A 57,671-nucleotide genomic window follows, 5' to 3' on the forward strand; every position below is an offset into this window, starting at 1 on the left:
TTTCTTCATATACTCCGGTGATTTCTCCCAGTCCGTCGCTTTTTTCTTACAGATTGCCTGTAAATGCGCCTCTATCTCTTGCGAGGGCAAGGAAAGTAATCCATCAAGCTTTTTGCACAACGCCTTCATTAAGGATTTTCTGTTCCGCGCATCGAGCTGCCGTTCAGCTTCTTTCCTTGCTGTTGCTTCTTTCTCTGCTTGTGTCTCAGCTTCTTTCCTTGCTGTTGCTTCTTTCTCTGCCGTTTCCTTGGCTTTCTCCGCTTGTGTCTCAGCTTCTTTCCTTGCTGCTGCTTCTTGCTCTGCCTTCTCCATAGCTTGTCTGGCGGCTATTGTGACTTCTTCAACCTTTTTTTCAGCCTGCACTCGTCCTTCGTGTTCTTTCCTGGCCGTATTTTCTGATTGGTTTATCTTTATTTTTGCCTGCATTAAACTCAAAGCATTTATTTCACGCTGTCGATTTTCACTTAATTTCGTCAATATATTCTCAAGCTCGCCCATGACTGTTTTAATGGCATCAAATTCTTTTTTACCGAGTTCTCTATACCAGCCAACAATTTTTCCTGCCTCTAATATTAAGTTATCGCATTGCTTTTCAATTTCATAATATTTTTTTCGTGCCTTATCCAGGAGAGAACGTTTGTCTTTATTGAGTTGCAGTTGCTTGTCAACTTCCTTGGGATCAAGTAGTTTATCTTTCGCTATAGGGTCGACTTGCAAGTCGTCATTAAACAGTAGCTGAATAATTTGCATCAGGGCAGCCAGAAGCCTGGCACGTTCCTCTCTGCCGTCTTGCGGGTTACGATTGTTAGAGAAAAGGCGCCGCAGGAAGCCAGGATCGTATACAGCCTCGTGCAATTGATTGCCGAAATTACTGGCCGCACCAGCCAGTGATTCTAAAGTCTTTTCCATTTCAATAATGCAGTTTTCCAAATATTTTGCCCGTTGTTGCAGGTGCGTTAACATAAAACCTGAAGAGATCCCCAAGGCGTAGACAATTGCAATCGACAAATCTTGATGGTTAGTTTTATCATCCTGGTGGAGTAGCTTCTGAAAGATTTTTTCTGGATTAGCTCCTAATACTACAAGGCCTTGTAAAATAGGTCCCCAGTAGGTTTTCATGGTTTCATTTTGACTTTGGGTTGCACAATGAAACAGTAGGCGATCAAATTGATCATCTTCGCACAGCGAATCACTCGCTATTAAAAGGATACGGGATGAAAGGATATGAAAAACTACATCTACTGCCAACGAATTTGGATTAGCGATGGCTGCTTTTTTGACCCAGTAAGTCCATTGCGCTTGCAAGCGAGCTTTTTTATCTTCTTTCCATATTTCGCGCTTTTCTTTTTGACGATTAAATTCAGCTTGTCGATATTGTCTTTCTTTAATCATATGGTCATTGTAAGTTTTATTTAATGTGACCAAGTGAGAATTTATCTGTTTCTGAGCAACAACCAGATCACGGCTCTCTGAGTTCTCCGTGGACTTTGCGGGCGCTAGTTTACCCACTTCCTTTAAAGCCCACTTCTGGACTTCGTCCTGGTTTGAACTTAAACCGTCCTTCACTTTATTAGAGTAGCTAATCCTGGCGCGTAATTCGGTGCTTTTATTCGTGTATTTTTGATGGTAAGTTTGTAATTTTTTGAACTCCGAATCACCAAACAACGGACTGTCTTGCTGGATGCTGCATAACTCTTTCCAGAAATCAATAAACGATGGCTGCGCTTCTTTAGACAGGTGGCTTTTTTTATCCGCCTGGGTTTCTTTAAAAACTTTAAACCCATATTCAAAAAGTTTTTCTAATTCAGATATGAATTGTTTAAGAATCGCGGGATTCATGATTTCTTTTTCTCTTTCCAAGCGCCTGTCTTCAAGTGCTTGCAACAACTTATCAGGATTAGTATGCGCTGCCAGAGTTTCCTGCTGAGAAAGCTGTAATGGCGGCTCCTTATAGTCATAGGCACTCTCATTAATACGCTTTAGCGCCAGCTGCAAATAATGGTCAGTTTTTCGATAGTTAATAGCTAAACCGATAGGAGTAATTGGTTTTTCCTCTTTATTTTTTATCAGTGGATTAGCTTTGGCGGTTTCCAACAAATAACGAACCAGAATAGGCTGGTTTTCGCTGAGAGCATAGTGGAGAAGGGTATTTCCCATTTTATCGACTGGCTCATCAACATGATGGGTAAGCAGATAGGCTTGCAAGCCCAGGAGGTCGCCATTTCTAATAATGGCTAAAACGCTTAGAAAGCCTTTATGAGGATCGTTTATTAAATGATGTTTCATTACATCCAACTCAATACCTTCCATTTTCTCTATTTCTTGCGGTACTTTTTCTTTTAATTCTTCGTCTTCCATGTCCCTTCTTTTTTTAGGTTGATAAGGGAGGTTTGGCCTGATGACATTTTTTTTGGGGAGACTGTTTTTTAGTTGGGTTAAACCTTCCAAAGACTCATTGAGATCCTGAGAAGACAAATAAATGACAAACATGTCTTCTATAAAAGTTCCTTTAGGAAGTAGCCTGGTTAACGTTGCTGCTTCTTCCGCGGTATAAATGCCCTTATCTTTTTTCTCCAAGGTGAGAACATAAGATTTATCCGCTTCGTCCTCCAGCGCAAAAGTCAGGCTATAAGCATCCACTTCCTTTTTCCAGTGACAAGTAAAATCAATTATTGCTTGTTCCTGCACTAATTCCTGGTAATGCGTATAGTCATCCTGATGAAAGCGCTGCTTAATGATGTCTTCAGCAATTTCGGCTGCGAACTTCTGAAATTCATCTTTCATAACGGAAAAAGTAATGGTTCCATTTTCCATTTGAAAGGTTCGCTGCTGAGTAAGAAACAATCTTAAAAAGTCGGCTACTTTCTCAGCTCTCTTACTGTTCGAAACCTTAGCAGAAAATCGATAGCGATCGTCATTCTCGACAACCGACCAAGGAATAAGCTGTTCTTCATCGACTACCCTTAAATGCTGCAATGCCACAGTACCATCGGGTGAACGCAAAGAGGTTCCCTCTTTGCCTAAGGAAATTTTTTCTAAATGATCCAGGCAATCCAGAAGTTGGGGAGGAAGGTAGATGTTATCTCCCAACTTATCCAATAATTTCTTAATCGCATCCAGAACTCTTTTTTTAGTTCCCTTAACAGCCTCAACAATGGCTAAATAATGCGCCTTGTGGTGTGGCTCTTTTTCAGCAAGGTTTTGAAAACGGTTAATGTAGTCATCAATTAATTTTTCAATAGCGTTGCTTTCAATGTCCTCAAGCCGCTCCCTAAAAGCGACGTCATGATGCAGCGCTGAATCATTCGTATCTCTGCCCGCCAGTTTGGCATAAATAAGCATGCCTTGCGCCAATTCACTGCGTCTGCTGTCATGGAAAATAGAAAAATTCTTATAACGTGATAGAAGCTTTACCGGTAAATGCCAATTCGGCAATAAGTGCTGAATAATTTGATTTTCCCCACGATAGGCATGACCAAAATCAATACCAAAAAGCTGTTGATTAATTTCTAACTTATTGCCGCCTTCTTCGCCTATGCCATCATAATCTCCTTGTACTAATAGAGTGGCAAAATGGGAGGCTAAATCAGCAATGGAATGATTTGCTATATAGCAAATACCAGCAGGCTGCCTTAGATCAGTCTTTTTTGCACGATAGTTATGGTAGGGAAATTGGTTGCTGCCTCCTTTCAAAGGACCCAAGGTAGTAGCATTATTCAACCATTTGCCTTTTAGCAACAATTTAAGATCACCATTTTCGTAAATTCCTGGAAGAAGCGTTTGCTCTTGTACATTCATACCGCTTGCACGGGCCAAATCATTGGCCAGGGCTTCCAACACGGCATCCCGATTTTTCTCAAGCGGCGAGCCTATCTTATAGAAACGAAATGCTTCAACACAGAGACTTCCCCAGAGTGGATGCACTTGATAAGCCCTCTGGATAACATGAGTGCGTTTTAAATTCTCTCGCTCAGGAGCAACACGTCCTTCGCTGATTAGCGTGTAATCCATCTTAACTAAATACTTGGGTAACTCCTGTGCGTTATCATGGTAAAGTTTTGCTAAATCACCACTGCATTGATTATAAAAATAGTCCAATCGTGCCTGGCGCTCAGGAAAACACCGCTCAAGATAAGCCACTTGATCTTCAACAAGACTTGCAAAAAAACCAGGTTCAACTCCTACCGGTTTTTTGCCGAGCTCCATCACAGAACCTCGGCGATTACGATTGCTTTTTTGATAATTGCCTCTTAATTTTAAATCCTTTAGCCCGACTGATTGCTGCTGATTTTCTTGGGGTTGCTGATTTTCAACATTTTGGGTCTTGGTTATCATAAGATGCGCTTCCATGATATCCAGCGCTCTTAACATCGAGGCTTCATCCATTGCGTAAGTTCTGCATATAGAAGAGTAGATAAGCTCTCTTACCAAGCGTTTGTAGTGAATTTTATTCCATCGAGCATCATTGTCCGTGATGCGTTCTAATTCGGCTTCATCAATATCTAAAAAATGAAGCGCCCTCCTGGTTTCCTGATCGCCATTTTTTAAGTGGGAAGGAGACAAAGAGGCGGTCTTTTCTTTCACTGAAGAGGGGGCCGTTTTTAAATGATTTAAATCGCTTTTTGAATATTTCCAACGATTGTCGTATTGAAGGGTTCTTAAATCAGTGCAGCCTTTTTTGTACTGCACTCCATCAAGGGAATGACCCTCAAGGCGTTTCATTAATTCTTCAACGGCAATAACGCCACAAGAAACCTTATCCAATTGCCGGCATGAAAAATAAGTGCTTTGAATTGCTGCAAATGTAAAAGTTGGCTTTTCCGCAGGATGAATTTTAGCAATGCACTCAGCCATGCGCTTTGCAATGCTGGCTTGCAAATCGTTTGCAATATCAGGCTTTATTTGTCCTCCACCAAACGGGTCATGAGCAGTCATTTCGATTTGATAGTGATTGCTTTTTCTCCTGATTTGTATTTCCCCTGTAAGCCAATGGCCATCAATGTTATTCAGCCGTTCTCCGCTGAGATAAGGAAATAAAATTTTGACGGCCAGGCCAGGCTTGTTTAAAAGGGACGGCATCACCTCGTCGAATACATCATGTAAATCGTCCCACGCTTTATCATAAGCTTCTTTTAGACGCTCTCTATTGAATTCATGTGCTTGTAAATGAGCTAATAGTGTAGGATAAATATTGTCACTTTTGGCACCAATAGATGATTGCAAGGTTTCTTTTAATAAATGAATTTGTTCTTCATTATTAGGAAGCGCTTGCAGTGTTGCCAAGGTATCATGGTTTAATTTATTGGTAAGAACGTGAGCGTCTGAAATACACTGTTTTGTTTTATTAAGAAAGTAATCGATAGCGGTTGAATGCAAAGACTCCTGGTCGACGGGAGGAGTGAGGGCAACAAGAAAGGTATTTTTGTGTTCCTCATAAGTTTTTTCTAACAAATAATTGCATTTTTCTGCAAAATGGTAGTTTTTCCATTTCAGCATCGCCTGCATACTTTGGTCGACATCATCCGAAGTATATTTGTAAGATAGATTTAAAAATGGTTTTTCTGGGATAGTGGTTATTTCCCTTCGTGGTTCTTGATTTCTCTGAGATACTACTGTATTCGTTGGCATAGCGAACAACTCCATATTTTACAGCGACCCCCATTGTATAATAAAAGATCATGTTAGTCTATAAACAAGCGTTAAATATTACTTTTTCTCAGCAAGCCAAATGGTTGCTAGCCGCATCTCTTTGATTTTTCTATTAATTGCTTTAGATTGTTCCACCTAATAGAGTAAAAATACGCTCAGCTTCGCTTTCATATTTGGTAAAGCTGGTAATTTTGAGCACGGTAGGACCACATCTCGTTATCGATGACCATCCGTAACATGCCCTCTCCCCAACCCTCTCCCGCGAAAAGCACCATCATACTATCAACGCTCCCTCCGCGGGAGAGGGGGAGTATCATAGTGAAATTGAAAAATATGTGCTCAATTCAAGATTAAATCTTGTTTAAAAAAACTTCAGGGGCGTTGCTTATTCTAATTATTGAGGATGGCATGGTTTGTCAGCGCCTATATTATTGTTTTCTTCCAGAGCCAAACTATTACCTTACTATGGCTTCTAGTGGAAACGAGGGCTTGCAATGCTTAATGGAACAACCCTATGATTACCCGATCTATCGGAAAAAGAAGTGCTTAAAGCCATTCGTCTTTATCGGACAATACCTATTATCATGGTAACCGCACATGGCGACGAACGCCTTCGAGAAGAATGCCTCTTATCAGGCGCTAATCAATTCCTTACTAAACCTGTATCGTCTAAAAATTTGAATAAAACAATTAATTTTCAAATTTAGGTAAAATTTATGAAATATTCAAACTGCGAAGTCGTTTTAATGTTTGATCGCGCCATAGAGGATTTACGAGATCCTCAAAAATTAAATGCAATTTATAAAATTTTAACGATTTATCGTTTTCCTATGTCGGTTAATCCCGAAAATAAATTGGAAATAAATCGCTTATCGAATGAAGATATCGAATTGCTTAACACGAATGAACACGAATTTATTAAACGCAAAATTGAGGCTATAGATCCTCGTTATCAGGTGATGTATGTACCCAAATCCCTCTACCAATTAGCTTATATTCGCTCTTTCTTTGAACGTCTCGGTGATTTTTCTACGGAGATTCTAAAGATAGATCAACGCTATCATCAGCTGGACCTGGATTTTGCAGCAAAAAAAATAACACCCAATAACTATGATCAATTAGCAGAGCAGCTTAATCAAGATAGTGAAGAGGCCTCTCGCCCATTTAAACAATGGATCAGAGAGAGAAGAAGAATCATTTTTGATTGGTGTCCTGATAAAAATATCGGATATTATAAATATTGTAAAGATTATCTAAATCGTGAAGAAGTAATTAATGAATGGATTCAGTTTAATAATATTATTTCAATTTATTTGACCCATTATAAGTTAGCTGAAAACTCATTTTACGCATTAATTGAAGAAATGGTCAACAGCATATTAAATATCGTAAAATCCAATAAAATAAATACTGATATTTTTGAATCATTTGGACCGCAAGTAAAAATTTTTGAAATAATTCATCAGTATGATCCACAGCTTTTTCTTATTAAAAACATCATTAATCTGGAGTGGGCTTTTAAGGATAAACCTTACTGTATTATATATCGTGGGGTAGAGTTTGAATCCAAAGGATTTCCTGATTTTAAAAAAATGAATATTGGCTATGTGATTAATCAAGAAAAGCAGCGTCCTTTAACACTATCCTATTCAGATGGAATATTCGGAGGGTTTTATAAAGATTCTGTAAGTGGGATGTGTTTTTCTTATCTGGTTACAAAAGATGTAACAGGTATGGCGGTATTAATCTCGAATAATATTTTAAAACAAGACACTGATTTTATTTTTCTTCCCCCTATTCCTGCATTGGCTGCAATAAATGGAGATTTTGAATTTCATCATCCAAGAAGTAAGGTGCCAAATTTATCTCAAAGTTTTGTTGGTAATATCCCCTGTGGAGTGGCTTGTACAGGGACAGTTTCTGACTCGAAAAATGAAATAAATTTTCGCGAAATCCTGGTTTCCAATGCATTTAACGATTTATCCACGTTTGATTATTTTTTAAGAGAATTTTTAAAAGAAAGAACTATTTTTATAAAAGAATCTAAATCATTGCGATTAGAAAAAAGCAGCCTTTCTGGTCATTCCTATGGCTTTTTTGATATCATCAGGAAGCAAAATGAAGCACGTAAATTACTTAATGAAGAAATAGTTAGCTTTGATAAAAAAATGTTTAGACATTTAAATACCTGACTCAGGATTTAGTTAGCGATGAAATGATATTATTGGGAAAACGACACTCACAGAAGGGAGCGTAGGCTGAGCTTTTCAGCCCAGCCTACGTTTGAGTCAATTAAATAGCCAATTTTATGTCCACCTTATTAACTGATTCAAACCACGTTGCAAATTGATAACTTTCTTAAACCTGAATCTTGTTCAATTGAAAACAAGCGATTGATCTACAATAATTTCTCCGGGCGTAGGAGGCGTATTTTTAAAAAATGGGTATTGATGTCCAGAGGACGTTGATCCAACGGAATGTCCCAGTAAATGCTCTTCCTCTGCTAAAGCTATTTGTTCTGATGACGATTTTGGGCTAAAATTTAGCCCTTTGAGCATTTTTGAGGTTGTTTCCTCAGTATGTTCAGTTTCACGGTCGTTCTCGATATTCGAGGCAAGAGATACTGTTTCTTGATGCTTTAAGCGGTATAAATTAGCTAAAACAATCGCTGACTCTACAACCATTAAAGCAACACCAAGAGCGGGATTCAACGCAAAGCCTAAAGCAACAAATAATCCTGCCGCCACCAATGTAATCACCGAATTATAGGTGAGACTCACGAACAAATTTTGAAAAATGTTTTGTTTGGTTTTTGATGCAACGTCAAATGCCGTTGCAATAGGGAATAGTAAGCCTTGTTGAACAACCATGCCCGCACGTTGCTCCGTTAACGTATCACCAATGTTTGACTTTACTGCAATCCCTAAATCTGCAGATGCAATAGCCGTAAGATCATTAGCAGCATCACCTGCCATGGCAACCTTACACCCTTGGCTTTGCAACAGCCGAATGTAATCTTCTTTGGATCTCTCATTATCTGTAGCAGCTACCCCTACCGTATTTGCACAAATATTATCAGTAGAAATACCCAATAACCGAGCGTATTGTTCTGCGGTTTCTTGATCAGCACCAGTACAAATATGAACCCGCTTCCCCATTAATTGTAATTGTTTTACTGTTGCTCTGGCATCTTGACGCAAGTGATCCGTTAAAGCGATTTGTCCAACCACCTCTTTACCTAGTACCATATAAAGGGTGCCGTTTCTAACGTCCTGATAAGGTGAGTTGATAACCCCAACGCCATTGGCACGAAGCATATCACTGTTGCCAATCATAAATACCTTCTCAGAAATTAATACCTCATCAAAAATTGTGCCTTTAATACCCGAATGATGACTTGTATCAATTGACGTTATTTTTAATGATTCATCAACAACGACACCTTGTTCTTCTATGTATTTCTTAATTTTTATTGCTACAGGATGAGAAGACTTTCCTTCTAACAATGCAAAATACTTCAAAAGTCCTTTGTTTTTATCATCCATCTTTATCGCATTAACGGAAACCTCTCCTTGAGTAAGCGTGCCATTTAAGTCAAAAACGACAGTGTCAATAGTTGAAGCCGCCTGCAATATGTTACCGTCTTTATAATGGATTCCCTGTTCGGAGGCTTTTTTCATGCCAATTCTAACTGCCATTGGTGTAATCATGCTCAGTACACAAGGGCATGCACTGACAAGAACGGAGATGACACATTGAATAGCAAGTGCAGGAGGAAATAATAAGCCCACGACAACTCCGGATACCAGAGCAACGGCCAGCAAACCGGGAACAAAATACTTCAATATTTTATTTGCAACTAGCTCAACAGGTGCTTTTTTATCATTTGCTTTGCTTATATTTTTTTCAATTAACGACAGGTAGGAGTTTTGGTGCGTTTTTGTAACCTGCATTTCTATTTGTGTTAGATGATTAGCTAAACACATCCCTGCCTTTACAGCAGTTCCTGGGGCAAATTGTTTTAGATAAGGTGAACCGTCCACTCTTGTGGTATATAATAGTGCTGGTTGCGTTAAAACACCGTCAACAGGAATAACTTCCCCCTTTTTTATGATAATAATATCATTAGGGATTAGTTGTTTGACCAAAATTTCATGTTCTACACCGTCTTTTAATAAGGCGGTTTCAGAGGCACAATCCCGTATATCCAGTTTTTTATTAATTTTATCCAATAAAGTATGTTCAATCGCCTCGCCCAAGTGCCAAAATCCTAAAATAAGGGGGGCTGACTCAAGCATCATGGGTAAGCTTGGAACAAATAAACTGACAATAGAAATCCCAAGAATTGCTAAAGTACTTATGGTATATAAAGTGCTCATATCCCATTTCTTTTGCATCAAAGAACGCCAGGCAGATTGGTATACTTTGTGCCCTAGATATAAAGTGACCAAAGCAGAGAAACCGGTAATTAAATAATAGGCAATCATCGGGATGTTGACGCTTGCAACGGAGAGTATGAGCAATCCTATGCCACATACTAAACCGATACCAGCTTTTAACCAATGACGGTCGTGATGGTCGTGATGTTTGTGATGTTCATGATGGTCGTGATGGTCATGATGGTCGTGATGGTCATGATGGTCATGATGGTCATGATGGTCATGAGAACAATGTTGATCATGTGCACAATGGATTTTGAATCGTTCTTCCTCCTGAAGCACTTCATACTCTATATTTTCTTTGAGATTAATATTGTTTTTTTGTAAAAAATCCCGCCATTTCTCTTTTTCTATTTCAATATCGTCTTCTGATTCACATAAAATGCTAATGCTTGTATCTGCGCTCATTAAAGCAAATGAGGCACGAATAAACCCAAGATCTTTGCGAACACCCAATATCAATCGATATTGTTCCAAAACTTCTGCCAATTCTTTTTCATCATAGGTTTCTGATTCAGAAAGGTAAAAACGAAAATACTTAAAAGACATACAACACCTTATTAATGGGGGTTAAAGAGGATGAAATAAAAAATGATTGCAAACCAAGTTTCTACAAAAGCTCAATGTGGGAATGGATCTACAAAGTGCTTCCAACACTCTTTCCTAATGCATCTTCCTCTTCAGAAAGCAAACATGTTTCGAGCGTTTTTGTGATTGTATCGATATCAATTCCAAGAATGAAAACAAGCTCCTGGCGTCTGTGCAGCAATGTTGATTTCGGCACATATCATTTGTTTTCCTGCATCGAGATCACCTGATAATACAGTTACAGATAGTTTTTTAAACATGAATTTCACTCCAACATAACATATAAGTGGTATAATATAACACTTTATTTTGTGTTACAATATAACATTTTTAAATTTTAATTGTGCTGGTTTACCCCACAGGAACAGCTCGGTGTTATATTTATGGTAGAATTAAGACCTTGGAATCAGGAGGTAGTACAAACAATGATTGAGGGCTTGCTAAATGAGGCATATAAACACTGCGTCAAAAATGGTTATCGATTTACTGCACCCAGAGAACGTGTACTAAAAATACTTCTCGATGAATCGAAGCCTATGGGGGCTTATGATATTTTACAAAGACTATCTAATGAAATGGGCAAACATAATCCACCCACTATCTATCGCGCTATCCAGTTTTGGCATCAGGAGGGATTTATTCATTGCATTGATAGCCTCAAGTCTTATGTTGCGTGTTCACATGGAAAACACATTGGACAGAGCAAGTTTCTTATTTGCAGTCAATGTGAGTTTGTCAAAGAGTTAGATGATATTGTTGATTTTACTCCTGTAACCCAATCAGCGGCAATGATTGAATTTGAAATTATGAGCTATACGGTGGAAATGAAAGGGCTATGTGTAAACTGTAGATCTTGTTGATTTACCTCCATTCCCACAACAGCCAAAGACTAGTCAATAAGCGCTCTTCCAATCTCCTTGTTTTGTTTCACCCAATTGTCTAATTATGCGATTAGATTTCAGTAAAGGGGGCTGTAAAGCCCAGCCTACGTTTGCTTGATGCGCGTTGAATTGAATCCAATCCAATTATAACAAAGATATTGGCCAGTAAAAAAATAGGTCAGATTTGATCAGTGTGAACAACAAATAATAGAACCAATCAATCTGGCTCCATTCTGGTTAAATGAATAAAACAAACGAATTCGGTCGTGCCGATTCGTTTGCTTATATATATTCGAATAAAAGAAGCAGTATTAAGCAGCCATTGCCTTAACACGGGCATTCAAACGGCTCTTGATTCGAGCGGCTTTATTTTTATGAATCAACCCCTTATCAGCCGCTTTATCAATGACAGGTTGGGCTTTGGTATAGGCAGCCCGTGCGGCTTCCTGATCGCCAGCTTCAACAGCCTTAATTACGTTTTTAACATAAGTGCGGTACATGGAACGCGCACTTGCATTATGCTGACGTAATTTTACGTTTTGACGGGCTCGTTTTATCGCTGATTTAATATTTGCCACTTAAAATCTCCACTCGTTCAGATGTCACAAAAAAGACGGTGATCATGCACAATGGAACAGAATTTGTCAATATACTTTCCGGATTTCACTGAACGGGTATATCATAGAGCATTTCTTCAAACTACTTTAAATTATGTCAGCGATTGAAACCATGATACCTAAACGACAAAGTCTGTTGCGCTCTACTTCACTGGTGTCAATAATGACGTTGCTTTCCCGTATGGTAGGGTTTGTACGGGATATGTTAATTGCGCAACTGTTTGGCGCACAAGCTGGAATGGATGCATTTTACGTTGCATTCCGAATTCCTAATTTTATGCGCCGCCTTTTTGCCGAAGGTGCTTTTTCACAGGCTTTTGTACCAGTACTTACGGAGTATCAAAAAACACGGCCTGTGGATGATGTACGTTTATTTATTGCCCGTATTGCAGGTCAGTTAGGGGCTGTTCTTTCTTTAGTAACCGTCATTGGTGTATTGACGGCTCCACTCATTATTTTTTTGTTTGCGCCCGGATTTGGTGAAGGTAGTGTTCGTTCGGTGCTTGCTACCGAGATGTTGCGTTTAACTTTTCCTTTCCTGATGCTTGTTTCATTAACCGCTATGGCTGGAGCAATTTTAAACACTTATGGCTATTTTGGTGTTCCGGCTTTTACCCCGGTATTATTAAACATCTGTATGATTTTGGCTGCTCTTTATCTAAGCCCTCGTTTAGAGCAACCTGTGGTGGGTCTGGCATGGGGTGTTTTAATTGCTGGTATCGCGCAGTTTTTATTTCAGCTTCCTTTTCTTTATCAGCGGAAATTACTTGTCAAGCCTAAAGTGATGTGGAATGACCCGGGTGTAAAACGGGTTTTAAAATTAATGGTTCCAGCGTTATTCGGTGTCTCTATTGCGCAACTTAACCTGATGATCGATTCTATTTTTGCTTCTTTTTTAAAAGTAGGTAGTGTGACCTGGTTATACTATACGGATAGACTTACGGATTTTCCTCTCGGTGTATTTGGTGTTGCTATTGCGACGGTTATCTTGCCTCATTTATCCAGACGTTACACCGAGCAAAGCATTGAGAAATTTTCAGAGGCACTGGATTGGGGGTTACGCTCGATTTTGTTAATCGGCATACCTTCCGGTTTGGGATTAGCTTGCTTTTCCATGCCTCTTATTGCGAGCTGTTTTGCCTATGGTAATTTTTCTATCAATGATCTTTTGCAAACGCAAAAAAGCCTGATTGCGCTTGCTTCAGGTGTACCAGCATTTATGATGGTCAAAGTTCTTGCTTCCGGGTTTTACTCTCGTCAGGATATCAAAACACCGGTTAAAGTGGGTGCTATTGCCATGGTTGTTAATTCAATTCTCTGTGCGTTGCTAATCTGGCCTTTGGCGCATGCAGGTCTTGCTTTGGCGTCTGCTTTAGCCGGTTATGTCAATTGTGGGTTATTGATCATGCTGTTATACCGCCGAGGTATTTACAAGCCGGCTGCGGGGTGGAAGAAATTTATACTGCAATTAATACTGGCAAATAGTACGATTGTCTTTTATCTCTTTATAGTGACAGGGAATCTTGATGCCTGGATGAGTCAGACTGCTGTGATGCGCTTGATGTTGTTGATGATGCATGTCGTGGCTTCGGTGTTTATTTATTTAATGATTTTGCGTTTGACCGGTGTTCGACTCGCGCAATTTCGTGGTCAGATGAAGGAGTAGTTATGTGCCCGAGTATATTTTACGAAACCTATTCTCAACAGGCGATCCCCTTATTTTTAATCACTACCCAGGAGTGGGAAAATAAGAAAGAAACGTTCACTACCTTCGAACGAAACTGTTTTGCTACTCAACAATTTGCAGCGAAGTCAGGTGATGTGTGTCTTATCCCTGATCAAGAAGACGGCATTAGCAAGGCTTATATCGGTATTCATAATGGTAATGAGATTTTAGCGCTTGCTCATGCAGCAACCCGTTTACCTCCGGGGCATTATGCACCGCAACAGGTTTTATCTCACACTGCTTCTGTGGTTTGGTCGCTTGCGCAATACCGGTTTGCGGATTATAAAAAGCAGGATTGGTTACCGCGTATTTTACTGATAGAGGAGGAGTCTCTGGCAGCCATTCTGGCGGAGTCGTCTGCTATTTTTCTGGTGCGGGATTTGATTAATAAACCCACTAATGACTTAAGCCCGGAAGAGTTGGCAACTATCGTGACTCAGCTTGCAGAAAAGTATGATGCTCATTATGAATATTGGACAGGCAAAGAATTATTAACCGCTAATTTCCCTGCTATCCATACCGTAGGGCGTGCTTCAGTGAAGGAACCGCGATTATTATCGTTAAGTTGGGGAGATAAAACCCACCCTCATATTACGTTGGTAGGAAAAGGGGTTTGTTTTGATAGTGGGGGATTGGACATTAAACCCTCAACAGCAATGCGTTTAATGAAAAAAGACATGGGTGGAGCTGCTCATGCCATTGCTTTAGCTCGATGGGTCATGGAGCAGAAATTACCCGTTTATCTTGAACTGTATATTCCTGCTGTTGAAAATGCGATTGGTCCTGATGCGTTCAGACCGGGTGATGTAATAACCATGCGTAATAAACTGACCGTTGAAATTGATAATACGGATGCAGAAGGCCGTTTAGTATTGGCTGATGCCCTGGTTAAAGCCTGTGAAGAAAAGCCCGATTTGTTAATTGATTTTGCGACATTGACAGGCGCTGCTCGTGTTGCTGTAGGTACCGATATCGCTGCCATGTTTTGTAATGATGAAACATTGGCTCAACTACTTATGAATTCTTCACTGGCTGTTAATGATCCTGTCTGGCGTCTCCCTTTGTTTGAAGGGTATGAGTCAATGCTCGATTCTTCTATTGCCGATTTAGCGAATGCAAGTGCTTCCTCTTACGCGGGTGCAATTAGTGCTGCGTTATTTTTACAGCGTTTTGTTGCAAAAAAGGTATCATGGGTTCATTTTGATATTATGGCATGGAATGTCAGTTCAAAACCCGGTAAACCTGAAGGAGGAGAAGCAATGGCTTTACGTGCTTTAATGCATTATTTGAGGAAAACTTATAGTCACTAGCCAATATTAATGACATTATCTTTTATTCACAGATAAATTTGAATTAAGAAAAAATTAATGTATTATTGAACACTAGAGTCAAAATAGGAACATTTTAGGGTTTTAAAATGAAATTCAACTTCAAAGAAGTTTTCAGTCGAATAGCAGGTTTTTTCATTGGCGCAATCTCTGGTATATTAGCTGGTTTTTTGGAAGCTAATCATTGGTTGAAGAAACAATCTTGGGATCACACTGGTGATCTTCCCCATCTAACCAGTGCAATACTGTATTTTCTTTTTTTACCTGGTTTTATAAGCTTACATCTCCTGAAAGGTGCCTTTGTGGGGGCAACTCAGGGTTTAAGGGCTGCGTTTTTTTACCCGGTAAAAATATACAATCAACATACCTGGGATGATTGCTTGACTCAAATTGATAAATGCCAATCCTCCTCTTCCAATGTTCTGCTTTCTTCTGAAGAAGAACAACAGTTGCTTGATAGAATAGATCAGTCCACAACGATAAGTGATGCCGAGAAGCAGAAGCAGAAGAACGATTATCAAGAATATAAAGAAGCGGTTAAAGCGCTGGTTTGTCCTATCACTAAGCGTCCATTAGATAAAATGCAAAATCTAATCGTAATTCATAAAAATAATGCGATTATTTTTTGTGAAGCTGATGCATTTAAAAAATTAGTGCTCGATTGTCAGTATAGACAAATTCCTGTGTCGTTTTCAAAACGTGATAATCCTAAACCCATTGCAATAATTCATTCTAATAATATCAGTTCTATAAAAATGCGCTTCCTCCCAGAGGAGGTGTCGAAGTTTATAGAGAGAACAAGAAAAAACAATGATACTTATGCAACCATTATTGGTGTTTTAGGTGCTTCTCCTTCCTCCTGGAAAGACAAGATTGGGACAAATTCAACCCGGAACAGCCTGAATGTAGAGTTGCCTGTTGTTGCTCAATGGCCAAACGGCGTGGAGCAGCCTAAAGACGGCGGTAAGGAAGATCAAAATACCAGATCGCTTTGTTTTTAGTCGTTAAGCAATTTCGTGAGTCTGCAATTCGCACTGCTTAGCGCGGTACTCACGATAATGTGCACGACTTGATTTTTTAGCTGTCTCTTCGTTCAGAACGATTTCTATTATCCGCCGAAAACGTGAATAAAAACTCGGAACTTCGGCGGATAAATTAAATAAAATATCGTCAAATCCGCGAGGTTCGTTACTATAACCAATTTGAATGGGCGGAGGAGGTTCAGGACCTTCTCCCTGTAAATTATGCGGGATAAAGCTGTTGTCTTTAAAAGTCCAAAGTAACTCATCCAGCTCCTCGGCATCTTTTTGGTTGTCGCAATAAACAAAAATGCGATGCCCACGCAAGTACGCTTTTTCCAGTAATCGGCAGATTAGCAATAAGCGAGCTTGTGCCTGATTGCTTTTTAGCAAGTAAAAATCAACGCGAATTGGCGGCATGGCGTAGCAACTGAATAAGAAGGGGTACCGGGCGTCCTGTGGCAACTCGTTTTTTTCCTGAAATCCAGGCTGTTCCAGCAATATCTAAATGTGCCCAGCGATATTTTTTAGTGAAACGGGAGAGAAAACAGGCGGCAGTAATAGCCCCCGCGCTGCGATCAAAAGACGCATTAATCATATCGGCCACGGGACTATCAATAGCGTCCTGATAGGCATCCTCTAAAGGCATACGCCAGCATTTATCATTACTTTCCCTGGCGGCGAGAAGGATTTGACCGGCTAGCTCATCATCTTCTGTCATAAAACCTGTCGTAACGGAACCCAATGCGACAACCATAGCGCCAGTCAGTGTTGCCAAATCAATAACCAGTTTAGGCTTGAAACGTTCTGCATAGGTTAAAGCATCAGCAAGTACCAAACGTCCTTCTGCATCAGTATTTAATATCTCAATGGTTTGACCAGACATACTGGTGACAATATCTCCAGGTTTGACTGCTGCTCCACTGGGCATATTTTCAGCACTGGCTATCAAGCCAATTACATTAACAGGTAATTGAAGTGCCAGGCATGCTCTGAGTGTACCAAAAACACTTGCGGCACCTGCCATATCATACTTCATTTCATCCATCATATTGGCAGGTTTTATAGATAATCCGCCGGAATCAAAGGTAATACCTTTACCTACCAGAACAATAGGAGGGGCATCGCCGCCACCATTATACTGCATTTCTATCAAACGAGGTTCTTCTGCACTGCCTTGAGCTACAGCAAGCAGCGCCCCCATGCCCATGGCCTTCATGTCTTCAGGCTTCATAATTTTTGCAGTGAGTTGATCATATTGTTCGGTCAGGAATATCGCCTGATCGGCAAGGTAGGTTGGTGTACAAATGTTGGCAGGTAAATCAGCCAGGTTACGGGCATACTGGACTCCTGCTGCAATTGCTTTTGCTCTGTTTATAATTTCTTTAGAAGCGTTGGGTAAATAAAACTGTACCTTTTCAAGTTTAAGCGGTTTATTATTTTTGGTCTTGAATTCATTGAATTGATAAAGCTGAGCATCCATTTGCAGCAGCATTTGCTGCACTTGCCAATCGGCATCGAAATCAGTAATTGCCGGCAAACAAATACTTGTGGAGCGAACCCGTTGTTTAATAAGCGCGGAGGTTATTTCAGTCAAGCGTTTGTTTAAACTGATCAGATCGAATTCTGTTTTTTTACCGCAATGAAGCAATAATAAACTATGACCTTCGATGTCAGATTGCCACATTGAATCACCAGCCTCGCCAAGTTTAGTAAACAGGCGGCTAATAAGATTGTTGTGTTGCTGATCGAGTGAATGCACAAACTCTGGAAAAGGGTCATCGGAAAAAAGACCGAGCACCAAACATTCATTGGTTTGCAGAGAAGGCTTGTCAAGAAGAGCATAATTCATTTTTTACTTCACTGTTGTCAAAAGTGCTAGTGTACTCAGACTTGGTTATCAATTCCAGTCCGAATCGGGTAATAACAATGCCAGGCTCAAGTCTGTGTGGATTTTATTTTCTCTGGTAAAAAAAAGACAAGTCCAGCGGCAATAAGCAAGCTGACCGGAATAAGAGTAAGAGCATATTGATAACTGGTCAAACTATATCCCTGGCCTGACTTGTTAGAAAGATCCAGTAAATAGCCAATTAATGGTTGGATTAAAGGAGCGCTAAGCATGGCAAGTGTATTTGTGAACCCTGTACAAGTCGATAAGGAGTCTTTGGGGGCCAGTTCATTGGCAATTGAATAGGACAGCATATAAGCACCGCAGCAAACACCGATCATAAATAATAACAGAGTTAAAAAATAGCTACTGTGAATAGGTAGGTAAAGTACACCCAGGAATAAAAAGGCAGTGGACAAACAAGAAGCTAACATTAATGGTTTACGATCCAAAGTACTCGCAAGTTTAGCAAAAAGAGGGCAGCTAACTGCTGCGCCGAGAAAAATCATGGCATCAATTTTGCTCGCCTGTTGTAAATCACAACCGAGTTTTACCTGAATAAAGGGCACAGCCCACATGGCGCCAAAAACAGTAATCACAGTGAAACTTAAACTGACAAACAAACCATTAATCCATGCTTTGCCATTGAGCAAAATTTTTAACAAGGGTGCCTGTTGGTTGATTACAGGCAGATTGCGTGGTGAATTATTGGGGATAAAATACCAACAGCAAGTAGCAATGAAAAGACCGATAAGTGCTGAGCTATTAATGAAACTGCGCCACCCCCATTGGTGAATGACATGCCCCATTGAAATCATACCAAACACTGTAATAAGAAACCCCAATGTTTCTGATAAACCAATTAAAAAACCAAATTGTTTTAAAGGAAAATATTCTCTCAACAAATGAGATAAACCAACAAAAGCGAAGGCAGAACCGGCTCCTATTAATAATCGCCCTGTAATTAAATAACCAAGGGTATGACTTTGAGCAAAAATAACACAACCAAAACTACATATCAGGGCGGTACCCGTTAATAAAAAACGAGCACTTTTTCTATCAAAAAGCATACCCACGGGAATTTGCAGGCTTGTGTAAATATAATAGAACGCACTGCTTATAAGTCCAGCTTCCAAAGCAGAAAGGTTCATCTCCTGCATAATGCCGCCTATAACTACGCCAGAAGATAATTGAAGAAAAAACTGAAACAACACAAAGGATACGCCAATGAACCAAATACCAAAAGGGTTTGTTGTTTTTACCGGGATACTAACAGCAGTCATTGATTTCGCTAGAACTAAAAAGCGTGACTATACGAAATTGTTTACCTCGATGCAAAAAGTTTAAGAAAAAACAGGTTTTTTCATCGTTAAGCGATTTGAAACAAGGGAAAATACTGACTGAATAGTCTATTTTGGGGTATATTTTGATCTTTATGATTAAAAATTGTTTATGGTTTTTGGGATTTTTTGTGCAGGCCAAAAAAATTCAGAGTATCGAATTACCCCCGTGACGTGATTTCTCCACGGCAGGAAGAGGCTGGTTTCGTCCATAATTTCCGGGTACCGCAGACAAGCAGCGGTACGTAGACATCATTTTTATCCATCATAAAGATTTTTTTCACATTTTGTGATCACTTAATAATCTATTAATAAAAAAAATGTATTATTTGTATATTGTAATTAAGAGTGGAGAAGTATATGTTGAAATTAAATTTTGAAAAATGGGAAGAAACCATTTCGTGGGTAAAAACCTATAAAACATTGCTCCAAAAACAAGATCTTTCAATAGAAGACTACGATAACTTTCTTGCTATAAAAAGCGAATCAATAGCGCAACATCAATCTTTGGCTGGCAAACGCCCTATTTCTGAAGAAATAAAAGCTAAATTCATGCAAGCAGCTAATAATCTGTTTACAGTCTTGCTCAATAAAGAGAAAGATGTTTTGCATCAACGTTCTAACGAACTGGATTTGGAAACAGATAGATTAAAAAAAGAAAATGAAGATAAAAAAAATCTGATTTTCGGAGTAAAAAAAGAAATAGAAACCGCTTCTGGGGAAATTAAGGCAATAATAAAAGACCTTACGCCAGCAACGACTGGTTCTCATTTAATTTCCATGCCAGGTATGATTCCGCCGCCGCCTCCTGCTCCAATGAAACCTCGTAATCTTCAGGCACAACCGGGTAAATCAAAACAAGAGTTGCCTGATTCAGAGAATAAAAAATCGGAAATGAGAATCAGCGTCGACCAACTTACCGCAATTAAGCTGAAGCCTGCCAGACCACCAGTCATGGAGAAAACGATTACAACCGAGAGTAACGAATCTCCGGTGTTGCAGATAAGGGATTTAAGTCGACAACTCTCAGAAAAGTTTTTGTCTATAGAAAGCAATCGGAGAGAAGGGAGTATAAATAAGCCTAAACCACAAATATCAGTCACCGATATTCAGGCGAGACTTAATGCTAATTCATTAAAAATTTATGAAAAAGAACAAGTGATCGCCAGTTTACAGGAATGTAACAAAGCACAAGATGAGCTTTATAACAGTCTGGTTTTGCAGAGAGAACAACTTAAAAAGGTAAAGAAAGAAATTATCTCTCTTAAAGAAGAACAACAGAAAAAACTTGAAGAAAAAAAACAGAAACAAGAGACATTATCTATTACTATTAGTAGCAAAAGTGCTCTGCCTCCTCCGCCACCACCACCACTTCCTTTGGCTCGGAAAACAGGATTGCAACAGGAAAAATCAAAACCGGTTGCTCAGTCAAATTTAACCGACAAGAAAAAAGAAAGTGTTTTGTCAATGGAGAAAGGAAAATTAAATAATAGAGATTTTTTGAAGCAAGATCTGGAAAAAGCGCTTGTTCGTCGAAGAGTCTATCTGACAGATGAAACTAATGATGAAAATTGGCAATCAGATCTTGATGACGATAGCTCAAAAAGAGCATTCATGATAGAACAGGAAAAGAAAAAGAAAGAAGAACAAAAACAGGCTATTATAGCCAAATATGAAAAGGCTGCAGAAACTCATTTTCAGCAGCATCCGGCTGAGTTTTCGGCTAAAAAAGCAGTGGAAATCAAAATTGAAAGTTTAAGAAAGGAAATTAAGCTACTGTCAACGAGTAAACTGCTTGTGGAGTTTGAAGATCAGATTCAACAGTTAATTGAAAAGCTTAAGCAAAAAGAAGAGCAAGTTGCAATTAATTCTTCGGAAGTTAACGAAGAGCCGCAAGAGTCAGTTCCTGTGCCAATGCAACAAGAAACCATTATTGACGCTGAACCACCGGTTGTATCGGCACTCTTACCGGCTCAAACTGAGGAATTAAAGGAAGATAATGGATGCCCGATTCTTGATGAGGAGCTTCAAAAAGCATCTAAACGATTAGCTGATTTACCTAAAGGAATCTCTGGTGATTTAATCAAGTTGCGAGATTATAAAATAAGGAAGCAAAATGAAATTAACACAATAAGTTTTTCTTCTGAAAAAGAAACCTTGCAATATGAAAACGAGTTGATCACTTTCTATCGTAAGGCAATAGAGATACGTTTGTCGAATGAAGCGCCTGAAATGCAACGCCAGAAGCTATTGCAGACTGCTCATGACGTGTTTAAGCCACGAGATCAGGGAAAACGATTTTTTGCAGACGTGTTGATGATGCTTGGCTGTTTGGTGATCGCGGGGCTTGTAGTAGGTGTAGCACGGAAATGCACAGGAAATTCGTTTTTCTTTAGCAATGCACCAACCAGGAGAGAAAGTGATTTTAGAGCTTTGCTGGAAAATAAAAAAGATTTTTCTACAAATGAAACCAATGAAGAGGGATTGTTGGGGGCGTCTCCGGCAGCGTAAATCCTGATTCTTCAGCTTACACTGTCATGTATATTAGGCCGTGTCCACAATCTGTTTATCGACTACAAATTAGCTTAATTTCGCTTCGACAAACAGATTGAGGACACGGTATAATTTCAAAGAATATCCAACATAGTCTACTGACCACGAGAAAAATGAATTTACGTGATTTACATTATTTTGTTGTTCTGGCTGATGTGAAGCATTTTGGTGAAGCTGCCAGGCGTTGTCATGTGAGCCAGCCTACTCTTAGCATGCAAATTAAAAAACTGGAAGATGAATTAGGTATCGTGCTGTTCGAACGGACTAATAAACAGGTCATGTTAACGGATAACGGAAATGCTTTAGTCCCTCGTGCCCGGCAAATATTAACGCAAATTTCTGAAATGAAAGAAATGGCCAAAGCTGCCAGCGATCCTTATGTAGGTGAGTTGCGCTTAGGTGTTATTCCCACGCTGGCTCCTTATTTATTGCCTCATGTGACACCGGTAATTCAGGCCAGTTTTCCCGGGTTACGCGTTTTTTTGGTTGAAGATAAAACACCCCGGTTAATCGATAAACTATCGACAGGTCAGTTGGATGCAGCGGTAATGGCAACACCTATTACGGCTGAATTTAGCAGTGAGATTCTGTTTGAAGAACCTTTTTATTTTGCAACGACAAACGCATCCATTAAAAACAAAAATAAAATGACTCTTTCTGATTTGGTGAATCAACCTGTTATGCTTTTAGAAGAAGGTCATTGTTTACGTGAACAGGCGATAGCCGTTTGTCAATTGGCGAAAGCCGAAGTGCGCGCTGATTTTACTGCAACCAGTCTTGAAACATTGCGTTTAATGGTACAAGCAGGGCTTGGCGTGACACTTTTACCCGCTTTGGCTGTTTCTCAAATCAATGATAATAATTTACAAATAATCCCTTTTCTGAAGCCCGTGCCTTCACGGACCATTGCGCTTTATTGGCGCCCGGAAACAGCTAAACGTACTTGCCTGTCAGCAATAGCCGAGTTGATTAGTACCGTGGCGAATCGTTTGTTAACTGATAAGTTGATGCACTTTAATTAACATTCCCACTTGTGGGTGATCGAAATAATAAACACTTCCTCCTTTAATTCGTTGATTTTGACTTACTGTAAAAGGAGTTTGATGACCAGTAAGAGGAGAAAACAACAACTCAGCGTTTAAAAGATAATAATTGGAACGTCGAATGCGTAACCTGCCTTCCAGTTCCCAACCCTCCTGAATAACTTTGGGTAATTGAATAGCCTGTTGATTATTATAAGGTTGTAACCAACTATAGTGTAGTAAAACCCGATATTGTGGTTTTCGATGTAAAGCCCGGTATTCTTGTTGTAATTGAGAAGAAGAAGAAGGCAATAAATGATAGGGGATGAAATCTTTATGCGATACTGTTCGCAAGGGAATAGCCTGAAAATTATCGGATGACAAGGTAGAGTTGAGTGACAGTGTGACAGGATTTGCAGAAGAGGGTTGATGGGTAAAAATAATTAAATCAATCTGATAAAGAGGAGGAGGCTCTTTCGCTCGTATAACGCATGACAAGAAAGCCAGTAGTAAAAAAATGGAAGTTTTTAACATAGTTATTCTTCTTATATGAGTGGTGCTACAGAATTCATAGCTGATTTCAGGCATGCAAAATTATACGTGGCTAACCTCATTCTGTCAGCAAACATCTTGCTGCTTATTGGATCTCTTGTTACAGTGAGAATTCTTCATTCTGCACAGCGTCTATGGTTAATCTTGTCGACATTATTCAACTCAGTGTAGCATTTCAAAACAGAGAACAAGCTATTACTGCTGTTGACCAAATCAATTTTTCATTGAATGCAGGGGAAACTCTCGCTTTATTAGGTGAGTCCGGTTGCGGTAAGTCATTAACCTCGCTGGCCCTGATGCGGCTTTTACCTAATAAAGCGTTCTATGGTTTCCATAGTGAAATCAGGTTTGAAGGACAAGACTTATTAGGTTTGCCTGAATCGGTAATGCGAACTTTGCGGGGGCGGCGTCTCGCCATGATCTTTCAGGAACCGATGACGGCGTTAAATCCGGTGTTAACTATTGGTGAGCAATTAGTTGAAAGTCTACCAAAGAATGAACGAAGAAGATCGCAAGAGCATTTAATTAACCTTCTTACACAAGTAGAACTATCGCAGCCCCAACTGCGACTTTATCAGTATCCTCATCAGTTATCGGGAGGACAAAAACAACGTGTGGTTATTGCCATGGCTTTGGCATCCCGACCCGAAATACTGATTGCTGATGAGCCTACTACTGCACTTGATGTCACTATTCAGGCTCAAATTTTAAGGCTACTTAAAAAATTACAGCATCAATATCAAATGAGCATGTTATTAATTACTCATGATCTGGGTGTTGTCAAGGCTGCTGCTGATCGTGTTTGTGTGATGTATGCAGGTCAAATCGTGGAGCAGGCTTCTGTGGCTGAATTTTTCTCTCAGGTGTTACACCCTTATTCTCAGCAATTATTGGCGTCCTTACCCGATTTCAACAAACGCAAGCATCGGTTACAAGCCATTGCAGGTTCTGTGCCTGGTTTGCATGCTTTGCCTGCCGGTTGTCGTTTTCATCCTCGTTGTGCTCATGTGTTTGCTCCTTGTGCGAATCAAGAGCCACAATTACAAACGAGACAAGACAGACAGGTACGCTGTCATTTGTATCCTGAACAGGATAAACCCCCTCTTTTAACTTATGAGAAACAAAACTGGCAGCCCATGATGAAGCAGAATGACAAATTATTGCAAGTAAGTCATTTATCAATTCATTTTTCAGCAAAGAAACGATTATTTTTTTCCTCGCGAGAGCTGGTTAAAGCCGTTGATGGATTGTCGTTAACTTTATACAAAGGGAAGACGTTAGCCTTGGTTGGGGAATCGGGCTGTGGCAAAACAACAGTAAGCAGGGCATTGTTACGTCTTCTGCCTGTTACTGCGGGCGATATCTTTTATCGAGATGAAAATGTGAGAAAACTGCGTGGACGAGCTTTGCGTAATTACCGTAAAAAAGTACAAATTATTTTTCAGGATCCGTTTTCTTCGATGAATCCTCGTATGACCATCGGTGAAATTTTAGCAGAAGGATTGCACGCTCAGGGTATACGTACGGCATTAATTAATAAAAAACTGGCGAAACTTTTAGAGCAAGTGAATCTACCTGCTCATAGTTTGCATCGTTATCCTCACCAATTTTCCGGAGGTCAACGGCAACGGATTTGTATAGCTCGCGCATTGGCCACTGAGCCGGAAGTATTAATTTGTGATGAGCCTACCAGCGCTCTGGATGTATCGGTACAAGCACAAATCCTCAATTTATTGAAAGAGTTACAGCAAGAATCAGGCTTGGCTTATCTGTTTATCACACATAACATGGCTGTTGTGTCTTATATCGCTGATGAAGTCTCTGTCATGCGAGAAGGCAGAATAATAGAAACAGGTTCTTGCGAACAAATTTTAAATGCTCCTGAGCAAGCTTACACACGTCAATTATTGAATAGTGTGTTGCGAATTTAATTTTCAATACATTGTCCTGAATTATTGATATTAATTAAAATTCATCTATGCCTGGCTCCTTCATTATGTTCAGGATGAAGCGCTCAGGTGAGCTATTATGATTACCTGGTCTGAGGTTCAGCCACTGGTTGCTGGTGTCAAACCTGGTGAAATCTGTTCTCTTTCAAGCTGATGAACAGATCTCGTATACGAGTACTTATCTTTCCTTCCAGAGCCAGCGGATAATCTGCTTTGACTCTGGCAAGCGACTCCTTCAAAGTAAGACGACCATCATATTCAAGCAGGCTATCTAAAGCCTGCATTTTTATTCGTTTTAATTTCTTATTAGGATAAGGCCAGCAACTACGGATTTCTCTATCCAGCGTATTAATTAATTTTTGAATACGTTTCTTTTGTTCCTCAGTTAATGAAGAATCCTGGTTTACCATTGGGTGCCGGTTATTTGGAGCCACAATAGTGTTTGGAAAAAATCGATTGTTTCTGTCAGAAGCCGGAGAAAGCCCGGCAACAGTGTATTTAATTTCTTGTTGCCATTGAGCCATTAATTTCATCAGCATTAAAAGAGGATGGTTTTTTAATGATTCTTGAGAAATCAGGGTAAAATTAATTCGAGGTAAGGCTTTGTTAATAAAATTACATACCCAGAATGGCAAGTCTTCGTTACGTTGTGTCACTTCGATGCCAAACAGTACTGAAAACAGGTCTTCCTGTGTCAATTCAGGTAAAAAAATGGTTAACAATTTAAAAGTAAATATACTTTTAAGTTTGAGATAAGAGCGAAGAGTATCAATACAGTAGCGTTTAATATTGCTTGGTATTGCTTTAATCTGCTCTGATGATAAACGAGAGAACAATCTGAATAATGTGTGTATTCTTTCGTTACTATCAATTAGAGCCTCTTTTAGCAATTTGATAACTTCAGGCAAAATAACAACAATATGTTCTGATGATAAACGATGTAATAATGCAGGCAATATTTCCTCTATTGTTTGACGAATAGGAGATTTATCGTTCATTAATTTGATAACTTCGGGCAAGATAGCTTTAATTTGGTCTGATGATGCACGGGATACTAATGCGGGCAATGTTTCGCATGTTCTTTGACGAGTTGTCTCATCGTTACTGTTCAGTAATTCAATAACTTCGGGCAAGATAGTCTTAATCTGGCTTGATGATAAACGGGCGAATAATACACACAATGCATTACGAGATATAAATATATCCATACTGTGTCTGATAGGCTTGTTAATCGAGAGGTTATCTTCGCAAATAACACTCATGTCCTCTCTTAGTAGTTTGATAGCTTCAGGCAAAATAGAATCAATGTGTTCTGATGAAAAACGTGATGACAATAAAGAAAATATTCTGTATTTTTTTTGAAGGAAAGCCCTGTTTTTATTTGTTACCAATTCGGTAACATAAGAGTTAATATATGTTGCTGGTATCAGGGATAAAAATGGGGACAAGTTAATACGTGCTCTGTAAGGTACAATATTCTTTTCCAGTAATTCAATAACTTTAGACCAGCTATCTTGAATTTGGTCAAATGATAACCGGGATGATAATATATACAATGTCTCGCATGCAATCTGGCCAGACAGATTATTGTTGCCTGGCAAGTCAACAACATTAGCCAAAATAGCGTTAATTTGGTTTTGAGGCAAATACGATGATAGGGATGACAATGCAGACAATATCGAGTATACATTTTTCTCTGTTCCTTCCTCGTCAGCCCAATTCTGATGGTTCAGCAAATCAGCAAAATTGGGCCAAACAACATGAATGTGCTCCGATGATAAGTAAGATAAGAAAGCGTTCAATGCTTCAAGTCCTGCTGTACGAGTATCATTATCATTCAGCAAGTCAATAATATCAGGTAAAATGCTTTTAATTTGCTGTGATGATAAACGGGATGCTAATGCGAACAATATTGCACAAGCGGCACACTGAGAACACTTATCCTTGTCGTTCAGCATCTTAATGGCATCAGACCAAAGAGCATGAATTTGGTCTGATGATAAATAAGGGGATAATGCTGACAATGTCCTCTCTATTTTTCCATAACGAAAACCAATTCCGTTTTTTAGTAATTTAATAATAACAGGCAAATGTAGTTTAACTAGCTCTTTTTGAAGTTTAGGTGCTAATACGCGGAGGGTCTGGTACGCCGCAATACCAACAAACCAGCTTCCAGATTCAGCGTGTTCAAGTATAGGCGCTAATTTCTCACTTAAACGGGTCATTTGTAGTCGAGTAAGTAAATTCCCCCGTACCATTAACTGTAATATTTTCAGATTGCGGGGAATTAGTTCATCAAAACGCTTAACCTGCTTATCGTTATCGATTTGGTTGATAATTTTCTCAAACAATTCGTTCCTGTATCGAAGAGGAAGCAGGGGTAGTAAGGGGGGGACAAGCTTCTGTAATCGATAATCATTTTCTTGACTGGGATCAGTCAGGGCGTTGTTTAAAAGCAAAAGAAAGTTTTTATCTAATTGTAACGATGTATTTTGTTGACGGGCAGTATATATTAAGCCATAAACCCGCATTTCAATGGTCAGATCGTCTTTATCAGGCCATTGCTGGATTAATTGCTGGTGGATTAACTGTCTGTTTAGAAAGTCTGGTTCTAATGGACTCTGAGGGTTAAAAACCGCGTTTTTAAGCCAATTACCCTGGTATTGTAACGCCTCTGTACTTGTTTGCTGAAAAAAATACCGCAAAATACATTGATACAGACTCTTATTGACTCCCTGTAAGATGATTAACGAAGTCATATCGAGTTTTTCAATGAGCGCTTGTATTAAATTGCCATAATTCATTAAAAAATTATGAAAAGGGCTTGGTGCATCTACAGATAAATCCTGGGGCATCATTACAACCTGCGTTTTTTAAATGTATATTGTATATATTTAATTCATATATTTCAATGAATAATCTTCCTGTCATTAGTCGCATATCACATTGACTTAATCACCCCTAGTTTTTCATCAAGAAAAGCTGGGAGATCAGTGAGTGTAATTTGTAATATCTCATCGCTCGAACGAGCTTTGTATTCAACTGTTTTTTGTGCAAGATGCCGTTCACTAATAACGAGACGGTGCGGGATACCAATCAAGTCATTGTCAGCAAACAAAAAACCAGGCCGTTCATTCCGATCGTCAAGCAAGACTTCATAGCCTTGTGTACCAAGTTGTTGATAAAGCCTATCAGCGGTGTCTTTAACAAGCGCTGAACGGTGACCGTTAATTGGAATAATCACCAGTTGAAAAGGAGCGATAGCTTGTGGCCAGATTATACCGCGTTCATCGTGATGTTGTTCAATAGCCGCTGCAACGACTCGCGATATCCCTAAACCGTAACAACCCATAATCATGGTTTGCAACTGTCCGTGTTCATTAACTACATTCGCATTCATTGCGCGCGCGTATTTATCACCCAGCTGAAATACATGACCTACCTCAATGCCGCGACAGAGCCTCAGTTTTCCTTTTCCATCAGGGCTGGGATCTCCTTCTTTAACGTTTCGCAGATCATAAGCATCATGATAATGCGCGTCACGCTCCCAGACGACATTGCGATAATGCTTATCCGGCTGATTCGCGCCACAAATGAACGAAGTCAAGGCTAGCGCATGATGATCGACAACAATGGGGATAGTCAGGCCAACGGGTCCAAGTGAGCCAACAGGTGCTTTAAGTGTTTGCAGAATAACGAGTTCACTTGCAAAAGATAAAGGAGATTTGACCAGAGGATGTTTGCTGGCTTTGACTTCATTCAATTCGTCATCACCTCTTAAAATGAGGGCGACTAAAGGGTGTTCGCTACCTTCAACAATTAATGTTTTTACTGTTTGATCTGGCTTGACCTGTAAAAATTGTGCAACATCGGTTATTGTTTTTTGTGCGGGTGTACTGATTAATTGTATCGTTTCTTTAAAATTGCTTCCTGCTTTTTCAGGCAGAAGAGAAGTTGCCTGTTCAACGTTAGCTGCATAGTCGCTATTGTCACTATAAAAAATTAAATCTTCCCCAGAATCAGCCAATACTTGAAATTCATGCGAGGCTGAGCCACCAATTGCTCCGGTATCAGCTTCTACTGCACGATAACGCAGACCAAGCCGATCAAAAATACGACAATAGGTCTGGTACATGATCTCATAAGTCTGCTGCAAGCTTTCCTGGCTCAGGTGGAAAGAATAAGCATCTTTCATAATGAATTCACGGGCGCGCATCACACCAAAGCGGGGTCTGATTTCATCACGAAATTTGGTTTGAATCTGATACAAATTGATAGGTAATTGTTTATAGGATTGAAGCTCATGCCGGATTAAATCCGTAATGACTTCTTCATGGGTAGGGCCAAAGCAATATTCCCGATCGTTACTGTCATGCATGGTCAACAGTTGACCACCAAAAGTTTCCCAGCGTCCTGTTTCCTGCCACAACTCAGCGGGTTGTACGGCAGGCATTAGTATTTCCATAGCGCCGGCACGGTTCATTTCTTCTCTTACAATGGATTCAACTTTGCGTAACACGTTAAGTCCCAGTGGCAACCAGGTATAAAGACCTGAGCCTAGTTTGCGAATCATCCCTGCTCTTAACATCAATTGATGGGAAATAATTTCCGCATCGTTAGGGGTTTCTTTGAGAGTGGCTAGTAGCCATTGTGATGCGCGCATCGTTGCTCCTGTGAATGTCAGGGAACAAATTATATACTCCACTTCGAGACAAATAAATTGATTCCGGATATTCTATTGTAATTTAGGCTGTTGTCGTTCGAAGAGAGTTTGCTTCATTCAGAATTTTTCCTAACTTTTCGTTCAGATTGGTGTCGGTGTTATTATCTAATTGAGCCAATGCCTCACTATAATTCTTAAACATTACTTTTCCTGTAGCTACATTATAAATAGCTCCCACCAACCCGATTGTTTCCTGTTCGATCATTAGCCTTAAAATCTGACTATCCTGATAAATTTGCTGCAAAGTATTGGCTATATTAAGATCGGTAATATGAGTAGTAAAAGTCTGATTGCCAGAATTGCGTTCAGCTATAGTTTGTGTTTCTGCAGCGACAGCGGGTTTAATTTTAGCAAGCAGTTGTGTTATATGGCCTTTCTCGACACCATCGCAGGCAGCCTGAATTGCGCCACACCGTGTATGACCTAAAACGACAATCAATTTTGCGCCTGCTACATGACAGGCATATTCAATACTGGCGAGGATATCGTCGTTCACAACGTTCCCTGCAACACGTATGCAGAACAAGTCGCCAAAACTCATATCAAAAATAGTTTCTACAGGCACACGTGAATCAATGCAACCCAGGACAACGGCAATAGGGTGCTGGGACTGGGCAGTATATCGCACTTCATTGATAGAACGACGATGAATACGAGTATCATTAATGAATCGATGGTTACCTTCACGGAGAATGTTGAGCACTTCATAGGGCGCAAGATTTGCCTGAACGTCATACGTTGTAAAATTTATGAAGTTAATATAATCATGGATGTCATAATGTTCCTGAAATCCAACGAGATTTAAAGCTATCTGTTTTAAAGGAGCTTGTTCTTCCTTAAATTCCTTAATTAATTCAATTATTTCTTTATCAATATAAGTACAATCTTGCGCATCAATAATCATGTGAGATTGTCTGGGAATAGAGTCAAGTTCAGCAATTAAGGATGCTTTATTTAAAAAAGTAATGTGTTGGGGCAAAACAAGACGGCTAATTTCACCCGTGGGATGAATTTCCTTAATAATGTCGAGGCGCGCTTGACTATGAGATTTTAAAATATAAAAAAGACTGATTATCAGACCAATCACTATACCGGCAAGTAAATTAAAAGCAACAATACTAATTACAGTGGCGATAAAGGGAATAAATCGGTCTGCGCCTTGTTGATAAATAGTGGTGTATATCGATGGTTTTGTAAGTTTATATCCGGTGAAGATTAAAATTGCTGCTAAAGAAGATAAGGGTATTTTATTCAGCCACTCTGAAATTAACAGCACGGCAATGAGAAGAAATACACCGTGCAAGATAGCAGAAACCTTGGTTTTAGAACCCGCTTGAATATTGACAGAAGTTCTCACAATAACGGAAGTAACGGGAATGCCGCCAATTAAGCCCGCGATCAGGTTGCCAGCGCCTTGAGCGAACAACTCCTGATTTTTTGAACAATAACGATGTTTTTTATCTAATTTTTCACCTGCTTTCACGTTAAGCAAACTTTCCAGCGAGGCTACGATAGCGATAATAAAAGCATATAAGTAGACTTTAGGATTAGTCCAGGCTGACCATGCGGGGTATTGTAATTGACTCACCAGATCTGAAAAACCGTCATGCTCAGGAACCTTGACCAGATGAGGACTGTTTTGCACAAAAGGCGAATTGATCATCACAAAAAATTCGTTAATTAAAACTCCCATGATGACAACAACAATGGGAGCAGGAACACTTTGAACCCATTTGATAGTTGTTTTATCGGCATAGATTAACACAATAAAAGAAATAAGCGAAATAATGACAGCGCCTGTGTTGATGTGAGACGATAATTCATAAAGAGGGGTAAGTGTGATGCCTTCTGCTGATTCTAACAGATGATGTTGAAGTTCTTTTAAATCAGTTGATAAAGTAAAGGCCAAAGGAAGTTGTTTGATGATTAATAAGATGCCAATCGCACACAAAAGACCTTGAACAACATTGGAGGGGACATAATCAGCTACAAAACCGGCACGCATGATGCCCACAATAATCTGCAAAACTCCCGCCAGAGCGAGGGCGAGAAGAAAAATATTAAAATCACCTAATTGGGTAATGGCGGCAATTACAATAGCAGCCATGCCAGCCGCAGGTCCGCTCACACTGACCTGTGAGCCACTAAGAGTACCCACTACAATACCACCGATTATTCCGCTTAAAATTCCTGAGAATAAAGGAGCACCCGAAGCTAACGCTATGCCCAGGCATAGCGGAATTGCAACTAAAAAGACAACAATCGCTGCGATAACATCAAACTTTAAATTTCTGTGCTGATAAATACGAAGTTTACGAAAACTTGTGTTGAATGCATCAGTCATAATTCAAATAGCCTTTCTTTTTTTATACCAATAGTAACGTAAAAAGTGGGATTTGGGAACGTTGCCAAAATGATAACTATTGTAACTTTTTTGTAAATCACACAGGTTTTCGAGGCGTTAATTGCCTTTGTACCGGATAAAAAATAGTCATTAACACGAATTGCCAACACAAGTCGGCATCCAATGTTTTATTAAAAATCCCCATGGATCTCGACTTTTAATTAACCTTAAGTTTACTTGACACTATTAGTTTTTATTCTTCCAATTCGGGGATTTCTTTTTCGGAAAGAACAGTTTCGGCGTCCATCGAAGGAGAATTATTAATTAACTGTTGCTCGAGATTTCTGAATTGCCAGAGTTCCTGATCCATCAATTGGCTAGGCTTAATGCTTTGCAGTGCGTGTAAAATATTACTGGGGACTTTAGCATTTTCTTCTGCCAGTTGATCAATGAGTTTTCCAATTCGTTTTCGGGCCAGATTTTCCTGGGAGCCGCATAAGTTACAGGGAATGATAGGATAAGCCTGTTCCTGTGCGTATTTAATAATATCTTGTTCCTGAACGTAACACAGCGGACGAATAACGATGTGTTTTTTGTTATCGCTTAACAGTTTGGGTGGCATTGATCGTATATCGCCATTGTAAAGAATGGACATGAGTAAGGTACGGATCAAATCATCACGATGATGCCCCAGTGCTATTTTAGTAAACCCGTGTTCTTCGGCATAACGGTAAATAATTCCTCGTCTTAATCTTGAACAGAGGGAACAATAAGTTTTACCTTCCGGCACTTTTTCTTTCACAATGCTATAAGTATCACGGGTAAGAATTTCATGGGGAATAGTTCGTTCCTGTAGCCAATGCCTCAGTGCTTTATCATTCCAGCCGGGTTGTGCCTGATCCAGCGTAAAAGCAAACAGTTCAAATTTATTATTTGAACGCCGCTTTAAATGATGTAATAAAGTGAGCAAGGTAAAGGAATCTTTACCCCCGGATAAACAAACCATGACACGATCACCGCGTTGGATCATATTAAAATCAGCAATGGCTTTCCCTGTGTAATGCAGGAGTTTTTTTTCAATAAAAGAGGGATTGACAGACATATTAATAACCTATTTTGTGCCTTCTGGAGGAAAATTCATCACACGGGTTGTTTCTAACCAGGAATTAATTTCTTCCAGATCAGTAACGGTTAGTGTACCAGCGAGGTATTTTAAATTTAAAATTGCGTTAATCAGATCATATTGATCACTGGCAAGCTGTTGCTGTGCCTCAAAAAGCCGTTGTTGGGCATTGACGACATCCACCATGGTGCGCGTTCCTACCTCGAATTGGGCTTCTGTACTTTCTAATGAATTTTGCTGCGAAATAATAGTTTGCCTGTCTGCCTTGACCTTACTGATCCCATCAATAATGGTATTAAATGCAATGCGACTATTTACTACCACATCCCTATAAATTTGTTCCAGTTGTTGGCTACTTGTCTGGAAATCATATTGGGCCTGTCTGGTTTTTGATTCAACTAATCCGCCTTGAAAAACAGGAAAAGTCATTGCTATGGCAACATTCGCGTTCGCTTGACGATTAGGTACGAAAATAGCTCTATTGAAAGAGTTATTATTACCTTGATTGTGCGTTTCAGTCGCATTTCCCTGTAATGCAAAAACCGGCCAGCTATTGGCTGATTGCATTTTAATCGCTTCACGTGCTGCATCCAGACTGAATCGTGCAGCAAACAGCTTATAATTTTGCCTCAAACCGGTATTAACCCACTCATCGACATTGGCTGGTTCAGGTTTAATGAGAGGGATTCGGCTATCTCGCAGAGAAGATAAATGGTCATAAACATGATTAGTGAGTTTACGTAAATTTTCATTCTGATTAATCTGATTATTTCTTGCAGAAATAACTTGTGCAAGCGAGCGGTCATAGCCAGCTTTGGCTTCATAGACAGAAGTAATTGCATCCAATCCTACTTTGAAGCGTTGTTCAGCTTGATCCAGTTGGCGTTTGTTAGCTCGTTTCTTTGCTTCAGCAAAATTAAGGGTATCTTTAGCGAGTAGCGCTTGAAAATAGGCATTTGCAGTACGTAAAATCAAGCTTTGGGCAGCGTCATTAAAACCAGCCTGTGCTGCTTTGACTGACGCTTTTGCCTGTTGTATCTGAGCCCAGGCCTGATAATTAAAAAGTGCCTGGGAGGCATTCACCTGCCATTGATTATTATTATAAGTGACTTCAAATTTGTCGTGCGCGGCAGCCACGCTTTCAACATTGCGGGAGACAAAAGCCCTGATACCCACTTGAGGATATAGTGCGGCGCGTGCCTGGGGTAGTGCTTCACTACTGGACATATAAGCGCTATAAGCCTGTTTAAACAGAGGATCATTTTCCAGGGCTTGCTGATAGATATCCATCAGATCGGTTGCATGCGAGGAAAACGATAAACTCTGAGCAAACACCAACAGGCACAACACTATTTTTTTCATACAACCTTGTTCCTAGAAAACAAACTCTTTCGGCTTTAATTTGTCAATTAAGGGAGGAATGCAGGTTTCGAATACCACTTGACCATGCCAGCTGCCGTCATGGTGTAAATGATGTAATTGGCCCTGCATAACAGGTGCTTTACCAATAATAGCGAATAACTTGCCGCCGGGCAGGACTTGTAGACGATGCGTATCCGTAAGCTTCTCCAGCGAACCAGTAAATACTATGACGTCATAAGGCGCTTTATCAAGCCAGCCACGGCAGGCATCTCCCGTAATGAGTTCGACATTCGTACATTTATAATGATCGAGATGACGATGTGCAATACGGGTGAATTCCTGATAATAATCAATACTTAATACTTTTTTACATAATCGACTCAAAAGAGCGGTCAAGAATCCCGTCCCCGTCCCTACTTCCAACACCGTTTCATGACCTCGTAAGGCCAATGCCTGGAGTAAGGTACCTTCTTCCAGAGGGGTCATCATTCGTTGACCATGAGCCAGCGGTATTTGCATATCAGAATAAGCAAAAGCACGTTGGTTATCAGGGACAAATTCATCACGTGGGAAAATATCAAATAAAGAAAGAATAGTTTCATCAAGTACGTCACCAGTACGAAGCTGTTGTTTGACCATGTTGATTCGAGCATTTTGACCATTAGTCATTAGTTCACCATCATATTAGTAAAAGCGATTTTAATTTAACACGTTGTAATGAGCTATAAGATTTCAACCAGTGAATAGACTTCATCGAAAACGCTGCTACACAGAGAAGAAGTCTAATTATAAGCACAGCGTAGGTTAAAACGTTGCGAGGATTTTAGCAAGAATTGATAAAAGGTGCGATTGATTCAATCTTAATTCATCCGGGAGATTGTTTTTTAGGCAGTTCCCGGTGAAATTAAATGATTTCATAGTGAGCGTGTGTAAAATTTGTTATCATTACCCCCTTTAAATTTTTATAAACTCAAAAGGAGAGTAATGTGCGCGAGCAATTTACTGAGTTTTTGCAAACTGAGTTAAATACACTGAAGGAAGAAGGTCTGTACAAAGGGGAGCGCATCATTGCGAGTCCCCAGCAGGCAGAAATTAAAGTAAAAAATAACGAGGTAATTAACCTGTGTGCTAACAATTATCTAGGTCTTGCTAACCATCCGGTTTTAATTGCCGAGGGGCAAAAGGCGCTGGAAAAATATGGTTATGGTATGGCCTCCGTGCGTTTTATCTGTGGCACACAAACAGTACATAAAGAATTGGAAAAAAAGATAAGTCATTTTCTTGCCAAAGAAGATACTATTCTTTACTCATCCTGTTTTGATGCCAATACAGGATTATTTGAAACACTACTCGGTGCAGAAGATGCAATTATCAGTGATGCTTTAAACCACGCCAGTATTATCGATGGGGTGCGTTTGTGCAAGGCAACGCGCTTTCGCTATGCCAATAATGATATGAAAGATCTGGAGCAACAGCTTATTGCTGCCAAAAATGCCCGATTTCGTTTAATAGCCACGGACGGGGTTTTCTCGATGGATGGCATTATTGCTAATCTGGCGGCGATTTGTGAACTGGCTGATCGTTATGATGCGATGGTGATGGTTGATGATTCGCACGCAGTGGGTTTTATGGGAGAAACAGGTCGCGGCACGCCTGAATATTGTGGGGTTGCCGATAGAATTGATATTCTTACCGGTACTTTGGGTAAGGCACTGGGTGGTGCTTCAGGGGGATATACTGCGGCAAATGCTGTAATTGTTGAGTGGTTGCGTGAGCGTTCAAGACCTTATCTTTTTTCTAATACTTTAGCGCCGGTGATTGCTCATAGTTCGATTGCCGTATTGGATTTATTGCAAGAAAGTAATGAGCTTGCACAAAAATTAAAGCGGAACAGTCGCTATTTTCGTGAAGGAATGACAAAACTGGGTTTTGAGTTGGTTCCTGGTGAGCATCCGATTATTCCTGTCATGCTAGGTGATGCGGCATTGGCTGGACGTATGGCTGAATGCTTATTGAAAGAAGGCATTTATGTTGTTGGTTTTTCCTACCCTGTTGTACCAAAAGGCAAAGCAAGGATTCGCACGCAAATGTCTGCGGCTCATGAGTTAGAGCATTTGGATAGAGCCCTGGATGCTTTTGCCAAAGTAGGCAAAGAATTAAAAATTTGTTGATATAAAACATTTTGAGAGGTGTACCCATGAGATCATTAGTGAAAGCCAAGCGTGAGCCGGGAATCTGGATGCAGGATGTGCCAACTCCTGAGTACGGTGTCAATGACGTCCTTATTAAAATCCATAAAACAGCGATCTGTGGTACTGATATTCACATTTATAATTGGGATGACTGGGCGCAGGCTACCATTCCTGTCCCTATGACGGTAGGTCATGAGTTTTATGGCGAGATTGTAGAACTTGGTCGGGAAGTAAAAGGATTGAAAGCAGGGCAGCGTGTTTCAGGTGAAGGACACATTACTTGTGGTATGTGCCGAAATTGCCGGGCAGGTAAACGACATCTTTGTCGTAATACAGAAGGTGTTGGTGTGAACAGACCTGGCTGCTTTGCCGAATATTTGGCATTGCCTGCGACTAACGTCTTGGTTTTACCTGATGATATTACTTCTGAACAAGCTGCAATTCTTGATCCATTCGGTAATGCAACTCATTGCGCTTTGGCTTTTGATGTTGTAGGTGAGGACGTGTTAATTACAGGAGCAGGGCCTATTGGTATTATGGCCGTGGCGATAGCACGTCATGCGGGTGCACGTCATGTAGTGATTACTGATGTTAATGATTACCGTCTGGAGTTGGCACGTAAAATGGGTGCTACCCGTGCCGTGAATGTTAAATATCAGCCTGTTCGAGAGGTCATGGACGAGCTGGGTATGATAGAAGGTTTTGATGTGGGACTCGAAATGTCAGGGAATCCTATGGCTTTGAATGATATGGTTAAGACAATGAATCATGGTGGTCATATTGCCATGTTAGGTATTCCCCCGCAGGAAACTTTGATTGATTGGAATGAAGTGATTTTTAAAGGTTTGGTCATTAAAGGAATTTATGGTCGGGAAATGTTTGAAACCTGGTATAAAATGATTGCTATGCTGCAAAGTGGATTAAATTTGGAACCGGTGATGACTCATCATTTTCCTGTCGCAGATTATCAGCATGCCTTTCAAATCATGGCGTCAGGTCAGTCAGGAAAAGTTATTCTTGATTGGTCTTAATAAAGTGACGCTTGATGATGCATGCCTTATTTAAACGTTAATCAGCAGGTGCAGCTGCCTCTTGAGAAACCATTCTGTTTGGTTTACCTTCTGCACTTGTTTTAATTGAGATAAAACACCTATGTCACAATATATTTTTACCATGAACCGCGTCAGCAAGATAGTGGATAATCAACGCTTTATCTTAAAGGATATTTCATTGAGTTTTTTTCCAGGAGCAAAGATTGGCGTCTTGGGTTTAAATGGCTCGGGTAAGTCCACTTTGTTACGTATCATGGCTGGCGTTGATCAGCAGTTTGAAGGGGAAGCCAGGCCACAGCCCGGTATTAAAATTGGTTATTTGGAGCAGGAACCACAGCTTGACCTGAATAAGACTGTACGACAGGTGGTGGAAGAGGGTGTTGCAGACATCAAGACGAAATTGGCTGAATTTGATGCGATTAGTATGCGCTTTGCTGAACCAATGAGTGATGAGGAAATGAATGACCTGTTGGTTAAACAGGGTGAATTACAAAATGATATTGAAACTCATGGCGGCTGGGATCTTGATCGAAGGCTGGATATCGCTGCAGACGCTCTTCGTTTACCGGATTGGGAAGCAAAAATTAATCAATTATCGGGTGGTGAGCGCCGCCGTGTTGCGCTTTGCCGCCTTTTGTTATCAAGCCCTGATATGTTGTTGCTTGACGAGCCAACCAACCATTTGGATGCAGAAAGTGTTGCCTGGCTTGAACGTTATCTGGAAGAGTTTTCCGGGACTGTTGTTGCTATCACTCATGATCGCTATTTCCTGGATAATGCGGCTGAATGGATTTTAGAGCTTGATCGGGGCGAAGGTATTCCTTACAAGGGAAACTATACGGCCTGGCTTGAGCAGAAAGAAGAACGTTTAGCGATGGAAGATAAACAGCAGGCGTCTCATCAGCGTGCGATTAAAGCGGAGCTGGAATGGGTACGTACATCGCCTAAGGGACGTCATGCCAAAAACAAGGCAAGACTTGCCCGTTTTGAAGAAATGAATTCCAAAGAATTTCAAAAACGTAATGAAACGAATGAACTTTATATTCCGCCCGGTGAGCGTTTGGGGGATTTAGTCATTGAAGGAAAACAGGTTCGTAAATCATTTGGTGATCGTTTACTGATTGATGATTTGAATTTTCAATTACCCAAAGGCGGTGTTTTGGGAATTATTGGCCCTAACGGTGCAGGTAAATCCACTTTTCTCAAAATGATTACAGGACAGGAAAGTCCTGATAGCGGAGAAATTCGTATTGGTGATACTGTAAATTTAGCGTATGTCGATCAGATGCGTGATCATTTGGATGATAATAAAACAGTCTGGCAGGAAATTTCGGATGGGCACGATATTATGCAAGTAGGCTCATTTCAAATGCCTTCCCGTGCTTATGTTGGACGCTTTAACTTTAAAGGGGCTGATCAGCAAAAGAAAATGGTGCAATTATCAGGAGGTGAACGAAACCGCGTTCATTTAGCAAAATTGCTTAAGCGAGGCGGGAATGTTTTGTTACTTGATGAACCTTCTAACGATCTGGATGTGGAAACGTTGAGAGCTTTGGAAGAAGCGCTATTAAACTTTCCGGGTTGTGCCATTGTCATTTCTCACGATCGCTGGTTTTTAGACCGGATTTGCACTCATCTGATGGCCTTTGAAGGAGATTCCCAGGTTGTGTATATCGAAGGCAACTATAGCGATTATGAAGCGGACAGAAAGCGACGATTAGGTGATGAAGCCACCAAACCTTCCCGTATTAAATATCGCCGTTTAAAGCAATAAATATCAGCGATGAAGGTTGTTATGGTTACCATTAAATTATTTTTTAATAGAGAGATTTTTTTACATGAATAAGTTGTTTTTGGCAGGCTTGTTGTGTTTTGGGCTTGCTGGCTGTGCGGAATATTATGATGAATCGACCTTAATTACTGACGATAATGGATATATGCATCGTACTACCCATTATTTACGGGATAAACGGGGACGAGATTATTTTCCTGTGAAAATTACCCCTCCGGGGAAAAAACAATTTATTTTTGATCCCAAAGCCTATGCCTGGGCTGCTTATGATCCTGAAGGCAATCGCCTGATGACGGGTAGTGCTTCGGGTGGTAAAGATGTTTGTGATGAAAATGCTAATCAATCGTGCCGTACAGTTACCGGGACTTTCCACGTCTACAATAAACGCGGCCTGGAATGCCGCTCAGGAGAGTATCCAGTAGAAACAGAAGGTGGGGCAAAGATGCCTTATTGCATGTATTTTTATCAAGGTTTTACCATTCATGCGGCTTATGAAGTACCTTATGCCAATACGAGCCATGGTTGCGTTCGGGTGTTACCCAGTGCGGCCAAGTGGTTAAATGAACAGTTCATTACTGTAGGAACAGAAGTCATTGTTTTATCTTATGCTGATGAAAAGGATCACTAATTAACGGCGAATTGCCACCGAAGTCGGCCTCCAATATCTTGTTAAAGATCCTATGGATGGCCGACTTTAGACCATGACTGCTGCGCCGAGAGGGTACTATTATCTGCTGGAAAGTCTGTTGCTGATGCTTCTGTGTTTAGACTATTTCGACGTGCAGTCGATACAACCTTATCAAGGCTCTTGCCGATAGAGGTTTTAAAAAGGCAAAATGATCCCGCAAAATGGGGTGTTGAATTAAACTTTTGGGCGGCGAGATCACTGAGCCATATGGAAAGAGCGACACCGATGAGCGTACCAACAGTTGCACCAACAGGTCCTGCAATCAAAAAGCCTAATCCGCCACTAACACCACTACAAACAGCAACCGTCAATACGCAGAGTAATATCCGGCATAGTACAGTCAAACATGTACTTAATATGCTTTGACGAGATATAAGTTTATCTTTCATCGTTTCATAAAAGTCTGCAACGGCTTGCAATTTTTTACTGTCGTCTGATTGCTGTAATCCATTAATCAGATTGAATGTTTCACAGGCTAATACAAGAGCAGTCTCTGGTCCCTCTTGCTGGGCAAGCTTAACCAGATCTTGTAATGCCAGACCCAGAGGAGTATTGCCATAGGGTTGAATGGCTGTTCTGAGCTGCTCATAAAGTATAGCTATTGTCTGTATAGCAATTACTTTGTATTGTTGGTCTCTGCTACCTACATTAGGTATGATGAAATAAGGTCTTGCTCCAGCAAGACTTTGCAGTTCAGTAATATTCATTGGGTTATTGTCAGTTTGTAAGCCAACTAGCAAAATAGTAGCATGAGGATAAATATATTGGACTGTTTCCATTTCAGCTTGATATCGAGCTACATCAAAAGAATTAGACAAATCAATTATATAGCTAGCCAACTTTATCTCGTCAAGGCATAGTAATCGATTTGTAATAGTTACAGGGTGAGATTCTGGTAGTGAAGCGTATTCAAAAGCTAAGTGGTGGTAAAAAGACATGATGCTGCTCACTAAATCAAAGAATAAAATAAATGAACGATTGTACTATTTATTAATTTGTAGATCAATAAATAGTCAGTAATCTTGCTAGTATTCTATTTTTATCTGATGGTACAAGTACTGCTCAAGATGAATGGCCAGATACAGCCGTGTATAAATCCATCTCGATAAGCAATGTGGCTACAGTGTAGTGCTATACCATTCCTCATAGAGGTGGGAAACAACTCCCTCCGTTTATAATCCATTGATAACTCTACTAATCATCAGTGATGTACTCGAACACTCTTAAGGGCTGTATCTAGGAGACCTACCTTGTTAATACCTGCTTTGCTTCGCGGATTAAAGCGAAGCAAGGCAAGAAAAATGGCTAAAGGGTTAAAACACGGGAACATCTAACACCAGCCTGGCTGGACTTCTGGCTGCGGGACTGATAGCTACTGCTACCAGGGCCAAAGAACTGGGCCCATGCCTCCTGTTGTGAGACCATCATATACTGGGTAGAACTCCAGTAAGCGTTTGCAGGAATACTGAAGTTGCTAATTTCTATCAAGCTGGATTGTATGTTTTGCAGGAGTGGTATACTTTGGGTGCCGCAACTGCTGCTTCCATACCCCATCTCACAAATGGCGGGCAGGTACCAGTCGGAATACCCACTGATTGCTTGCGTACACAATCCTGCGGCGAAGTAAGTGATGGGGGTTTGTCCGGGAGTTGCAGTAAAGAGAGGAGTACCTCCATTTGCCGTAGTATTATTGGTAATGAATTGGTCATAAAATCTCATGATGTTATTGGTATTGCAAGAGCCATCTAATATTCCATCGCATTGGGCAAAATCAGCAGCGGTAAAAGGATTGGGATTGGTATAGGTCGTTGAAAAAAAGGAAGCAAAAGCGGCGTAAGTGGGGGAGCCAAGGGAGGACGTGGAGGTCCGATCAACCCCAGGAATCATATCCCAGCTTACATCAGCATTGTTCATACCACCGCTTCCGCCACCAATACCTCCATTTGAACTCCAGACAATACCATTGGGAAAAATAGCGGCCTGGTTTGTTGTGGTAAAAACTTTCCCGCCCACACTGTCAGTATTGGGAGCTGTGTCATCAAAAGCAAAGACATAACCACCCTGATAAATACAACCATAACTTAAGATGACCACATCAATCGATACGGTCGTGGCGTTGTCAGCGCTGACCTGAACTGCGCCGGGCACAGGCGCTGTTCCACTTGAACAGGGATTGGTGCCATCGGAGGTGGCTGTGGCGCCGGGGGTGATGGTAATCGTACAGCTGCCGCTTGCTGCTAATGTGCTCCCACAGGTTGTGGTGCTTGAGGTTCCTGCGGGCCAGGTTGGTGGCGTGACTGATAAGTTCACCGCTGGATTAGTGCCTGTGTTGGTAATCGTAATTACACGGGCAAGGCCGGAAGAAGGTGTTCCAGTGATTCCGTATTCTGTAAACCCTGTTACACTTAAGGCCAGGTTACTAACACTCGTGCTCAATGTCGTATTTACGGCACAATTCACTGCAACATTGGTAACATTCCCCGCACCCATCGTACCGCTGCCATTGGTGACCGTACAGGTTTGACTTGGTGGCTGCGTTAATACCGTCACATTATAGGGCGCCCCCTGAGCCACGGTTGAAGTAAAGGTAAACGCCCCGTCACTACTCAGGGATAAATTATCCGCGCCATTGTTTTGCAACACAACGGTTCCGGAGGATAAACCGGATAAAGTGCCTCCCACCGTGTAGGCATTGATGGAGCATTGTACTTGTACAGTGGTGATATTAGAGCCACCTGCGGTACCACTGCCGCTGGTTACTGTACAGGTTTGTGTTGCAGGCTGTGTCAGAATCGTCACATTGTAGGTTGCCCCTTGAGCAATGGGTGTGGGAAAGGTAAAGGCTCCATTGCTGTTGACGGTCAGGGTATCGCCGCCATTATTTTGCAGCACCACTGATTCTGATACCGCCAGCCCGGTAACACTTCCCCCCACAGAGCGGGTATTTGTGGAGCAATTCACAGTCACGTTGGTGACATTGGCATTAATGAGGATACCGCTGCCATTGGTTACGGTACAGGTTTGAGTGGCAGGTTGACTTTGCACCGTGACTGAATAAGCACTTCCCGGAGGGAGCGCACTTGAAAAGGTAAAGGTTCCGTCTGCATTCAAGGTCAGTGCATCACTCCCATTATTTGCAAGCACTAAAGTCCCTAAAAGACCAAAGACAGAGCCCCCTACGGTATAATTGGCTCCTTTGATAATATGTAAGATGTCAGGGCGGCCTGGCTGATAACATTGGTTGGGATTGCCATGCTCGCACACGGCAGGGCCGCCCAGAATATCCCCTTTCAAGGTGTTACCGTTAATAAGTAAACTTAAAATGCAGGATTGCTGGTAACCTAAAACAAAAAAACTGGAACAGTACCCTGGCGTTGTTACCTGGTCACGCCGGGTATGTTTCTCATCATCAGCGTATGAGGTCTTCTGGATTGATTGGTCACTTGATAGCTGACCGTAGCGGTAGCGTCTGCTTCCACCGTGAGCGTTGTCGGAGTTAATGGGGTAAATGTCCACAAGGGCATACCTGCGTGCACGAAAGCCATGGCCAACGCCAGCCATGCACCTGTCATTATCCTGATAACCGGTCTACTGTTCATCTTTATCCTTATGCGATGTAAGTAAGATTAAATCACACCTCATGGGTGTCGGGGTATGGATGATTACTCGTGAAATTCATTCCTTGCCTCAGCAATTTTGCTTGTTGTTATTTGGCGTGATTTGACATCGATAAACTCTCGTAAATTATCATACTTCGTTGATGTTTTGAAATCAAAAGCTTTCTTTATTACCCTTATTGAAGGACACTTTTAGCTATAATCTCAACCCGCATCGGGAACAATAGTCTATAATTAAAAAACGAGATTATGCATTCTCATGATGCAGCTTGGTATAAGGAGATTTGTATGAAGATTAAATCAACAATAGCTGGATTAATAATCTCAATATCCATGATTGGAGCAGCGGGAGCAGCTCAGGCAGCTTGCAGTACACACTGTCCAGTTCAGGAGGGATTTTCAGGAACAGGGTGGCACATGGTTCCCTGTAATTCTAATATTCAACCAGCTCAAACCTGGCAACAATACGTTAGCGGAGGTTATGCTCCACCAGTAACAGGGCAGAGCAACTTTTTCTTATTGCCATTATTGCCATAAGAATTAGTAGTTCAGAGTGAGAGAGCCGGATTAATCTGGTTCATCTCACTGTTACTTTTGGAATGTATACAGAATAGGGCAGATTAATCGGTGATCGGATGCTAAGGGTAAATTCATCTAAATTTTGAACACTAAATAATTTTCCCCCTAAGTATGTGCTTTATGCACAGCATGCATACGATTTTGAGTAGAGATCGAAGCTTCCGCGCATAAAGCGCGGAACGTTGTCTTTGTTTGTGTGTTTACTCTGATGCTAAGGCGACGGGTGTTGAAGTGGTGTTGCTGGTGTGGTAGTGGTTGTTGCAGGTTGATTGGTTGTTGACTGTGGTAAAGGGTTAACCTGAACAGGCACAGCAATCATTTGCATGATACCTAAATCACCAGATACCTTACGTCCTACAACCAGGTTTATATTGAGCGATTGCGTCAGTTTTTCTTTATCATTTTGATAGACTACTTGCATGGGAATAGTGGCTTTCCATTGATTATCCTTCCCTTCCGTTATTTTTCCCTGGCCACTCACCATGCTGCTGACTATTAATTGTTGAGATTTAATGGCATTCAGGTTTCCTGATTTTTCCAGGGCGTCATTAAACCCTTGCCAGCCCTGTTCTGTGTAACAGGCTTTTAGAGCAGATAACTGCTTGTCCAGCAAATTATGATCGAATTCAAATGATTGTTCCGCTGCTTTTTCTGCCCATTTCAGGACAATGGCTTGTTCAATGTGAGTGGTTTGTGCGGGGATGTGGTAATTGCAATTCAGTGGTTGCGGTAATGGTGTTGATGCTCCTGTGGTGGGTGCCGAGCTACTGGACGCTGCTGGTGTTGGATTATCAGGAGTAGAGGGTGTCTGATTTCCAGGGCTGGCAGGGGTTGGTGTACCGGGAGTTGCGGGTACCTGAATACCTTGGCCGGAAGGGGTCTGTATTGAATCCGCGGTGGCGGTGGAAACGGGCATTGCCTGTGTTTGCTTTGCATGGGTGTTGTTATTGTTTTCGGCGTGTACCGATGCCCCTAAGATAGTCATTAATCCTACCCACAGCATGGATTTTTTCATTGCTAACACTCCTTTTGCATTAATAATAAGTTAATAACTCCGCCATAAGACTGGCAGCCAATCGCGCAGTCTTATGCCCTTCATCAAGAGGAGGCGAGAGTTCAGCGATGTCAAAACCTACTACTTTGCCAGTTTGCAAAATGTATTTCAACAAAGGTATAACCTGCCACGGTGTTAAACCTGTCGCCTGAGGGGCGCTTACGCCAGGAGCGAAACATTCAGCAAACACATCCAGGCAAAGACTCAGGTAAATAAATTCATGATTTGAAATAAAATTATCCAGAAAATCGGTTTGCCAGGCAAGACTTTTTTCATGGATTTGCTCGGCATAAAGGTAAGCAACTCCTGATTCATGAGCACTGGCAAATAAACTTTCAGTGTTGGCGATCCGTTGAATGCCCAGACAACAATAGTTAAAAACGAATTGATGTTGTAAACAATAATCAGCAATCTGGCGAAAAGGTGTACCCGAAGTTGCATAATGGCCCTTTTTGAGGGGGCGCAAATCGAAATGAGCATCAAAATTAATGATTCCCAGGTTGGAATAATGGGGAGCTAAACCACGAAAATGAGGCCAGGCTATTTCATGCCCGCCCCCTAAAGCAACGGTTTTATAACCTTGCTGATGACAATGATCGATTAAACGGGCAAATTGTTCCTGAGCAGCTTCCAGTTTGTCGGTAGCAATGATATTTCCTATGTCAATAAATTGCTGGTCGGAATGACAAGCGAGTCTGGCTAATTGTTCTCGCAATTGTAATGGGCCGTCTTTCGCACCAACACGGCCCGCATTGCGTTTTATTCCTTCATCGCTGCAAAATCCTGTAATAACAGTTTCTCCCCGGGTTTGCCTTAAGCGTTGCTGAGTCAGATCAAGTACAGTCACATGTTGAAAAAAACGTTCTCCTGGCCTGCTATCTTTTCTTCCTTGCCAGATGGATGGTTCTGTTGATTCATAATTTAAAAGGTCGGGCAACATGTAAGTTCCGGAATGAATACCAGATAGTCCATGATATCCTGCTCCAGAATTATTTGCACTTGGTTGCGCTAAAATCGTGCTAATTGCAGACACGTCTGTTATTATCAGCACTATTTTATTTGTACTCGCTACAGAGGAGTCTATAGTGTTTCTAATCACAGGCGGGGGCAGTGGGATAGGCCGAGCTTTGGCACAAGCTTTGGCAACGCGAGGCAGAGAAGTGCTGATTGTGGGCCGGCGGGAAGAAATGCTGGCAGAGACAGCGGCTTTTTCTTCATTAATTAATTATCTATGCGCAGACGTTTCTACGGATAAAGGACGACAACACATCGTCACTTACCTGGCAACCGTTTCTTCAATTACCGGGCTGATTCATAACGCCGGTATTATTGAACCAATTACGTCAATTGCCACTATTGAAGAATCATCCTGGCAACAGATTATGGCTACCAATCTTAATGCCCCTTTGTTTTTGAATCAGTTATTATTGGAAAAGTTAAAAGAGGGGAAGGTATTACATATTGGTTCCGGCGTGGCTTATTTTCCAGTCAAAGGCTGGGCAGGTTATTGCGTTTCCAAAGCAGCTTTAGCCATGCTGACTCGTTGTTGGCAATTGGAAAGTCAGGATGCTGCTTTTGCCAGTGTTATGCCTGGAATAATTGATACGGATATGCAGGCAATTATTCGTCACACTCCCTTTATGGATGAAGAGCAACGCGCATTCTACGATTCGCTCCACCAAAAAGGACATTTATTGTCTCCAGCTACCGTAGCGCTTTTTTTAACCTGGTTATTATTGGATATTGATAAAGGGCTTTATAGTTCAAAAGAATGGGATATTTATGATAAAAGCCACCATCCGGCATGGCTCGTAGCGCCTCATTGCGTGCCTTTCTGGGAGTAGCCATGCAAGGATGCGATCGCTTGTTGTTAAATGCGACAATCATTGACTCTAATGGGAAACAATTAGAAAAACAGGCTATTGCAATCGCTAAAGGTCATATAATCTGGTGTGGAGAAACCGATGAAGTTCCTCCGGGCTATCAGCAGGAAGCGCTTGTTATTGAAGATTGTCAAGGCCAGTTAGTTACTCCTGGATTAATCGATTGTCACACCCATCTGGTTTATGCCGGCAATCGCGCCCATGAATTTAAACAGCGCCTTGAGGGGTTAAGTTATACTGAAATTGCACGCGCTGGTGGAGGCATTTTATCAACGGTTCGTCAGACTCGTGCCGCGACAGAGGAGGCGCTTTTAGAGCAGTCATTGCCGAGATTGCTGGCTTTACGAGCTGAAGGAGTTACTACGGTAGAAATAAAATCAGGTTACGGTCTTGATTTGGAAAATGAATTGAAAATTTTGCGTGTGGCGAGACAATTGGGCGCAATGAGTGGTTTACGAATTAAAACGACATTTCTTGGCGCACACACGTTGCCTCCGGAGTTTAATAATAAACAAACCTATGTGGATTTCCTTTGCTCTGATATGTTACCTGCCGTAGTCAGTTCCGGGCTTGCCGATGCGGTAGATGTATTCTGTGAATCCATTGGTTTTACTCTGGACCAGACAGAACAGTTGTTTCTTAAAGCGAAAGAATCAGGATTGCCTGTTAAATGTCACGCTGAACAATTATCCAATCTGGGTGCAAGTCGATTGGCGGCAGATATGGGCGCATTGTCTTGTGATCATCTGGAGCACTTGGATGTTTTGGGTGCTTCTGCCATGGCCAGTAACGGCACTGTAGCAGTTCTTTTACCTGGCGCTTATTATTTTTTAGGTGAAACTAAAAAACCGCCGGTAGCTCTTTTGCGTGAAAAAAAAATAGGAATGGCCATTGCGACCGACACAAATCCAGGCACTTCTCCTACCACCTCATTATTGCTAATGCTCAATATGGCTTGTCAATTTTTTAATCTTACTGTACCGGAGGTATTAGCCGGTGCGACTTATCAGGCTGCAAGGGCGCTGGGTATTGAAAACGAAACAGGAGCAATAAAAGTAGGACTAGCTGCTGATTTAGTACGTTGGTCAGTGAAAAATAGCGAGTCACTTTGCTATTATTTTGGTTACATTCCACCCCATCAAACCATGGTGGCTGGTGAGTATATTAAGTGAATTTTATAAGGAGCGAAGGTGAAAAAATCGGTTTTTGCAATACTATTATTGTGTTTTTCATTAAGTACTATAGCGGCTCAATCTTCCAAAACGGTTGTCATTAAAAAGAGTAGTGCCGATCTTGAAGTGCAGATTAAATATCCTCAAGGTTTTTATGACCATAACATTGACAAGGCAGTGCGTTTACTGATTACCAAAGCACAAAAAGATAATATGCCTGTTATTGATAAGACTATGCCTGTTGATGTTCCGGGCAAAAGCGGGTTGTATATTGATTATAAAACGAAATTCCAGAATAAAAATGCACTTAGCCTCTTATTCACTGTTTCCTCTTATAATCGCGGTGCGGCACATCCCAATCATGTGATGAAATCTTTGAATTTCTTAAATGGTCAGGTTGTGACTTTGGATCAGCTGTTCAAACCAGATAGTAACTATTTAACTGAAATTGCCAATTTCAGCCGTAATGCCGTCATGAAAAAAAAGCTGGCTGATGCTGATTGGGTAGCAAAAGGAACCAGTCCCGCAACGGATAATTACGAGAACTGGTATTTTACGTCAGACGGTTTGGCTGTCGTTTTTGACACTTATCAGGTGGCTCCCTATGTGTACGGCCCACAAACGGTTCAAATTCCTCGCACGACACTTGCTGCATGGTTACGTCCGGAAGTAGTTAACGCTGTATGGGGTAAGTAATGAGTAAATCTGTGCCGTTTGTGCCAGCGGATAAAAAAATTGCTGAATTGACTGTTCGAAGTATTATTTTAGCTATCGGGCTAACTATATTACTTGCTTTATCCAATGCTTATCTGGCGTTGAAATTGGGTATTCTGACCTCGGCCTCGATTCCAGCGGCAATTATTTCTATTGGTATTTTACGTTTGTTTAAGGATGCAACCATTCTTGAAAACAATGCGGTACAAACCGCCGCATCAGCTGGAGAAGCTGTGGCAGGAGGCATCGTTTACACTATACCTGCTTTAATCATTATTCAATATTGGAATGAATTTGACTATTTAACCAATTTTTTTATTGCTGCTTGCGGAGGAATTCTGGGTGTTTTATTTTCCATTCCTTTGCGTCGTGTTTTGGTCAATGAGCCTGTATTGCGTTTTCCGGAAGGCCAGGCGATTGCCGAAGTATTAAAATCTTCGGCTGAGAAAGTAGGTATTCGTGATATTTTTTTAGGAGGGGCTGTAGGTGGACTCCTTGAGCTGTTACAAACAGGCTTTAAAATTATTGCGAATAGTTGGTCGTTATGGTTCACTGCCAAACGTTCCTTGTTTGGTTTTGGTGCCGGATTTTCCGCTACAATGATTGGCGCAGGTTATCTTGTGGGTCATGAGATGGCGATAAGTATTTTTCTAGGTGCGATTATTTCCTGGCTTATTGCCATGCCTGTCGTGAGTCAATATTACCCTGATTTTCTGACACACTATCCCGCAGACAAAGCAGCCACTTTATTGTGGAATAGCGAGATGCGTTATTTAGGCATAGGAGCCATGCTTTTTGCTGGTACCTGGACTTTTTTGAAATTAATAAAACCCCTGACCAGAAGTATCAGTATTTCATTTAGCGCGTTTATGACAAAAAGTCGCAGTGAGGTTCAATTACCGCGCACAGACAGAGATATTCCTATGCCCTTTATTCTAATGGGCATTATTCTTATGGCCGCTATCCTGTTTTTGTTTTTTCAGTTCGTTTTTCCTGTGGAAGAAATTGGAATTGAAGGCGATTTTGCGCCAACTTTGGTTTTTGGTGCAGTAATTTACGTGTTGGTGATAGGTTTTTTATTTTCTGTTATTACCGGTTATTTTTCCGGAATGGTCGGGGTAACCGCAAGTCCAGGTAGCTCAATAGTAATAGCCGGAATGTTATTTGCTGCCTGGATGCTATTAACCATGATCAATAAAATAGTCCCTTTGCCTTTGTCAAATGAGCAAATCAAAGCCGCGGAGGCAATTACTATTATTATTGGCTCAGTAGTTACTGGTATTGCTGCAATTGCCAATGATAATACTCAGGATTTAAAAGTAGGCCAATTAGTAGGTGCAACTCCCTGGCGTCAGCAGGTTATGCTTTTACTGGGTGTCGTGGTTTCTTCATTGGTTATTCCACCTGTTATGCAACTCTTATTTAATGTCTATGGTATTGCAGGAGTCATGCCCCATGAGGGGATGGATGCGTCTCAAACCTTACCAGCTCCAACAGCGGCCTTAATGGCGGCAATTACTGAAGCGGTGTTTCGTAATACATTGCCATGGATGATGATGGTTATTGGAGCGGTGATTATTTCTGCCCTTATTATCATAAATAATTTGGCTAAGCTGGAACGGTATATCCGTTTATCTATCCTGGGCGTAGCAATTGGTATGTATTTACCTATCGCGTCTTCCTTTCCCTTATTCCTGGGTGGGATGATTGCTTTACTGGTCCAGGGGATTTTACGAAAAAAACAGTTTAAAAAAAATGAAAGGCAATTGCGTAAACAAAAGGGGGTACTTATAGCCTGTGGATTGGTAGCCGGATCTGCCTTAATTGATGTACTGCTCGCCATTCCATTTTCTATTCTTCATTCACCGGATGCCTTAACTTTAGTAGGACCAGACTGGTATGGGTACAGCGTAATTCTGGGAGTAGTGTCAACATTAATCCTGGCAGGCTGGATTGGACATCGGGTTTGTGGAAAAGTATAAAAATAGACTTGTTAGTCTGAATATAAGGCTTGCATACTAAGAATGGCTCGCAAATAATAACAAAGAAGCCAAATTATATGGGAGTGATGCGATGAAACGACACGAACTTATTGAAAGACTTTCTGATTATAAAAAAAAGGCAGGGGAATCTAAAAGAAATATTGCAGGTTTTGCTCCCGCTATTGATCGATTATTGCAAATAGCCTCTTCACAAACCCATTTGGTGGAAGATTCAGAATTCGATATCAAGCAACTGCAAGAGATATTAAGTGCAAAACAGATGGAAAAAATAATAAGTGTGACGGAGTCGCAAGAGATATTTGATGTGGAAGAACTGGAAGAGATACTCAATGAGGGTCAATCGGAAGAAATATTCAGTGTGAAACAACTGGAAGAAATATTCAGCGTGAAACAACTGGAAAAGATTATTACAATCTTGAATGATGAATTCCTGTGTGTGTCTGATAAACAGTTTCTTGGTGAGTTACGCTCTGTGCTTACGGGAACATTCTTATCGGCGAATAGTGAAAAAGAATTTGCCGAAGCAACTTTGGCAGAATTAAAAAAAAATAATGTGGGTCATGAAGTTATCGAGCAAATAATAAAAAATATTATCGGACAGCAGGGCACTGTTGTAGATAAACTGAATAAATTCAAGTTGATTATTCTTCATTACTTTAATAAAAATTCCAGGGGAGTATTTACTGACTTAATGAATGTCTTAAAGGAAATAAACTGTTTAAGTTCAAGGATCAGCATCGATTGGAATCATGTTTTCGATGATCTTAAGGCATCCAAAATACCATGGGATAATATGCGTTATAATTTAACGCTTCTTAAAGAAGAAATAACAAAATATGAGCATGTTCGTATAATTTTGACTCGATCTTGCCTGTTTAATCGGGTAAAAAATATGATTAAGCTTGAGAAAGCAGGGATTTCTGCTAACTTGCCAGAAGATAATAAAACACTTGAAAAAAATAGTCTTATCATTAATGTACTTGGTAATCATAATTTGCTGAATGAGAAAAATTATGATCGATGTACAAAACTATCGGACAGAAAAATAGATTGCCTTATTATCGCAAATAAAAGATTGGTGTTAACCCAGGAGTTGTTGGAAGATGTCATTTCGGGAAAAAAAGGAATAATAGAAATCGAGGCAATCGATAAAATTAATAAAACCAAAGCAAGAATGCCTTTAAGAGCTTCTTCTCCTGCTTTCTTTGGAGAGAGTTCACCCAATCAGGCTATTGGTCTTCAGATAATCTTTCCTCCCAGGAGGTCATGGGGAGGTGGGAAATAAGGTACACTGGGTTTTGGATGTCACTTATAGGAAGATGCTTCAAGAATCAGACGAGAAAATGCTGCTGAAAATGTTGCAACGGCTAGACTTTTTTGCGTTAAATTTGCGTCTGCATCCTAAAAAACTCAGCTCCGATGCAAAAAGGATTGAACTGGCTCATTATCCTGGGACTCAGGCAAGGATGATCTGCATTGTTCACGGAATAAGTAATTAAGAAGTATATAATGTCAATGTTTTCCCGTGCAGGCGGGGAAACTATCCATAAATCAGACATAGTGCTAATTTTATGGATGGATTCGTCTGCGCGGGAAAGACAAGTCATCGAACAAAGTCTGGGAGAGGAAATTTGCATCCCGTGAACATTTACCGATCTGCTGGGCTTCAGCGTATACTTTCATAGCCTTCTCTGAGACCTGATTTAGACATAACCAGTTGCCATACCTGTGCTGTTCTGGAACGGAACATGCCAGCGCACATTAATAAATAATAACGCCACATACGATAGAAACGTTCGTCAAAACGTGATTTTATAGTATCCCAATGCGCTTCAAAATTTTTATTCCAGGCCAGCAGCGTATTGTCATAATGGATGCCAATATTATGCCAGTCCTCAATAATAAAAGAGCGCTCTAATGCGCCTGATAACTGTTTCATTGAGGGTAAAATTCCATGAGGAAAAATGTATTTATTAATCCATCGATCACTGGATGTAACCGTTTCATTACTGCCTATAGTATGCAGTAGAAATAAACCATTATCAGTGAGCTGCTGTTCCATGAGTTTGAAAAAAGTTCGATAATTTTTGGGACCAATATGCTCAAAAGCCCCCACACTTACCAGCTTGGTAAATTGTTTTTGCTGAGGGTTATAAAGCGAACTATCACGATAATCGGCTGTAAAAAATTGAGCGGGTAAATGACTATGGTGTTCTTTAGCGTAAGCGATCTGCTGTTCAGCGATGCTAATGCCAACTACTCGACAGCCATAATGTTCAGCAGCGTAGGCGGCTAATCCACCCCAACCGCAACCAATATCCAGCAGCGTATCCTGGCTTGTCAGTTGTAATTTTTTGCAAATCAATTCATATTTTGCCCGTTGAGCGGTATTCAATTCCTGAGTATTTTTCCAATAACCACAGCTATAAGCCATCGTTTCCCCCAGCATTAAAGCAAACAAATGATTGTCAAGATCGTAATGTTTCTCGGCAACTTCTTTGGACAGTTTTTTGCTCTGCTGATTGAATAATTTTGCGGATAGTTTATATAGAAGATGAAAAAAATTGAATTTTACGTCCTTTTCCAGGGCGGCTGTACAGAGTTGATAAGACAGTTTATCCAGTCTTTTACAATCCCACCAGCCCTCCATATACGTCTCTCCGAGACCCAATGAACCATCGAGTAAAATACGTTTAATAGCACGATTATCTATTAATTGAATGTCGTGATCTTTGGAGCCATTGAGAGTCACCTCTGCTTTGGATAAGGCACGCTGTACGTAATTTTGAGCAATCGCATTATTCATTAGCTGCTTCCTTTGATCTTGTAAGAATAATTTTAATTACCGCTGAGTCAGAATCGCATTAATTGGGTAGTTAGTAAATAGACCTGTTTCGAAAATCGTAGAGAGCAGGGCGCAACTAATTCTGGTGAGCATTAAACTGCTTCCAGGAGAGCGGCTATACCCATACCGCCCGCGGTGCAAATAGAGATTAAGCCTCGTCCCTTTCCTTTCTGATGTAATAATTTGGCAAGGGTACCTACAATACGAGTGCCTGTGGCGGCAAAAGGATGACCTAAAGCCACGCTGCCCCCTTTAATATTTAATTTGGCGTGATCAATGGGGCCTAAGGCAGCATCGGATTTAAGTACCCTTTTACAATAGTCGTCGGATTCCCAGGCTTTTAATGTACAGAGTACTTGCCCTTCAAATGCTTCATGAATTTCATAAAAATCAAAATCTTGCAGCGATAACTTATTGCGTTTTAAAAGTGAGTTGACAGCGAAAGTAGGAGCCATTAATAACCCTTCACCCTGTACATAGTCCACAGCGGCAACCTGAGCATCAACAAAACGTGCCAGGATAGGATGATTAAATTGGGTGGCTACTTCATCATTGACTAAATAAACTGCTGATGAACCATCGGTTAACAGGGTGCTATTACCCGCAGTCAATGTGCCTGAGCCACTAAAATCAAAGGCGGGCTTTAATCGGGCCAATTTTTCCAATGTAGTATCTTTTCGTAAAATTCTATCTTGCTTTATGCCATGAAATTCAAAAACAAGATCCTCATAGAAGCCTTCCTCATAAGCCTTGACGCCTTTTTGATGACTTAAGAACGCTAATTCATCCTGTGCTTCGCGTGTAATGCCCCATTCCTTAACCATTTTTTCGGTATGTTGTCCCATAGATAAGCCGGTACGGGGTTCAACTACAGCAGGAAATTGGGGTTGTAGATCATGGGGACGAAAAGCACCAAGCGCTTTTAATTTAGCAAAAAAACCCTTGGCGTGATTTAAAAGAAGTAATTTTTGAGCAAAAGAATGACTGAACAGGACAGGCAAATCACTATTAGTATCCACTCCGCCAGCAATCCCGTCATTAATTTGGTAATTCGCTATTTTTAAAGCAATTTGCAACGTTGTTTCAAGACTGGTACCGCAGGCTCTTTGCAAAGTATAACCGGGTGTATGGGCATTGAGAGCAGAGCCTAATACACATTCTCGTGACAAATTCCAGTTAAAAGGGCTGGTGATCACGGCGCCAAGGCCCACATCACCGATTATACGTCCTTCAAGATGCATTTTTTTTACTAACTGTTGTAATGAGGCAATCATTAAATCCTGAGTAGAAACAGTACGGTAAACAGTCAGTGATTTTACAAAAGGAGTACGCGCACTTCCTGCAATGTAAACTGGCCTGGTTTTCATCCTGGTATCCTTTTTATCGAACAGCTTATTTAAGTGGATCGACTTCCTTTATAAGACAATTTTTAATCATTTTTAATTATTTTATCTTCAATTGCTTTTTTCATAACAATTATGCTAATACGACGGTTCATTGGCGCCAGCGGATTTTTCTTATCGAGCAAAACGGTTGAAGCATAACCTGTAACCTGCATGACTTTAGCTTCTGGCACGCCTGCTTTTAGCAGGGTTCGTCGCGCAGCATTCGCTCTTTGAGTGGATAATTCCCAGTTAGACTGATTAATATCCTCTGGGTTTTGATAGGGATGATCGTCAGTATGTCCCTGGATGTTAAGCTTATTAGGCACAGTGTTTAATAATTTGGCGATTTGGGTCAACAATTTTTCTACTTCGGGATCCATTTGATCGCTGCCCATAGGAAACATGGGTTTATTTTTATTATCCACTAATTGAATACGTAACCCTTCAGAAACCACATCCATTAATAATCTGTTTTTTAAATCAGAGAGACTGGGATCTTGATCCACTGTTAATAAGATATTCGCTTTTAGTTGCTGTAAATGCTGCATTTCCTGCACAATATCACGTGGATTTTCCTTTTTTTCACCATCCGCAGTCTGATCGGCAGATACCTGCCCATCTCGTTTTCTGAAATTATCGCCACCACCTTGAATCGTTTCTTTTCTTGATCCGATGCTGTCACCGCCAATCAGGGCAATTTTTAATGGTTGCTTGAAATACTCGGATATTCCTTCTCGTTGTGCTTTATTGACTGACGTCAGTAACCACAGGAGCAAGAAAAAAGCCATCATAGCAGTAACAAAATCAGCATAGGCAATTTTCCATGAGCCGCCATGATGAGCATGCGGTGTTTTCTTGACTATTTTTATAATAATCGGATTTTTTTCATTAGATCCAGCCATCACCATCTCCTTTAAGGGATGTCATGATCTGACACTTTTAATTTCTTCATTCAATTCATTAAACGAAGGTCTTGCCGCAGAAAACAGGACTTTACGGCCAAATTCTGTGGCAATAACAGGTGGATTATTATGCATGCTTGCTAATAACGTTACCTTAATACAATTCATCATGAGTAGTGTTTCATTGGCGCGTTGTTCCATGGCAGTAGCGATGGGACCAACAAACCCATATCCCAGTAAAATACCGAGAAAAGTACCTACCAGGGCATGAGCAACCAAAACACCCAGCTCGGAAGGAGGCAAATCAATGGATTCCATCGTATGGACTACCCCTAAAACAGCCGCGACAATACCAAAGGCCGGCATACCATCAGCCAGTCTTGTAATGGCATTCACTGGAATAAGTTCCTCTTGATGATAAGTGTCAATTTCACTATCCATTAACGATTCCAGTTGAAAGGCTTGCATATTGGAAGTGATGATTAATCGAAAGTAATCACAAATAAATTCCATGAGGTGGTGTTGTGTCATTAAACGGGGAAAATTAGAAAAAATCGGGCTGCTCTTCGGATCATCGATATCGTTTTCAAGCGACATAAGTCCTTCCTGGCGCGCTTTATTTAATAAAGCGTACAGTAAACCCAATAAATCTCTATACATCACTTTGGCAGATTTCGAACCGCGAAAAAC

40 protein-coding genes and 1 pseudogene (1 of these 41 running past the window's edge) are annotated in these 57,671 nt (G+C 40.7%); 19 read left to right on the forward strand and 22 right to left on the reverse strand.

The features are described from left to right. The coding region (locus T345_RS13200; protein WP_035917907.1) for a hypothetical protein at positions 1-5,628 on the reverse strand (5,628 nt) is incomplete at its 3' end. 554 nt (positions 5,629-6,182) lie between these two features. Between T345_RS13200 and T345_RS15535 the strand changes: the two are divergent. Together T345_RS15535 and T345_RS0101045 are read left to right on the forward strand one after the other, a co-directional pair. Next, positions 6,183-6,356 (forward strand): annotated as a pseudogene (locus T345_RS15535) (response regulator); the annotation flags it as partial. A 9-nt stretch (positions 6,357-6,365) separates the two neighbouring features. Then, complete coding sequence (locus T345_RS0101045) at positions 6,366-7,841, forward strand: hypothetical protein (RefSeq protein ID WP_028387699.1); 1,476 nt, start codon at positions 6,366-6,368, stop codon at positions 7,839-7,841. Positions 7,842-8,024: 183 nt separating this feature from the next. Here T345_RS0101045 and T345_RS13205 read toward each other — a convergent pair whose 3' ends face one another. Together T345_RS13205 and T345_RS15500 are read right to left on the reverse strand one after the other, a co-directional pair. Further along, positions 8,025-10,637 carry a heavy metal translocating P-type ATPase gene (locus T345_RS13205; protein WP_051555072.1) on the reverse strand — a complete coding sequence of 871 codons (2,613 nt, stop codon included), beginning with the start codon at positions 10,635-10,637 and terminating at the stop codon, positions 8,025-8,027. A gap of 176 nt (positions 10,638-10,813) precedes the next feature. Then, entirely contained in the window at positions 10,814-10,936 is a 123-nt protein-coding gene (locus tag T345_RS15500) for a hypothetical protein (RefSeq protein WP_278044093.1), read from the reverse strand. Positions 10,937-11,101: 165 nt separating this feature from the next. On the opposite strand from T345_RS15500, the gene T345_RS0101060 reads away from it, so the two are divergent. Then, entirely contained in the window at positions 11,102-11,536 is a 435-nt protein-coding gene (locus T345_RS0101060; RefSeq protein WP_028387700.1) for a Fur family transcriptional regulator, read from the forward strand. Positions 11,537-11,868: 332 nt separating this feature from the next. Here the strand turns inward: T345_RS0101060 and rpsT are convergent, their stop codons facing one another. Beyond that, positions 11,869-12,135 carry a 30S ribosomal protein S20 gene (gene rpsT / locus T345_RS0101065; protein WP_028387701.1) on the reverse strand — a complete coding sequence of 89 codons (267 nt, stop codon included), beginning with the start codon at positions 12,133-12,135 and terminating at the stop codon, positions 11,869-11,871. Between the two features lie 133 nt (positions 12,136-12,268). Between rpsT and murJ the strand changes: the two genes are divergently transcribed. From murJ to T345_RS0101080, 3 genes are all read left to right on the forward strand, one after another. Continuing rightward, positions 12,269-13,840, forward strand: a complete 1,572-nt coding sequence (murJ, locus tag T345_RS0101070; RefSeq protein ID WP_028387702.1) for a murein biosynthesis integral membrane protein MurJ — start codon at positions 12,269-12,271, stop codon at positions 13,838-13,840. A gap of 2 nt (positions 13,841-13,842) precedes the next feature. Continuing rightward, entirely contained in the window at positions 13,843-15,210 is a 1,368-nt protein-coding gene (locus tag T345_RS0101075) for a leucyl aminopeptidase family protein (RefSeq protein WP_028387703.1), read from the forward strand. Between the two features lie 107 nt (positions 15,211-15,317). Further along, on the forward strand, positions 15,318-16,229 hold the full coding sequence (locus tag T345_RS0101080; RefSeq protein ID WP_028387704.1) for a hypothetical protein: 912 nt from the start codon (positions 15,318-15,320) through the stop codon (positions 16,227-16,229). Between the two features lie 3 nt (positions 16,230-16,232). On the opposite strand, the gene T345_RS0101085 is transcribed toward T345_RS0101080, so the two are convergent. The 3 genes from T345_RS0101085 to T345_RS0101095 all read right to left on the reverse strand — a co-directional run bounded on the left by T345_RS0101085 (position 16,233) and on the right by T345_RS0101095 (position 19,418). Further along, positions 16,233-16,667 (reverse strand): DNA polymerase III subunit chi, encoded by a 435-nt coding sequence (locus T345_RS0101085; protein ID WP_028387705.1) that lies wholly within the window; start codon positions 16,665-16,667, stop codon positions 16,233-16,235. Further along, positions 16,648-18,099: a leucyl aminopeptidase gene (locus tag T345_RS0101090; RefSeq protein ID WP_028387706.1), complete on the reverse strand. Its 1,452-nt coding sequence runs from the start codon at positions 18,097-18,099 to the stop codon at positions 16,648-16,650. The genes T345_RS0101085 and T345_RS0101090 overlap by 20 nt, the downstream gene beginning before the upstream one ends. An 86-nt stretch (positions 18,100-18,185) precedes the next feature. After that, on the reverse strand, positions 18,186-19,418 hold the full coding sequence (locus tag T345_RS0101095) for an MFS transporter (protein WP_084273702.1): 1,233 nt from the start codon (positions 19,416-19,418) through the stop codon (positions 18,186-18,188). Positions 19,419-19,835: 417 nt separating this feature from the next. On the opposite strand from T345_RS0101095, the gene T345_RS0101100 reads away from it, so the two are divergent. After that, positions 19,836-21,986, forward strand: a complete 2,151-nt coding sequence (locus T345_RS0101100; protein WP_028387708.1) for a hypothetical protein — start codon at positions 19,836-19,838, stop codon at positions 21,984-21,986. A 155-nt stretch (positions 21,987-22,141) separates the two neighbouring features. Continuing rightward, positions 22,142-23,050 carry a LysR substrate-binding domain-containing protein gene (locus T345_RS0101105; RefSeq protein WP_028387709.1) on the forward strand — a complete coding sequence of 303 codons (909 nt, stop codon included), beginning with the start codon at positions 22,142-22,144 and terminating at the stop codon, positions 23,048-23,050. Here T345_RS0101105 and T345_RS0101110 read toward each other — a convergent pair. After that, complete coding sequence (locus T345_RS0101110; protein WP_028387710.1) at positions 23,021-23,584, reverse strand: CsiV family protein; 564 nt, start codon at positions 23,582-23,584, stop codon at positions 23,021-23,023. The genes T345_RS0101105 and T345_RS0101110 overlap by 30 nt on opposite strands. Positions 23,585-23,736: 152 nt before the next feature. On the opposite strand from T345_RS0101110, the gene T345_RS0101115 reads away from it, so the two are divergent. Next, positions 23,737-25,533 carry an ABC transporter ATP-binding protein gene (locus T345_RS0101115; protein ID WP_028387711.1) on the forward strand — a complete coding sequence of 599 codons (1,797 nt, stop codon included), beginning with the start codon at positions 23,737-23,739 and terminating at the stop codon, positions 25,531-25,533. A 137-nt stretch (positions 25,534-25,670) separates the two neighbouring features. Here T345_RS0101115 and T345_RS0101120 read toward each other — a convergent pair whose 3' ends face one another. From T345_RS0101120 to T345_RS0101150, 6 genes are all read right to left on the reverse strand, one after another. Then, the gene (locus T345_RS0101120; RefSeq protein ID WP_131777794.1) at positions 25,671-28,409 is read right to left on the reverse strand and encodes a hypothetical protein; all 2,739 of its coding nucleotides are present in this window, start codon (positions 28,407-28,409) and stop codon (positions 25,671-25,673) included. A gap of 83 nt (positions 28,410-28,492) precedes the next feature. After that, positions 28,493-30,214 carry a proline--tRNA ligase gene (locus tag T345_RS0101125; protein ID WP_028387713.1) on the reverse strand — a complete coding sequence of 574 codons (1,722 nt, stop codon included), beginning with the start codon at positions 30,212-30,214 and terminating at the stop codon, positions 28,493-28,495. An 82-nt stretch (positions 30,215-30,296) separates the two neighbouring features. Continuing rightward, complete coding sequence (locus tag T345_RS0101130) at positions 30,297-32,618, reverse strand: bifunctional SulP family inorganic anion transporter/carbonic anhydrase (RefSeq protein ID WP_028387714.1); 2,322 nt, start codon at positions 32,616-32,618, stop codon at positions 30,297-30,299. A 253-nt stretch (positions 32,619-32,871) separates the two neighbouring features. Further along, positions 32,872-33,720, reverse strand: coding sequence for a tRNA 2-thiocytidine(32) synthetase TtcA (gene ttcA, locus T345_RS0101140; protein ID WP_028387715.1), 849 nt, complete (start codon positions 33,718-33,720; stop codon positions 32,872-32,874). A 9-nt stretch (positions 33,721-33,729) separates the two neighbouring features. Beyond that, entirely contained in the window at positions 33,730-35,103 is a 1,374-nt protein-coding gene (locus T345_RS0101145) for a TolC family outer membrane protein (protein WP_028387716.1), read from the reverse strand. A 12-nt stretch (positions 35,104-35,115) separates the two neighbouring features. Then, complete coding sequence (locus tag T345_RS0101150) at positions 35,116-35,772, reverse strand: protein-L-isoaspartate O-methyltransferase family protein (RefSeq protein WP_028387717.1); 657 nt, start codon at positions 35,770-35,772, stop codon at positions 35,116-35,118. Between the two features lie 317 nt (positions 35,773-36,089). Here T345_RS0101150 and T345_RS0101155 point away from each other — a divergent pair, with 317 nt between their 5' ends. The 4 genes from T345_RS0101155 to T345_RS0101170 all read left to right on the forward strand — a co-directional run bounded on the left by T345_RS0101155 (position 36,090) and on the right by T345_RS0101170 (position 40,767). Beyond that, positions 36,090-37,274, forward strand: coding sequence for a glycine C-acetyltransferase (locus T345_RS0101155; protein ID WP_028387718.1), 1,185 nt, complete (start codon positions 36,090-36,092; stop codon positions 37,272-37,274). A gap of 26 nt (positions 37,275-37,300) precedes the next feature. Beyond that, positions 37,301-38,326, forward strand: coding sequence for an L-threonine 3-dehydrogenase (gene tdh / locus T345_RS0101160; RefSeq protein ID WP_028387719.1), 1,026 nt, complete (start codon positions 37,301-37,303; stop codon positions 38,324-38,326). A gap of 121 nt (positions 38,327-38,447) precedes the next feature. Next, on the forward strand, positions 38,448-40,121 hold the full coding sequence (gene ettA, locus T345_RS0101165) for an energy-dependent translational throttle protein EttA (protein WP_028387720.1): 1,674 nt from the start codon (positions 38,448-38,450) through the stop codon (positions 40,119-40,121). Between the two features lie 64 nt (positions 40,122-40,185). Beyond that, on the forward strand, positions 40,186-40,767 hold the full coding sequence (locus T345_RS0101170) for a L,D-transpeptidase (protein ID WP_028387721.1): 582 nt from the start codon (positions 40,186-40,188) through the stop codon (positions 40,765-40,767). 50 nt (positions 40,768-40,817) lie between these two features. Here T345_RS0101170 and T345_RS0101175 read toward each other — a convergent pair whose 3' ends face one another. Both T345_RS0101175 and T345_RS14445 read right to left on the reverse strand, forming a co-directional pair. Further along, entirely contained in the window at positions 40,818-41,666 is an 849-nt protein-coding gene (locus T345_RS0101175; RefSeq protein WP_131777793.1) for a hypothetical protein, read from the reverse strand. Positions 41,667-42,132: 466 nt separating this feature from the next. Continuing rightward, a complete protein-coding gene (locus T345_RS14445; protein WP_028387723.1) occupies positions 42,133-44,388 on the reverse strand; it encodes an Lcl C-terminal domain-containing protein in 2,256 nt (751 codons plus the stop codon). Between the two features lie 344 nt (positions 44,389-44,732). On the opposite strand from T345_RS14445, the gene T345_RS0101185 reads away from it, so the two are divergent. Continuing rightward, positions 44,733-44,981, forward strand: coding sequence for a hypothetical protein (locus tag T345_RS0101185; protein WP_028387724.1), 249 nt, complete (start codon positions 44,733-44,735; stop codon positions 44,979-44,981). Positions 44,982-45,234: 253 nt separating this feature from the next. On the opposite strand, the gene T345_RS13225 is transcribed toward T345_RS0101185, so the two are convergent. Both T345_RS13225 and hutG read right to left on the reverse strand, forming a co-directional pair. Continuing rightward, positions 45,235-46,038 carry a DotI/IcmL/TraM family protein gene (locus tag T345_RS13225; RefSeq protein ID WP_051555073.1) on the reverse strand — a complete coding sequence of 268 codons (804 nt, stop codon included), beginning with the start codon at positions 46,036-46,038 and terminating at the stop codon, positions 45,235-45,237. 19 nt (positions 46,039-46,057) lie between these two features. Continuing rightward, positions 46,058-47,017: a formimidoylglutamase gene (gene hutG / locus T345_RS0101195; RefSeq protein WP_028387725.1), complete on the reverse strand. Its 960-nt coding sequence runs from the start codon at positions 47,015-47,017 to the stop codon at positions 46,058-46,060. 145 nt (positions 47,018-47,162) lie between these two features. Between hutG and T345_RS0101200 the strand changes: the two genes are divergently transcribed. From T345_RS0101200 to T345_RS0101220, 5 genes are all read left to right on the forward strand, one after another. Next, on the forward strand, positions 47,163-47,921 hold the full coding sequence (locus T345_RS0101200) for an SDR family NAD(P)-dependent oxidoreductase (RefSeq protein WP_028387726.1): 759 nt from the start codon (positions 47,163-47,165) through the stop codon (positions 47,919-47,921). 2 nt (positions 47,922-47,923) lie between these two features. Continuing rightward, on the forward strand, positions 47,924-49,132 hold the full coding sequence (gene hutI / locus T345_RS0101205; protein ID WP_028387727.1) for an imidazolonepropionase: 1,209 nt from the start codon (positions 47,924-47,926) through the stop codon (positions 49,130-49,132). An 18-nt stretch (positions 49,133-49,150) separates the two neighbouring features. Further along, positions 49,151-49,828 carry a DUF3298 and DUF4163 domain-containing protein gene (locus T345_RS0101210; protein WP_028387728.1) on the forward strand — a complete coding sequence of 226 codons (678 nt, stop codon included), beginning with the start codon at positions 49,151-49,153 and terminating at the stop codon, positions 49,826-49,828. Next, on the forward strand, positions 49,828-51,828 hold the full coding sequence (locus T345_RS0101215) for an OPT family oligopeptide transporter (RefSeq protein ID WP_028387729.1): 2,001 nt from the start codon (positions 49,828-49,830) through the stop codon (positions 51,826-51,828). Before T345_RS0101210 ends, T345_RS0101215 begins: the two co-directional genes overlap by 1 nt. Before the next feature lie 91 nt (positions 51,829-51,919). Continuing rightward, a complete protein-coding gene (locus T345_RS0101220; RefSeq protein ID WP_028387730.1) occupies positions 51,920-53,134 on the forward strand; it encodes a hypothetical protein in 1,215 nt (404 codons plus the stop codon). Positions 53,135-53,515: 381 nt separating this feature from the next. Here T345_RS0101220 and cfa read toward each other — a convergent pair whose 3' ends face one another. The 4 genes from cfa to motA all read right to left on the reverse strand — a co-directional run. Then, on the reverse strand, positions 53,516-54,655 hold the full coding sequence (gene cfa, locus T345_RS0101230; protein ID WP_028387732.1) for a cyclopropane fatty acyl phospholipid synthase: 1,140 nt from the start codon (positions 54,653-54,655) through the stop codon (positions 53,516-53,518). Positions 54,656-54,786: 131 nt separating this feature from the next. Then, on the reverse strand, positions 54,787-56,061 hold the full coding sequence (locus T345_RS0101235) for an acetyl-CoA C-acetyltransferase (protein ID WP_028387733.1): 1,275 nt from the start codon (positions 56,059-56,061) through the stop codon (positions 54,787-54,789). A gap of 62 nt (positions 56,062-56,123) precedes the next feature. Beyond that, a complete protein-coding gene (motB, locus tag T345_RS0101240) occupies positions 56,124-56,981 on the reverse strand; it encodes a flagellar motor protein MotB (RefSeq protein WP_028387734.1) in 858 nt (285 codons plus the stop codon). A 21-nt stretch (positions 56,982-57,002) separates the two neighbouring features. Continuing rightward, on the reverse strand, positions 57,003-57,671 hold the 3' portion of the coding sequence (gene motA, locus T345_RS0101245) for a flagellar motor stator protein MotA (protein ID WP_028387735.1). The gene runs 189 nt beyond the window's last position; 669 of the gene's 858 nt are visible here — the last part of the coding sequence; its start codon lies beyond the right edge, outside the window — the gene reads right to left on this strand; its stop codon occupies positions 57,003-57,005.

Origin of the sequence: Legionella fairfieldensis ATCC 49588, from assembly GCF_000621525.1 — a bacterium.
GTDB classification, from domain to species: domain Bacteria; phylum Pseudomonadota; class Gammaproteobacteria; order Legionellales; family Legionellaceae; genus Tatlockia; species Tatlockia fairfieldensis.

Bases quoted from the DNA above. Each gene is read 5' to 3' on its own strand.
- T345_RS0101045 (WP_028387699.1), top strand. From the start codon at position 6,366: ATGAAATATTCAAACTGCGAAGTCGTTTTAATGTTTGATCGCGCCATA.
- T345_RS13205 (WP_051555072.1), bottom strand. From the start codon at position 10,637: ATGTCTTTTAAGTATTTTCGTTTTTACCTTTCTGAATCAGAAACCTAT.
- T345_RS15500 (WP_278044093.1), bottom strand. From the start codon at position 10,936: ATGTTTAAAAAACTATCTGTAACTGTATTATCAGGTGATCTCGATGCA.
- T345_RS0101060 (WP_028387700.1), top strand. From the start codon at position 11,102: ATGATTGAGGGCTTGCTAAATGAGGCATATAAACACTGCGTCAAAAAT.
- murJ (WP_028387702.1), top strand. From the start codon at position 12,269: ATGTCAGCGATTGAAACCATGATACCTAAACGACAAAGTCTGTTGCGC.
- T345_RS0101075 (WP_028387703.1), top strand. From the start codon at position 13,843: ATGTGCCCGAGTATATTTTACGAAACCTATTCTCAACAGGCGATCCCC.
- T345_RS0101080 (WP_028387704.1), top strand. From the start codon at position 15,318: ATGAAATTCAACTTCAAAGAAGTTTTCAGTCGAATAGCAGGTTTTTTC.
- T345_RS0101085 (WP_028387705.1), bottom strand. From the start codon at position 16,667: ATGCCGCCAATTCGCGTTGATTTTTACTTGCTAAAAAGCAATCAGGCA.
- T345_RS0101090 (WP_028387706.1), bottom strand. From the start codon at position 18,099: ATGAATTATGCTCTTCTTGACAAGCCTTCTCTGCAAACCAATGAATGT.
- T345_RS0101095 (WP_084273702.1), bottom strand. From the start codon at position 19,418: ATGACTGCTGTTAGTATCCCGGTAAAAACAACAAACCCTTTTGGTATT.
- T345_RS0101100 (WP_028387708.1), top strand. From the start codon at position 19,836: ATGTTGAAATTAAATTTTGAAAAATGGGAAGAAACCATTTCGTGGGTA.
- T345_RS0101105 (WP_028387709.1), top strand. From the start codon at position 22,142: ATGAATTTACGTGATTTACATTATTTTGTTGTTCTGGCTGATGTGAAG.
- T345_RS0101110 (WP_028387710.1), bottom strand. From the start codon at position 23,584: ATGTTAAAAACTTCCATTTTTTTACTACTGGCTTTCTTGTCATGCGTT.
- T345_RS0101115 (WP_028387711.1), top strand. From the start codon at position 23,737: ATGGTTAATCTTGTCGACATTATTCAACTCAGTGTAGCATTTCAAAAC.
- T345_RS0101120 (WP_131777794.1), bottom strand. From the start codon at position 28,409: ATGATGCCCCAGGATTTATCTGTAGATGCACCAAGCCCTTTTCATAAT.
- T345_RS0101125 (WP_028387713.1), bottom strand. From the start codon at position 30,214: ATGCGCGCATCACAATGGCTACTAGCCACTCTCAAAGAAACCCCTAAC.
- T345_RS0101130 (WP_028387714.1), bottom strand. From the start codon at position 32,618: ATGACTGATGCATTCAACACAAGTTTTCGTAAACTTCGTATTTATCAG.
- ttcA (WP_028387715.1), bottom strand. From the start codon at position 33,720: ATGTCTGTCAATCCCTCTTTTATTGAAAAAAAACTCCTGCATTACACA.
- T345_RS0101145 (WP_028387716.1), bottom strand. From the start codon at position 35,103: ATGAAAAAAATAGTGTTGTGCCTGTTGGTGTTTGCTCAGAGTTTATCG.
- T345_RS0101150 (WP_028387717.1), bottom strand. From the start codon at position 35,772: ATGACTAATGGTCAAAATGCTCGAATCAACATGGTCAAACAACAGCTT.
- tdh (WP_028387719.1), top strand. From the start codon at position 37,301: ATGAGATCATTAGTGAAAGCCAAGCGTGAGCCGGGAATCTGGATGCAG.
- ettA (WP_028387720.1), top strand. From the start codon at position 38,448: ATGTCACAATATATTTTTACCATGAACCGCGTCAGCAAGATAGTGGAT.
- T345_RS0101170 (WP_028387721.1), top strand. From the start codon at position 40,186: ATGAATAAGTTGTTTTTGGCAGGCTTGTTGTGTTTTGGGCTTGCTGGC.
- T345_RS14445 (WP_028387723.1), bottom strand. From the start codon at position 44,388: ATGGCTGGCGTTGGCCATGGCTTTCGTGCACGCAGGTATGCCCTTGTG.
- T345_RS0101185 (WP_028387724.1), top strand. From the start codon at position 44,733: ATGAAGATTAAATCAACAATAGCTGGATTAATAATCTCAATATCCATG.
- T345_RS13225 (WP_051555073.1), bottom strand. From the start codon at position 46,038: ATGAAAAAATCCATGCTGTGGGTAGGATTAATGACTATCTTAGGGGCA.
- hutG (WP_028387725.1), bottom strand. From the start codon at position 47,017: ATGTTGCCCGACCTTTTAAATTATGAATCAACAGAACCATCCATCTGG.
- hutI (WP_028387727.1), top strand. From the start codon at position 47,924: ATGCAAGGATGCGATCGCTTGTTGTTAAATGCGACAATCATTGACTCT.
- T345_RS0101215 (WP_028387729.1), top strand. From the start codon at position 49,828: ATGAGTAAATCTGTGCCGTTTGTGCCAGCGGATAAAAAAATTGCTGAA.
- T345_RS0101220 (WP_028387730.1), top strand. From the start codon at position 51,920: ATGAAACGACACGAACTTATTGAAAGACTTTCTGATTATAAAAAAAAG.
- cfa (WP_028387732.1), bottom strand. From the start codon at position 54,655: ATGAATAATGCGATTGCTCAAAATTACGTACAGCGTGCCTTATCCAAA.
- T345_RS0101235 (WP_028387733.1), bottom strand. From the start codon at position 56,061: ATGAAAACCAGGCCAGTTTACATTGCAGGAAGTGCGCGTACTCCTTTT.
- motB (WP_028387734.1), bottom strand. From the start codon at position 56,981: ATGGCTGGATCTAATGAAAAAAATCCGATTATTATAAAAATAGTCAAG.